Source organism: Planococcus ruber, from assembly GCF_022819085.1.
GTDB lineage: Bacteria > Bacillota > Bacilli > Bacillales_A > Planococcaceae > Planococcus > Planococcus ruber.
Genome location: NZ_JALHAG010000001.1, coordinates 1 through 57,671, shown reverse-complemented (window position 1 = coordinate 57,671; position 57,671 = coordinate 1). Strand labels below are relative to the sequence as shown.

Below are 57,671 nucleotides of genomic sequence, written 5' to 3'. Positions count from 1 at the left end.
ATAACAAAGGCGGACGGGTCAATAATTTTCACCAAGTTCTTCAACCGCGTAAATTCCGTCTGATGAACGACAACCATAATCATTGGCTTTTCAGCTTCGGTATAGCCGCCTGTAGCCGATAGCTTCGTAACGCCCCGGTCGATTTCTTCATAAATTGCATCGCGGATTTCCGCCTGCTTGTTCGTAATGATGTAAACCAATTTCGATCGGCCAAATCCGACTTGGACCAAATCGATCGTTTTGGTCGTTACGTACAATCCGATCAAGGCGTACAACCCTTTTTCGATATCGAACACTAAAGCAGCTGCTAAAACAATCATTCCATCGATTAACGCTACGCTTGTCCCGAGCGTCAGCCCCGTATATTTGGTGATGATTTGTGCAGCCAGATCCGTCCCTCCTGTAGACGCTTGTCCGCGAAAGACGATTCCGAGCCCAAGCCCTACCATAATTCCGCCGAACAAAGAACCGAGCAAGGGATTCATCGTCCAAGGTTCCCACGATTCTGTCATAAACACGACAAAAGGAAGAAATACCGTTCCCACTGCTGTTTTGATTCCGAAGTTCTTGCCGAGCAGTATGACACCTGCGATAAAGAGCGGAATATTAAAAGCCCATTGCACAAAGGCGGGCTTCCAATCAAAGACACCTTTTAAAATGGTACTGATTCCACTGACACCGCCCGAAGCCACTTCATTCGGCAGCAAAAATACATTAAATGAAATCGCTACGATTGCCGAGCCCAAAATGACACTGGCGTATTCTAAAATTACACTAAGAACCGGATGCGGCTCTTTTCTTATTCGCTGATTTTTTTTCCCCATTCAACTTTCCTCATTCCTGCCTAATCTTGAGTTCAACCCTGTCAGAGTATATCAAAGCTCCAGCTACTTGTGAACTTCATCAAGATAAAGAGAAAGGCCTCGACAGCGCTAAGCGTTATCGAGGCCTTATTATAATAGGAGGATACTTTCTTAAATTAACCGAATCTGCTCGGTCTCGGGATTATTATTTGTCGCGGCTAACCGGCCACCTCCGCTTTTCTTACTGCATCTTCGAACGCAGCAACGAGTTGATGAAGCCGTCGATATCTCCATCCATCACAGCTTGCAGATTCCCGGTTTCGTAATTTGTGCGGTGGTCTTTTACCATCGAATACGGGTGGAACACGTAAGAGCGAATTTGGCTGCCCCAGCCGATTTCTTTTTGTTCTCCACGAATTTCAAGAAGCTCGGCTTCCTGTTCTTGGATTTTCAATGCATAGAGTTTAGCTTTCAGCATCTGCATCGCTTTTTCGCGGTTTTTGATCTGAGAGCGTTCTTGTTGGCAAGTCACTACTGCCCCTGTCGGCAAGTGAGTGATTCGAACGGCAGAATCGGTCGTGTTGATGTGCTGTCCGCCGGCGCCGCTCGCCCGGTACGTATCAATTTTCAAATCTTCCGTCCGGATATCGATTTCGATTTCCCCGGTGAATTCCGGCATGACTTCACACGATACAAATGAAGTATGGCGGCGGCCAGAAGAATCGAATGGAGAAATGCGGACTAAGCGGTGAACGCCTTTTTCCGCTTTCAAGTAGCCGTATGCATTGTGCCCTTTAATGCCCAATGTGACAGATTTTACGCCAGCTTCATCTCCCGCCAAGTAATCAAGCGTTTCAACTTTAAACCCGCGTTTTTCCGCCCAGCGCGTATACATGCGCAGAAGCATCGAACACCAATCCTGCGACTCCGTGCCGCCTGCACCTGGATGCAATTCTAAAATAGCATTATTTTTATCATAGGGTTCACTTAACAGCATCGTTAATTCGTAGTCCCCTAGTTCTTTTTTAAAGGTTTGCATTTCTTCACTGATTTCTTCGTGCAGTTCTTCGTCGTTTTCTTCACGAAGCAATTCCAGCGTCATTTCTAAATTTTCCTGGGTTTCCGTAAAACGATGATACGTATTCACAATATCTTTCAATCCGTTCAATTCCGAAATGACCGTTTGTGCCGACTCTTGATCGTTCCAAAAGTTCGGATCCAGCATCATTTCATCCAATTCCTGGATTCTGGCTTCTTTGTTTTCTAAGTCAAAGAGACCCCCTAAAGTCCGCCAGTTTGCTGGCTGATTTATCAAGTTCGTTTCGGATGTCTGCTAATTCCATCATTATGTGTTCCTCCTCAAAATAACACCGAAGAGCAGATGCTCTTCGGTCCTGTGGCTTGCTTTTATTTATTTCATTTTAACGGCTTTTTTGAATCAGAGGCCGCTTTTAAACTGTTGCCCCATGGCAGTTTTTAAACTTTTTGCCGCTGCCGCATGGGCATGGTTCGTTGCGTCCGACAGCCATATCGTTGCGTACCGGAGCTTTTTTCTTTTTCGGTGCCGGCCCATCTTCTTTCGGATTGACTGCTTGCCCTTTTGCCACTTCTTCACGTTCAAGATTATTGCGGATTTCCGCTTTCATGGCATATTTTGCAACGTCTTCCTCAATGGATAAGACCATTTCCTCGAACATCGCGAATCCTTCGTTTTGGTATTCACGAAGCGGATCGTTTTGGCCATAAGCACGCAAGTGAATACCTTGGCGCAATTGGTCCATTGCATCGATATGGTCGATCCATTTTGTATCGATTGAACGAAGCAAAACAACTTTCTCAAATTCGCGCATGCGTTCAGAAGTCATTTCTTCTTCTTTTTCATCATAGCGTTTCATAACTTCCGCTTTGATGAAATCAATCAATTGTTCTTGGGTCTTTCCTTTTAAATCTTCAACTGTAATTGTGTTTTCAGGCAATAAGTTTGCTGAAGCCACATCTACAAGCGATTTGTAATTCCAATTTTCCGGGTTCTCTTCCGAAGTATGTGCATGGACCATACGTTCAATGGAACCATCAATCATCCGTTCAACGAGTGCACGCATGTTCTCGGTTTCAAGAACTTCCATCCGTTCTTTGTAAATAATCTCACGCTGCTGGCGCAAAACATCGTCATATTGAAGCAAACGTTTACGGGCATCAAAGTTATTTCCTTCAACCCGTTTTTGCGCAGACTCAACCGAACGGTTGACCATTTTAGACTGCAGCGGCTGGGAATCATCCATCCCTAGTTTGCCCATCATATTGCGCATGGCATCCGATCCGAAGCGGCGCATCAAATCATCTTCCAAAGAAAGATAAAATTGCGTTACACCCGGGTCGCCTTGGCGTCCAGAACGGCCTCGGAGCTGATTGTCGATACGGCGGGACTCATGCCGTTCCGTACCCAGAACCGCTAAACCGCCTGCCTCGGTCACGCCTTCGCCAAGTTTAATATCGGTTCCGCGTCCAGCCATGTTTGTTGCAATTGTTACTGCGCCTCTCTGGCCGGCATTCAAAATGATTTCCGCCTCATGCGCATGGTTTTTCGCATTCAGTACGGAATGCTTGATGCCTTTTTTCGTCAAGTAATCAGAAATGATTTCCGACGTTTCAATTGCAACCGTACCGACTAGTACCGGCTGGCCATTTTTATGGCGCTCCGCAATATCATCAGCAACAGCTTTATATTTTCCAGCAATGGTCGCGTAGATCAAATCGACTCTGTCATCACGAATGATCGGTTTATTTGTCGGAATGGCAATAACGTTCATATTGTAAATATTGCGGAATTCCTCTTCTTCCGTTTTCGCTGTACCGGTCATGCCGGAAAGTTTATCGTACATACGGAAAAAGTTCTGGAATGTAATAGTCGCCATCGTCATGGATTCGTTTTGGACTTCCAAACCTTCTTTGGCTTCAATTGCCTGGTGCAATCCATCTGAATAGCGGCGCCCTTTCATCAAACGGCCCGTAAACTGATCGACAATCACGACTTCCCCGTCTTGAACCACATAATCAACGTCTTTATGCATGGTCACTTGCGCTTTTAACGATTGGTTGATTGCGTGGTTTAAACGGACATGGCGAATATCGAATAAGTTATCGATATTAAATGCTTTTTCCACTTTTTCAATGCCGTCTTCTGTCAACACAACGCCTTTTGTCGTTTCATCATACGTATAATCGGTATCTTTCACCAAAATCCGGGAGAAAGCATTCGCTTGCATATACAATTGCGCTGCTTTCGCCGCCTGTCCTGAAATGATAAGCGGCGTACGCGCTTCATCGATCAAAACGGAGTCAACTTCATCAATTACTGCAAAATTCAATGGACGCTGAACCATGTCTTCTTTGTAGAGCACCATATTATCCCGAAGATAATCAAAACCAAGTTCGTTATTGGTGCTATATGTGATATCTGCTTGATACGCTTGGCGTTTTTCATCTTTCGTCAAGCTGTTCAAGTTCAATCCGACCGTTAGCCCAAGCCACTCGAATAACTGGCCCATTTCACCGGCATCCCGGCTCGCCAAATATTCGTTGACAGTTACGACATGAACCCCTTTTTTCGAAATGGCATTTAAGTAGACGGCCATGGTTGAAGTCAATGTTTTACCTTCACCGGTTTTCATCTCGGAAATATTGCCTTCGTGAAGTGCAGCTGCACCCATGATCTGAACACGGAATGGGTACATGCCCAAAACGCGCTTAGAAGCTTCACGAATCGTCGCAAAGGCTTCAGGCAATAGATCGTCCAATGACTCACCCTTAGCAGAACGTTCAATAAATAGTTCGGTTTTCGCTTTTAAGGCATCATCCGATAAAGCTGCATATTCTGAAGCTAGCGCTTCGACCTGATCGGCTGTTTTTTCTAATCTTTTCAAGTCCCGTTTGTTCGGGTCAAATACTTTGTTTAATACTCCAAGCATCTATAACCGCTCCCTGCGTAGTGTCCGGCTAAAACAAGTCCAGCCGGATCGCTTTTGCTTTAATATTCTTATTCATTTTGAATTAGTCCTTAATGACTAAAATATTCAAAATCTCTTAGTCCTTGGCAAAAATTCTCACTACTTATTTTAACACTGCAGACAACCGCGTGCAAACTTCCTGTATGCCACTTAAAATTGCTATAAAGAGCAAAAAAATAGTTTCTTTCCCTATAAAAAGAAAAAAACCTCTCACAAGGAGAGGCTTTTTGACTATTATTAAGAGCTGGTTTCAATCAAACCGTAGGTGCCGTCTTTACGTTTGTAGACGATATTGGTTTCATTCGACTCAGCATCAGTGAAGACGAAGAAATTATGCCCAAGCATATTCATCTGCAATACGGCTTCCTCTTCATCCATCGGTTTTAGTTCAAATTGTTTTGTACGGACGATTGTCAAATCTTCATCGTCTTCATCTGTATAGGAATTTTCCGCATCATTTGAAGTTTGAGTCACTTGTTCAGCTGAAGCAAACGCAATGCCCATTCCTTCGCGATCGCGGAATTTACGGTTGATTTTTGTTTTGTATTTTCGAATTTGGCGCTCAAGCTTGCCAATGATTAAATCTACTGCTGCATATAGTTCATCGTGCCGTTCTTCTGCACGCAATACGAGATTTTTCATAGGGATTGTAATTTCCACTTTGGTTTGGCTGTGATTAAGCGCTTTTAAGTTAACCATCGCAGTTGCGTTTGTACCTTCCGGAAAGTATCTTTCAATCTTATCCACTTTCTTTTCGATGTACTCGCGAACTGCCGGAGTTACTTCGACATTGTCGGCCTTGATATTGTATTGAAGCATATGAACTCCTCCTTCTTTTGTGCTTACCTTTACATTTCTATATATCCCCTGAAGTTTCCTGCTTAAAACTAAAAAGTTTTAAGGAAGTTAAATTCAGGTAAAGTAAATCACAAGGAGATGAAAGCCATGTTTACAAATAAAACAGTAGTGGTGACCGGTGCTTCCCAGGGCATCGGCCGAAGCATTGCAGAACATTTTTTAACGAAAGAAGCAAAAGTCGTCGGACTCGACATCCAAGGGAGTGATTTGCCTGGAATGGATTTCCGCAAATGCGATGTCGGGAACTTCAATGAAGTCATCAAGGTATTCTCAGAAATCCATAAAGACTACGGAGCCATTCATATTCTGATTAATAACGCAGGGGTTTCAAAGTTCACTTCCATCTGGGAGATTGAAGAACAGGACTGGGATGAGCTTCTCAATACAAATTTAAAAAGCGTATTCATATGCAGCCGTGAAGCTGCACGCTATATGACGGAAGATATCCGTTCAATCGTCAATATGGCTTCGACACGGGCATTTATGTCAGAACCGAATACAGAGCTTTACTCCGCTTCAAAGGGCGGGATTTTTGCGTTGACCCATTCGCTGGCAGCTACTTTAAGCGAAAAGGGAATTCGGGTAAATTCGATTGCCCCTGGATGGATCCACACCGGAGAAGAAGCACTCCGGAAAGTCGACCATGAGCAGCATTGGAGCGGGCGCGTCGGCAAACCCGATGATATTGCCCGCGCCTGCCTTTTCTTGTCCAATCCTGAAAACTCTTTCATCACCGGAGAATGCCTCACTATCGATGGCGGCATGACCAGAAAAATGATTTATGAACATTAAAAGAAAACTGCCGGGCGTTTGTTAAACGTCCGGCAGTTTTTATTCCAATTCCAGATATGCTTTTAACTCATTGTTGATCAGCATTTCTTTGCCTGGATCTTTATGGAACTCCATCCCATACATCCACCCTTCGGTCGTGCTTTCTTTCCATAAAAGGATGCCTTTTAAATAGAGCTTTTCATGGTTTAAAGTGAACTCGACATCGATTTCTTCTTTTATTTTTTCCAATTCCTTCTCCAAAAAGAATTTTCCGCCTCGCGGAGAGACATCAAGCAAAAGTCCATAATGCAAAGAAGTTCCACTCGGTTCATTCGAACGGATGAGTAATTCTTGCGGATGGCCAAACGCATACCGATAATGTTCCTGCCTGTTATAAAACATTTGCACCCCTCCAAAATGTTTTTGAATCCCTTTCAACCGCGAATCAAGCAAAACAATTCGATTTCCTCCGCCCCTGCCGCTTTCAGAACTTTTGCTGCATGGCGCATCGTCGTGCCTGTCGTATAGAGATCGTCGACCAATATAACTTTTTTCGGAACCGCTTCTCCATTCCACTGGAATAATGGAGTGGAAGCCATTCTTTCGGTTTTTGTTTTTTTGCCTTGGACATCTTCGTTCTTTGTCAATAAATGTTTGTACGGGAGCCTTGCTGACTCCAGCATCGCATCAACTTGGGCAAAGGTCCGCTCTTTCAACTTTTTCGGATTCATGGGGATCGGGACAATCACAGCTTCCACTTTTGCTAATGCGTGCTGCACTTCTTTTGCAAAAACTTCGGAAAGAATTACATCCTGCAGAAATTTATATTGGTGAAAATAAGTCTGCATCGCAGCATTGTATCGATACAAGCATTGTCCTTTCGTGATCAATCCGGCATATTCCGTCTGCTCCCAATAAAGGCAGTCTCGACAAACCCCATCTTCAAGCGCACCACAATATAAGCAAGCGTTTCCCGTGATGCTTTCAAATTCCGCTTTGCATTTCGTACAAACTGCTTCGTTCAAGTCATTCATAAATAAACTTCTCCATGATGCCTGCATGGGCAGCTTCCTGCTGCAAAGGAGGCAATTCATGAAATGGTCTTTCTATTATAAGCGATTATTGTCTTTTTGGCTCTATCCATTTCTCTCGTTATGCCATTATGGAAAAAAACAATATCCCCGGTTGGAAAGTCCGCTGCCCTGCCCGTCCTGCCGGAAATTTGGATTAAAGCTGCTGCATCGAAAATTTCTTCTTCTGCTCCAATTACCGCCACTTGAACCTTCGGTATCGTAATCCCCCGCTCCAGGATCGTAGAAGTCAGCAGCCCCGGAATTTTTCCTTGCCGCAATGCCATGACTTTCTCTTTTCTGTTTGGATCTTTGGAATGCACTGCTTCAATACCAACGTCCAATTCTTTAAATAAAGGGATGTTTTGGTCAATCAAATCAATCGTTGGGAAAAATAAAAGAAACGGTTCTTGCCGGGAAATCCTCAAACGAACCCAGGTTTCCAACTTTTTCGGGATGGTCTTCTTTTTTAATTGCTTGTTATAATTCCAAAGCGAATCGAAGCGCGGCACCGGCAAAGGCTGTCCATGATACCGCCTAAAAATTTCTGAACGGCCTGGCGTTTCTTTTAATAGCCGGGCAGATGGGGTCGCTGAAACGTAGACAACCGGCGCTTCCGGTTTTTTCGCTTTCATCACTGCTCTTTTCAAAGCGGGATCCATCGAATAGGGAAAGGCGTCTGCTTCATCCACGACCATCAGATCAAAGGCATTTTGAAAACGGTAAAGCTGATGTGTAGTGGCGATGACGATTTCAGCAAATCCCGGTTCATCCCGCGAACCGCCGTAAAGTGTGTGGACAACAGCTTCAGGAAAGACTGCACGGATACGAGGAGAGAGTTCCAGGACAACATCTGTCCGCGGGGCCGCAATGCAAATCCGGTCACCTTTCTTTAGCGCTTCGTAAATAGGGGCAAATAGCACTTCTGTTTTTCCGGCTCCGCATACCGCATAAATAAGATGGGAGCGATTGTTTTGAATACTTTCAATTACTTGTTGGGAAGCTAGATTCTGAGAAGGGGTTAAACGGCCGCTCCATTGAAATGAGCGGGTTTTGAGGGGTCTAGGAGATGGGGCCGCCCAAGTGATCAGCTCCGTACAAGAACTGATGCGTCCCATTTTGAGGCAATGGCGGCAATATAAACAGTCGCCTTCGCATTTTTCGCAATAAAAAGAAATGAGGTGTGCCGACTTTTCTAAACATCTGCTGCATTCCTGTTTCTCGCTAATGCCTGGAATGCACGCGATGAGCCCTTGGGCAATGGCTTCATCAATTTCATTTTTAGGAAAAGGGGTGAATTCTTTCAACCAGATTCTCCCGGTCAAAAAATCTTCTATTTCTTTCATAAACGGCCTCCTTTTTTGAAAAATGGACCTTGGCCGGTTATTTTCTTACCCAGCCAAGCCCCATTGAGCCTTCTCCTAAATGTGTTCCAATCACAGGGCCGAAATAGGAAATGACAAATTCCACTTCCGGGTACTGCTCGTGCAATTCTTCATACCATGCCTGTGCATCATCCGGACGGTTTGCATGGATGATCGCTGCTTTAAGGGGAATTCCCGCTTGTACATCTTCTCCGAGCATTCCTTCGATTCGCTTCATCGCTTTTTTCCGAGTCCGGATTTTTTCAAACGGCACAATCAATTTGTCCTGAAAATGAAGCAATGGTTTAATTTGCAGAAGCCCGCCGACGATGGCTTGAGCATTGGAAAGCCTTCCGCCTCTCCGCAAATGATTGAGGTCTTCCACCATAAAATAAGCGCGCATCGTTTTTTTCATTTCGTTAAGCGCTTGGATGATGGTGGCAGCATCCGCTCCTGCTCGGGACAATTCAGCCGCTTTCAACGCATAAAAGCCTTGCATGGCACAAGAAATTTCTGTATCAAAAGCAAAAACTTCCACATCTTTGACCAGTTCATTGGCTTGCTGCGCTCCTTGGAAGGTTCCGCTGATGCCACTCGACAAATGAATTGAAACGATTTCATCATACTCTTTTGCAAGCTCTTGATATTTGGTGACAAATTCACCGATCGGCGGCTGTGATGTTTTAGGTAATTCCTGTTCCGCTTTTTTATAAAAATCATCCACGTGCAATTCTTCCTCTTCAGCGAACGACTCATTTCCAAACGTCACTTGAAGCGGAACCATATGGATATTTTCAGCTCTGCGTATTTCTTCAGGTATGTACGCGGTACTATCTGTTACTATCGCTGTTCTCATTTTAATCAGCCTCCATTGCCAGTTTACCAAATAACGCATTAAAAATAACCCTTAAGTTCAACTAATTCTTTTTATGGTAAGCGAAAGAAGTTTTGAGCTTCTATATCCTGCCCCAGAGATGAAAATCGGAGCCGAAAAATAAAAACTTCCCGGAACTTCCGGGAAGTTTTTATTGGTTTCCGATAAAATGCAGGCTTGTGACTTTCCAAGCGCCGTCTTCATTTTTAAAAACAACCACTTGCCGTCCTGACTGCTTGGCCGTTTTATCCGAATTCGGCTCTGCCATCGACACATCGATTTGAGCATAAACTTCCGCCCGGCTCTCTTCATATTCCACAATGGTTTCATTGCTTGGTGTATAGGTTGTATCAAAATCTGCAAAAGCTTCAGTCAACGCAGCGCGGTCGTCTTCCCGGTCAAAGCCATCCGGCTCCTCTGCGATCACTTCCATATACCGATCGACATCTTCTGCATTAAAAGCATCGATATATTCTTGATAGGCAGCCAGAATCTTTTCCGCTTCAGCTTCTGGGACTTCGGCAGCTTCCGCTTCACCTTTATCGTTCAACGTAAAACCGACTTCGTCTTTCACTTCACCTTCTACATCTTCGACACCATGGTCCACAGCACTATTTTTATTCGTTCCATTTCCATCATCTGCTGTATTGCTGTTTACTGAAGGCTCTTCAGAATCAGAACAAGCAGCAAGCAATAATGCCACACTTGCGGCCAAAATCATCTTTTTCATCATACATTCCTCCTGCGCTTCATTTTGCCATACGCACGAAAAGAATACAATGAAGAAACTGTGTCGAATGAGAAAAGCGGAGGCGGCCGTTCAGCCTTGAAAGGCATAAGACAAACCGGCGAAGCGGCGTTCTTTGCCGCACAGCCGGGATGGCTTATGATCCCGAGGGGCTGGCCGCTGGAGTCTGGACAATGAAAAGCGGAGCCGCCTCGGTAGCCGCGACAAGCGCTGGAAGTCTTATCGAAAATGGCGGTCTTTGGTGCACCCCGTCCCTTCACATAAGAAAACCCCTGCATCAAGGATGCAGGGGTTCGCTTAATTAGTTAGCGTACTTCAACCCAGCCATTTTTAATGGCTGTAACAACAGCTTGAGTACGGTCATTTACTTGCATTTTTTGAAGGATGCTGGAAACGTGGTTTTTTACCGTTTTTTCAGAAATGAAGAGCGTTTCGCCGATTACACGGTTGCTTTGCCCGTCCGTCAATAATTGAAGAACTTCACTTTCACGCTTCGTCAATAAATGATATGGACGGCGAATTTCGGTTTGGTGGAAAGAACCTTTGTTTTCACGTTCGCTCAAGCGACGGAATTCCATCACCAAATTGCGCGTTACTTTCGGGTGAAGATAAGATCCTCCTTTTGCCACAACTTTAATGGCCTGGATAATCGCCTCTGCATCCATTTCCTTCAGCATATAGCCAAGAGCGCCTGTCTTTAATGCATGCGTTACATAAGATTCATCATCGTGAATTGACAGCATAATGACTTTTGCATCAGGGAAATTCTCAATCAACTCGCCTGTTGCCTCTACCCCATTTTTTTGCGGCATATTAATGTCCATTAATACCACATCGGGTTTGTATTCTTCGTATAATTTGACGACTTCCGTCCCATCTCCGCCTTCTGCTACAACTTCAAACGAATCTTCAAAATCAAGAATCCGCTTTACGCCTTCACGGAAGAGTTGGTGATCGTCGATAATAATAATTTTTGTCATTATGTTGTCCTCCTCGAATACCGTATCTTAACTGTCTAGAGTTAATGGAATAATAAACATCAGTACTGTGCCATTTCCTAGTGAAGAATTGATGATAAAATCTCCATTTATCAATTCAATCCGTTCTTTCATGCCCATCAAGCCAAAAGATTGGCTTTTCACGATGCTTTTATCGAATCCTGAACCGTTATCTTTCACGATAATGGTCACCTGTTTTTCCAGCCATTCAACATTCACATCAATTTCAGAAGCTTTCCCATGCCGAACTGCATTGGTAATGGCTTCTTGAACCAATCGGAAAATAGCCGTTTCGTAATTGCTGGGAAGCCGCACTTCCTTTCCTGTTGATTGGAAATTCATACGTGTTCCTTTGTTATACTCTTCTGTCGTATCAATATACTTTTTTAATGTAGGAACTAATCCCAAATCATCTAAAGCCATCGGACGCAGATCATAAATGATCCGTCTTACTTCAGTCAAGGCATCCCTTACCATCTCTTTTAAGGAAGTGATTTCTTTGAATGCCAATTCAGGACCTTTTTCACGAAACGTCCTGTCAATCAAGTCTGAACGCAAAAGCACATTCGCCATCATCTGAGCCGGACCATCGTGGATTTCGCGTGACAAGCGCTTCCGCTCTTCTTCTTGCGCTTCGATGATCCGAAGGCTATAATCTTGCTTTAGCTTCACATTGTCCTCTGCTTCATCAACTTTTTCAAGATCTGAAGTCAGGTAATTCATTGTAACGTTCAAACGGTTGACCAGATATTCCGCACGTTCAATTGTCTGAAGCAATGATTGGAGGCGCCGCTGCAAGCTGTCGCGTTTTTGGCGATATTGTTTTTCTTCAGAACGATTGATTGACAACTTGACCTGTAATTCATTAGCCTGTTCATAAGCTTGCCTGACTTGGCTCTCAGTAAATGAATTAAAGAATTGAGAAACTTCGGCAAGCCTCCTGCGTGCAGCACGGGTCTTTTCTTCCAGAAGGTCTCCCGTTTTTATCACACGTGCAATATTTGTTCGCACTTCTTGAAGTTCGTTTTTCATATCTTCATAACTTTGGCGACTTTGTTCACTTATGACGAAAATATCCTGCTTGGAACGTTCCATTTTGTCCATTACTTCGTCAAAAATGGAGTCTAATGCTTTCACGTCGAATTTTTTAGCCATTATAAAACCGCCTTAGCTATACTAAACTATACATAGAAGAAAAATCCTTGCACCTTTATGCCTGCCACAGCTGTAATAAGTATATCACTTTATAAGCAAGGCCATGTTAAAAACACATTACAAATTATCTGATTACATTTTACACCAGGAGGCTCTAAAATGCGAGAAAATTACAAAACCATCGGCAATGGAAAAGAATCGGAAATTACAATACAAAAGTCCCGTTTTATTGCGCACGCAAAAAGAGCAGAAACAGAAAAAGAAGCATTGGAATTCATCGATTCCATCAAGGCGCAGCATAAAAGCGCCAATCATAATTGTTCAGCATACATGATTGGCGAACATGATTCAATCCAGAAGGCGAATGACGACGGAGAACCGAGCGGAACGGCGGGAGTTCCGATGCTGGAAGTTTTAAAGAAGCAAGGTTTAAAAGATACGGTCGTTGTCGTTACCCGTTATTTCGGCGGCATTAAACTTGGCGGAGGCGGATTGATCCGCGCTTATGGAAAAGCGACCACAGAAGCGATTGCCGCAGCCGGCGTAGTGGAACGGCGGCTCCACTGCCTGATGAACGTTCAAGTCGACTATACTTGGCTCGGAAAAATAGAAAATGAAATTCGTCAATCCGACTTCCCTTTAAAGGAAATTCTCTACACGGAAGGCGTTGAATTATTGATTTATGTACCTGTTGAACAAGAACAGCAATTTAGCGATTGGATCAACGAAATGACGAACGGACAGGCAAAGATCGTGTGCCAGGAAAAAGAATTTCTTGAATTCAAAATATCCTGATCTTTTTTCGTTTACGTATCTTTCAACTCGCTGTATAATAGGTTGAATCAGAGTATGCATGCAACTTAGACTATTGTCATGCGTCTACTATCATAGTAAGATTGGATCGACCCGAATTGAATACTCGGTTAGCCCATTCCTAATTTAGAGGAGTTATAACCATGAACCGTAAAAGTTATCGCAAGTCGAAATCGAGCAAAAAACGGACAGCGATTAAAATAATCGTAACATTGGCCTTATCTTTGCTCATATGTGGATCCGCATTCGGCATTTACCTCGTCAAGAAAGCGGAAAATGCAGCAGATCGCGCTTTTGAAACCGCTGGAGACCGTGAAATGTCAGATTTAAGGGAAGAACAAGTCGAACCGCTGCATGATAATATATCGATTCTCTTTATCGGTGTAGATGACAGTGAAGCGCGGGATCAAGATGATCACAACATCCGCTCAGACGCCTTAGTTCTTGCCACTTTAAACAACGAAGACAAATCAATCAAGCTTGTCAGTATTCCTCGAGATACTTACACTTATATCCCAGACGCTGGATACAAAGACAAAATCACCCATGCATACGCACTTGAAGGGCCTAGTTCCACGATTGAAAGTGTAGAAGAATTGCTGGAAGTGCCAGTCGATTACTATGTGCGCATGGATTTCCAAGCGTTTATCGAAGTTGTTGATTCCTTAGGCGGAATCGAAGCAGAAGTACCATACGATTTAGAAGAAAAAGATGAGAATGATATACACGGCGCGATTGTCCTAAAAGAAGGTTTACAAGAATTGAACGGAAGCGAAGCTCTTGCCCTTGCAAGAACCCGCCATTACGACAATGACATTGAGCGCGGCAAACGCCAGCAAATGTTGATTGAAAGCATTATGGATAAAGCTTTATCCGCAACTTCCATTACTAAATACGGATCTGTTATTGATGCAATCGGAGATAATATGCGCACCAACTTAACTTTCAGAGATATGCAGTCGTTTTTCGAATATGCGAAAAATGGCAAACCTGATATCGATACGCTTTCATTAAAAGGGTATGACGATATGTCAACAGGCATCTATTATTGGCAGTTGGATGAAGAATCCCTTCTCGAAGTCCAAGATATTCTTCAAAGCCATTTAGGGCTAAAACCTGATACATCTAGTTTGTCCGACAACAGCGACACGAATTTAGCTGAACGCACAAACGTAGAAGAAGATTATTAACCGCAGCCAAAGCTGCGGTTTTTCTTTTGAAACAAACAAAAAAGACGCGATAGCAACTCTGCTATCGCGCCTTTCCTATTTACTTTCCGATAAATTTCACTAGATTGATCAGTGGGCGATAATTCTTTCCTGCCAACCCCACTACTTCGACAAACAATTCAATCGCAATCAACATGACACTGAGCAGCAGGATGCCTCCCCATAAGGTAGCTTGGGAGAACAATAATGCAGCCAAACCGAATAATGCGGCAATGCCGTAGATGATCAATACCGTTTGGCGATGCGAGAATCCGATATTCAACAAGCAGTGATGCAAATGCGATTTATCCGCTGCTGAAATGGATTGCTTCTCACGCACACGCCGCACGATGGCAAAGAACGTGTCTGAGATTGGTACGCCAAGCATGATGATTGGAATAATCAAAGCGACGACTGTTACGTTTTTGAAGCCCATCAATGCGAGAACCGAAATCATAAACCCAAGGAATAAAGCTCCGGTGTCCCCCATGAAGATTTTCGCGGGATGGAAATTATAGAAAAGGAAACCGATTGAACTGGCAGCTAAAATCGCAGCCAACGACATAACAAATGGGTCACCCATGATGAAGGCCATAATAGCCAGTGTAATTAACGCAATTGTTGAAACTCCTGCCGCTAATCCATCAAGCCCGTCAATCAAGTTGATCGCATTTGTTATACCCACGATCCAAAGAATCGTCAGCGGAATACTGAAGTAACCAAAATCCAACTCTCCGCCGAATGGCAAGTTGATGAATGAGATTTCAAGTCCCCCGCCTACTACAACGATGGCAGCTGCAGCCAATTGTCCCAAAAGCTTCGCTTTTGCAGTGATTTCAAACATATCATCCAATACACCGGTAACTGTAATTATCACGGCGCCGATTAAGATGGCGGTTGAAATCGGGATAAAAGATGCATCCACTGCATTCGAAACTGTTTCTTCCGGACGCAAAATGAAATAGCCGATAACAAATGAGCCGAATATTGCTAATCCGCCTAAACGCGGCATAATTCTCGCATGAACTTTTCTATAGTTAGGCCGATCGACTGCTCCTACGCGAAAGGCAATTCGCTTTACAATGGGAGTAAGTACGATTGAAGCGATAAATGCCAAAACCAAAGTAAGGTATAGCATGTCTTTCCTCCTTAAAACTTCTAATTCAACATATAAATCCAATTTCATTATAGCATGTCTCTACAGGAAATAAAGTATTTATGTGTGCATTATTGCTCTTCAGTCTATGAGACGCCCGCAAATACAAAAGGTTTCCTTTTTGTTAAGTGGAGTTTGTTGGTAAAGTTTGATAAAATAATCAAGTAGCAATGGATGTACATAAAGGAGACTATTATGCATGGCAACGTTATTCAAGCGTTCTAATAAACCGAATTTAAGACAACTTAAAAAATACAAAAAAATTGTTGAAGAAATCAATCGCTTGGAAGAAAACTATCAATCCATGAGCGATGAAGAATTGAAAAACATGACTGTTTCTTTCCGCGAACAATTAGCCGATGGAAAGAAAATCGAAAAGATTATTCCGGATGCATTTGCTGTAGTCCGTGAAGCATCGAAGCGTGTGTTGAACATGCGCCATTTTGATGTGCAATTGCTCGGCGGCCTCGTGCTGGCTGAAGGAAACATCGCGGAGATGCCGACTGGCGAAGGGAAAACGCTTGTCGCTTCCCTCCCTTCCTATACACGGGCGCTTGAAGGAAAAGGCGTCCATGTCATCACTGTCAATGATTATTTGGCGCAGCGGGACTTTGACCAAATCGGACAGATCCACCGTTTTCTCGGATTGACTGTTGGCTTGAATCTGCCGTTAATGGATACTGACGAAAAGCAAACTGCCTATAAAGCCGACATCACTTATGGAGTTGGAACAGAATTCGGATTTGATTATTTGCGGGATAATATGGCGGGCACGAATGAAGATAAAGTTCAGCGCCCCTACCATTACGCGATCATTGATGAAGTCGACAGCGTCTTGATCGATGAGGCAAAAACGCCTTTGATCGTTGCTGGAAAAGCAAAAGCGAGCGCAGAACTCCATCAAATAAGCGCACTCTTAGCTGCCCGCTTTAAAGAAGGCGTCGATTATGATTTTGATGCTGAAACAAAAGCGACTTCCCTCACAGACAAAGGCATTGAAAAGGTGGAAAAAGCTTTTGGTGTCGATAATCTGTACGAATTGGAGCACCAAACCCTCTACCATTACGTAATCATGGCCGTCCGCGCGCACGTGATGTTCCAGCGCGATGTCGATTATATTGTCAAAGACAACAAAATCATGCTCGTTGATATGTTCACCGGACGTACGATGGAAGGCCGTACTTTGTCAGATGGCCTCCATCAAGCGATCGAAGCAAAGGAAAAAGTGGAAATCACGGATGAAAACAAAGCACAAGCGCAAATCACCATCCAGAACTATTTCCGTATGTACCCGATTCTATCCGGTATGACGGGAACCGCGAAAACGCAGGAAAAAGAATTCATGGAAGTTTACGGCATGGAAGTGATCCAGGTTCCGACGAACAATCCGCGGGCACGTGTGGATATGCCGGACCGGGTTTTCGAAACAGCTGATCAAAAATACAAAGAAGTTGCTCGCCAAGTAAGCGAACGCCATAAAACAGGCCAGCCGGTCCTAGTCGGAACCACCTCCATTTTGCAATCTGAAATGGTCGCTGATTACCTCGCAGCGGAAAATCTGGAATTCCAATTGCTAAACGCTAAAAGCGTCGAGCAGGAAGTCCATCTGATTTCCCAAGCAGGGCAATTGAACCATATTACGGTTGCTACGAACATGGCCGGACGCGGAACGGACATTGTGCTTGGCGAAGGCGTAGCCTCCATTGGCGGTTTGCATGTCATCGGCACAGAAAAACACGAAAGCCGCCGTATCGACAACCAATTGCGCGGACGCTCTGGCCGCCAAGGAGATCCGGGATCAACTGAATTTATTATTTCCCTGGAAGACGATATGTTTAAACGTTTCGCAAAAGAAGAAACCGAAAAATTCATGAAGAAAATGACCACCGACAAAAACGGGGAAATTACGAACAAAGACGTCCACGAATTGACAGACCGGACACAGCGCATCGTAGAAGGCTCCCACTTCTCTATGCGGGAATACAATTTAAAGCTGGATGATGTCATCAACGAACAGCGGAAAATTGTCTACGGTCTACGCAATCGGGTCTTGAACGGCAATGAAAACACGCACCTCTTAAAAGATATAGTGGCTGATGCTGCCGACTTCATCATTTCGGAATCGCTGCCGGAAGACGAGGATTATACAGCTGCCCATCTGCGGGATTTGGAACATTCGCTGCAGCAATTGCTCGGGCCGGAAGTGGCACTTTCAGTTAAATTGGATAAACGCAAAAAAGTGGATGCTGCCGTAAAACCGGTTCTGGATTCCGTCAATGAATTGATCGAAGCCTATGCAGACAACGAACGCGTCATGGCCACGATCCCATTTGTGATGAAATCGTATATCGACCAAATGTGGGTTAAGCATTTAGAGAGCATGTCCCATTTAAAAGAAGGAATTGGCTTGCGCTCTTACCAACAAGAAGATCCGATGCGGATTTACCAGCGTGAAGGATTGGAACTTTTTGCAGGCAATTTCCAAAATCTCCGTTATTCAATCGCATCCGAATTACTGGGCTTTTTGCACATGCTTGAGAACGAAGAGAAGGAGGCAATCGAATGAGTATTTTTTCATTCTTCAATAAGACAACAAAAACCGGACGTGATGCCATCATCTCTTCTACCGAAGTCGTAGAAGGCACGGCTTCTCAGACAGATACTGAAGGCGATATTCATACATCGCTTTCCATTTCTCCTGACTGGAAGATCAGCAAAGAACAGGAATATGTATTAAAATTCTTGTCGAATGATTTGCAGCCGCTGAAGAAAGACCAACTGTCGCTGTCCGGCATCGATATTGAAATGGACAAAAGAACGGGAAACTGGAATGTTCAAGCATTCCTCCGTTCTTCTTTAGACCGCCCGATGACTTTAGGAAAAGCTGAACTTCTTCTACTAGATGGAGACAGCCAAGTACTTGCAGCACAAGAATTCGATTTATCAACGCTCGGGGCCATTCCGGCATTATCAAATCGGCCGTGGGTATTCCAATTCGAAAAAGCGAACATCAAAGCTCTCGAAGTGCCGGCAGAAAACTGGACGTTAGCCTTTAATGTCCAATCTTTAGTCCCCCACTCACTGGACCTTGATCCAGCTTGGGAAGAAGCACTCCCGGAAGAACAAAAAAAAGCACTTAGCGCGATTGTGAAAGAATTGCCCGCTTTAAATCCAAGAGAAGTCAATATCACTGGATTCCAGTCAAAATTGACCCCTGAAGGGAATTTAGCCGCTTCAGTCTTTATTCGGAATGGGCATACCCAGCATATCCAATTAGAGAAATTGCCGCTTGAAGTGCTCGATGCAACCGGGCAGCAAATCGTATCCGGATCGTTCGAGCTTGATAAACTTGAAGTTAAAGCCAATACGTCTAAACCATGGACGTTCATTTTCCCGAAAGAAATGCTTCAAATCCAAGAGCCCGATTTGTCCCGATGGACTGCACGGGTTCCAAAATAACACCTAACAAAAAAGCTCAGCGCTATGCTGAGCTTTTTCTTATTGGATTTTAAATTCAGTAAGATGGTCTTTCACCATTTTGATGTTTGACGAGTTTGGTACAAAATGCGTGACAATCAATTGGTAATTTTGTCCGCTCTTATAGCCGCCAGCAGGCGCTTCCACAATTAATTGGTTTGGCGCAGCACCTTTTTTAACTGTCACTGCCTGGCGTACCCCGTATTGATCTTCCACATACACATACTTCCCGTGAATAAATTCCGGATTCATAGGCTGCGAAAAAGTCACCGTGAATTTTTTATCCGCTTTTTCAATGCGTACAGATGGATTTGGGACAAAGCTTTGTTGAACCGTCTTGTCGGCCGTATAAAGGGCTTGGAGGCCGTCGATCCATACAGAACCTTTCGTCTTCTTCGTCGATTTCGTTTCCGCCACGTAGATTCTGTTTAAACTGAGAGGAGCTGCGGCAGTAGCCGGGATATTCGCTTCAACGTATTTCCATCCAACCCAATCCAGTTTATCTTCCGCCGTAAAATCAATGACCACTTCTTTGCCGTTGGCATCGGTCAAAGAACCGCGGAGCCAATGGTTCATCCCGTCTCCATATACCCATGCACCGATTCGCTTCGGCTGATTCGGTATTTGGTAAGGGCTGTTCCACTTCAAGTAAGCTGCTGAAACGCCGTCTTTATAGGAAGTGAAATCATAGTCTAATTTAACCGAACCGCTTCCCTGCTTTGGTGCAATTGATTTCTCCAAAGAAATTGCTGCTGTAGCACGGACCGCTTCGGCAGATAAACCGCTTGTTGAGTCCAATGCACTTAATGCCACCGGTTTATCAGATACTTTAGGGCTTACTGTGACCGGAATCGTGATGGATGCATTTTCATATTTAGCAGAAACAGTTCCGCTGCCTTCTTTAACTGCGATGAACTGGTTGTTTTCAATTTTTCCAATGCCTCCAGAAACTGAAATCAACTTCAATTTTGCCTGGTCAATCGGCAAAGTATTGTAATATTGGTCCAGCACTTTATCCACTTTGAATCCAAGCGCCGAATCTACCGGAATGCTTCCAGCTTGTTTCGGTGAAGCGGTCACGTAAGTGCCAACGCCATATGGAGCAGTGCTGACTGCCTCTAAAATGGCAGAAACTTTTCGTTCATAGCCCGTAGACGGCCGGTTCACTAAGGTCGGCAAACTATCGCCGTACTTCCGGGCAGCCATGGTAGTAGAGCCGCCGCCGTCCAGGTTGATCGCATTGTATGCGCCGATCGATTTCAAATAACTTGCGAATTCAGTCAAAGTCATTCCTGAACTGCCAGTGATACCACTATCCACTGTTACAAAATAAGCATTTGAACCGTCGGCATTCGTCGCTACAGCTGTTCGGGCTGTTCGTTGCGCAACCCGGGGACTGTTCAAATCAATGGACAGATCCACTGCACCATTTTGGACAAGCAGCGGGCCGGTCGCCAGCATGAATTTCGATCCTTTCCATTGCTTTTCAACATCCACCGTCAATCCGACAGCATCGCCGATTTTCAAGTCACGGATCTTATCGACTTCTTCTTTGTCAACAGCTGAAATAACATAGCCATTCTTCGGAATCGTCGCACTTGTATATTGTCCATAAGGGCGGATTGCCGTTACTTTTCCGGGAACCGTTTCCCCGAATTCATTGCCCGTATTAACTGAAGAAGAAGTGGAAACCACCACTTCAAGGCCGGTACTATTAGTCCGTGTGTTTTCATACGGCCAGCTTGAAGTATAGAGGATGCTTTCCCCGCGTTCTCTTTCCCTGTTTAAGGAAGTTAGCTCTGAAGATTTTCCGTTATGCGTAATTGTATAAGAAAGATTATACTTTCCGACTTTCGCTTTGTTATCGGCCGTAACGCCAAAAGCGGCTGGGGTATGCATAAAGTCATTATAGTTTGTTGAAACAGCCCCCAAATTAACGATGTTATTGCCTTCTGCCAATAAGTAAGTAGGCAGCCCCGATTCGAAAGTGAAAAGCGAAGCGTTAATTGCGCCAATTACGTGATTTTGTTCTTTCGTATGTAAGCGGCTCAGGCTCGTAGTCGTCGATAAGGCCGTGAACGGATTCGATATCCCCATGCTGATAGTCGTATAAGGAGCATTCATATTAATCGTCATTCGGTTAATGCGTTGGGCTTTTCCCGATACGCTTTTGCTTTCATTTACATAATTCACGCCGGGCGACAGCATATCTGCACTTGCCGGTTTTACTTGCATTGACAATAGTAATCCCGCGGCCAAAGACACAGTCAGTAACTTTTTAAATTTCATCCAATAACTCCTTAAACTATATTTTTAAGCACCATTTAAATTTCCACAAAAAAAAGGAATCCACAAATAACATTGTGGATTCCTTTTCTCGCTTCAACCAAGCCATTGCACTTTTATAGTAAAAACAGGTTAATTACAATTTCTATTTTACCATACCTATCCTTAATCACAACCATTAAAAGTGCAAATTTCAGAAAAATATCAATCCACTGATATTACTTCCGGCGGGGTCATATCTTTCGAAAGATTGTCTCCCTTGAAGATGAAGATGGCGAATTCTCCACGTGTTATATTATCGTTTGTTCCAAACTTTGTCGGGCCTTTTCCGTTCGTTATTTTCGCTTCCACAAGAGCCGCAACCGCACTTATATAACGCGGATTGACATCAGTGAAGGGAATCGAATCCGAGCTGGCAGATAATTGATAAGCGGAAGACAAGACAATTGCCATTTCCCCGCGCGTCATATTTTGGTAGCTGCCAAACGAAGTTGCAGTTTTTCCATTGATGACGCCTGCTTGATATAACGCGTTGACGGCCCAAGCCCGGTTATCTGGCACATCGGTAAAGCCGGTAGACGGAACAGCTGAAGATTCTTTAAACCCGAGAACTTTTGCAATCATAACGGCTGCGTCCAAACGAGTGATTTGGTTGTCCGTGCCGTATTGAGTCGCACTAATTCCTTTCGTATAGCCTTGATCCACCATATGGCCAACCGCTTCTTTATAGCGATCGTTTACATCCGTAAAGCTTCCAGCTGCTTTTGTGTTAAAAATCGGTAAAGAAATAACCAATGCCAAACCAACCACTAGAGACAAAATAAAAGATAATTTTTTCAAAGAAACATTCCTTTCAATTTCCTGACCCCAATATACTATATGTAAATATTTGTTACAAGGTTCTTTTGATGTATTCTTCTTAGAATATTCCCTATTAAATACAGTTATGTAAAATGTGAAAAATCGTTTTAAATGTGCGTATGGATAAAGTAATTCAAAATAACCTGTTTTAAAGGGTTTTATAAAAAGTGAAAAGGAGAAAATAAATAGTTCCATAAGAAATATGGCACCCCTTATTTAATAAGTATTAATAGTTAATATAGCCCTCTGCCTCATTAAATCTCTTTCATTTTAAATAATATATGATATAATATTCTTATAAATCAAAAATAATTCACTATAGGAGTGAAGCCTAAACAATGGATAGCAATATCGATTTTTATGCAAGCTTACGTGACTGGTCGCCTTGGGATGAAGCAGATGTTCTAAAAATGGAATATGAAAATCGTGCCCAACTAGCCAAATCGATTTCTTGTGTAGGATTGCTTGTTGACTTATCCCTCGATCAACATGCTGAAGTGCGAAAAGCGGTTGCAGAAAACCCGGTCACTCCACTCTCCACATTAAAGCGCTTGGCAGAACAAGATTTGTGCATCAGTGTTCAGCAAACCGCCAAAAATACCTTACATGCTTTATCAAAAACATAAGAACGCAAAGCCATTTCAATGTAATTTGAAATGGCTTTTATTTTGCCCCACTCGAAGTTCCTCCAAGCAATTGTTTTTATCTATCTATTTAATCTAGATTAAGTTTTCAAAACTTATTGAATTCAGCTATAATAGATTTCTATGCAAACAGATAACTTAAGGAGTTTATTATGCAAAAGAAAACGCTTACGTTGAAAGAGTCCATCACAGTCGGCCTTATGCTCTTCGCACTTTTTTTAGGAGCCGGCAATATTATTTTTCCGCCTTATCTAGGACAGTTAGCAGGAGAAAATATCGGCATTGCGATTTTCGGCTTCCTGCTAACCGGAGTCGGGCTGCCTCTACTGGGTATATTAGCAATTGCGAAGGCCGGCGGTGACTTGCAAACGATTGCTGGCCGAGTGCATCCATATTTCGGTTTGATCTTCACCTTTATCGTTTACCTGGCCATCGGGCCTTTCTTCGGAATTCCCCGGACGGCTACCGTCTCTTTTGAGATCGGGGTATTCCCCTTTCTGCCAGAAAGTATGGAGAAATCCTTTTGGCCCTTATTAATATTCAGTGTTGTCTTTTTTACCATCACTGTGCTATTCGCCTTAAATCCAACGAAGCTCGTCGACCGGATTGGCAAGATATTGACGCCCATTTTAATCCTGATCATCGGATCACTTGCTGTGAAAAGCCTCATCACTCCTCTTGGACAAATTGGTGAAGCGGTGGGCAGCTATCAGACGGAAGCATTTTTTGAAAGCTTCCTCCAAGGATATTTAACCATGGATGCGATTGCTGCTCTCGTTTTTGGCATCGTCATAATCCAGTCCGTTCAGGCAAAAGGCGTAACAGATAAGAAAAGCATTTTAAAAACTACAGTATTTGCCGGGATTATTGCCGCTTCGGGGCTGGCGGCAGTCTACCTTTCTTTAAGCTATATCGGGGTGACCAGTGTAGAAGCCGTTGGATTCCACGATAACGGCGGCACCATCATCGCTTTGGCTTCCAGAGTCCTCTACGGAGAATTTGGCGGGATGATTGTGGCGGCAGCTATTTTCTTTGCCTGCTTGACTACTTCCATCGGTTTAGTCTCAGCTACGGCCCAATTTTTAAATAAAATCTTCCCGAAATTTTCGTACGTCACTTATGTATTCCTATTCGCAGGGTTCAGCACAATTATTGCTAATATCGGCTTAACCCAGTTGATTTCTGTGTCATTGCCAGTCCTCTTGATGATTTACCCGGTCGCTATTGTATTGGTACTGCTATCGTTCATTGACCGCAGTTTTGGCCAGCAGCCGTTTGTCTACGCAATGGCGCTCAGCGTGACCGGAATCATTAGTATTTTGGATGGTTTAAAAGCGGCGGGCATTCGCTTTGCCTTCATCGACGAAAAATTAGGCTTTCTTCCATTCTACGAACAAGGCATCGGATGGGCATCCCCTGCTGCGATTGCGGCAATTCTCGGAATTCTAATTTATCAGTTCAAATCAAAAAAGCAGCCTCATTGATTTAAATGAGGCTGCTTTCTTTTAAAATAGTCTGGGTGTTGGAGGAGTTCCCGTCTTTTTCTCCACGTCTTCATGGAGCTTACGGCCATCTCTTGGATTCTGTTCATGTTCGTAGTCGTCGCGTCGAGGCGTATCATTTAAAAGATGCTCTTCCTCCGAATCCCGGCCAAATGGTGCCGGCCCTAAATTTGGATCAACTCCAGGAGACTGCTCGTCTTCTCTGCGATTCACGCCGTCCTTCTGATCCAAAAGGCCGCTTCCTTCGCCTGAAGCAATTCCAGGTTCGTGTTCCATCAATTTCTCTTTCGGTTTGCTTTCATCAGCTGTTTCAGATCCGGTCGTAGGATGGATGTTTTCGCCTTTGACACGCGAATCTTTCGCTTCATCCTGATATCCCGGAACACCGTATTGTTCTTCACGCGAAACTTCAGAAGTGTAGATTTCGTCTTTTCCATGATTTTCTTTTTCATTAAAAGCCATTGTATTTCGATCTCCCTTCGCTAGCGATTTATCCATGTATAGCAAAATCGCTCCGTTTTCCAAATCTTCTGCATAGCGGTCAACTTGCCGCTCTTCCAGCTCCATTTTTTTCAGCTGTTCTCTGACTGCATCTTTTCCAGTAAACATCGTTTTAAATGTATTCCCCAATGTACCTGTTTCATGTACATCAATACGGCTGGTGTCTTCTGCATTTAAAACTGCTCCATCATCAACCAGCACGTGAAAATCTTCCTCACGATAGCCTTGGGATTTCAGTTCCTCTATTTTGCTGCGCATTTCTTCCTGGCTGTAAAGCACAATAAATTCGCGATTTGTAGGTTCCATTTATTTCAGCCTCCTGTTTATCGTCTTACTGTTTTGTGTACCCGGTAAAAAGGCTTGCTGAAACATTCAGGAACTCCAGGAATCTTATTTGTATTTTTTGTCACTGGATGAATGTTTTTCAGCAGTCGACATAGATCCGCGCTCTTTTTCAATTTCCGGCTTTTGTTGGGTACTGAAAGACACATGGTGCGGATCTTTCATTAGCGTCGGATCTTGCTGGAATGTTTCTCCCCGTGCAAACCGGTCTTCTTGCTCATCGAAATTATTATCCACCGAATTCACAAATTCATTTTGTGAAGGTTCCACAGGATTTCCCTCCCGGTCTTTAAAAGCGCTTTCGCCTACAACATCTTCAATGCCTTTTCGTTCATCTGCATAGATTAAAATTCCGCCTTTCGCGAGATCCTCTGTATAGCGTTCGGTTTCCTCCTTAGAAAGGTCTAAAGATTTAATCGTACCAAGCACGCTGCCTTCACCTGTTATGAAACCTTTGAATTTATCTTTAAAAGAACCCGCTTTTTGTACATCCAGATCGGTTCCGCCTTCAAGGCCGTCCAGGCGATCTGAATCCTTTGCAAGAATGTGGAGATCCTTTTCTTCATATCCATCTTTCTTGAGTTCTTCAAGTTTGTGGAGCAAATCATTTTCAGAATAAACAACCGCTAATACTCTTTTATCTGTAGCCATCCTCAAAACCTCCATCCATGTATTTGTTATTGCTTTCCCCTTCCCATCCACACCTTAAACAAGACGGTATATTTTACGGGTATTTCTTCTCTATAAACGATGAGAAAATTTTTTATTTTAATTTATGTAATGCGAAATTAATCATTTTAATATTTATTTAATATGTTATTATAAAAGCCGAGAAAAAGATTTTTGATATATTAACCATTTCATCCAATTACTAATTTTCTACCTAGGTCATTCTTCCTTTATATTTAATTTACAAAAAATAGGTATTAAAAAGGCAGTATATTTTGAAAATTGATGATATCATGGATTTAGGATATTGCATTTTCGTATAATATAAGTTGTGGAGGCGGAAACTATAGTACTTAACAATCTTTCTATGCACTACTTCCCGGAACCGACGTCAAAGCTGGAAAGAAACTCTCCTACATGGATGCTTGAAGTTCTGCCCATTCAAACGGAAAGGAGAGAATCAATGGACACTGGACTGCGCCTGAAATATCATCGATTAAAGAAGAAAATCAGCTTAGAGGAAGTTGCTTCCGGTATCCTCTCTCCCAGGGAATTGAAAAAGATCGAATCCGGTTTAAAAGAACCTTCTTTGGCTGACTTAGAAGCATTATGCAAAAAACTCGAAATTCCACTGGCTCCTAAAGACAATCCAGTCGGAAAAGTTTTGGTTAAAAATTTTAAATCTTCATTAGTCCACCCTCAGAATAAAGGGAAGATCATGGAGCAATACTCCGACATTAAAGATCACCCACTGCTGCATGTGAATGAAGATATTGAATTAGAATATAGCATCCAACAAATTCGGTATTTTATCGTTATAGGGGATTTAGATACCGCAGAATTGAAGTTAAAAGAGATGGAACGTTTCAAAGAATTCATGAATCAAGAGCAATTTTATCTTTTCCATAAATATAACGGAAACTACCATTATATTTTAAACGACCATGAAACAGCTTTGAAAACTTACCTGATGGCTGAAAAAATTGCACCTTCTACTACTTCTCCTTCTGAGCTAGGAGATCTATACTATTCTATTGGGATTTCTTCTTCTCAATGTTGGGAAACTGAATTAGCTTTTAAATACACAGATTTAGCTTTAAAAATATATCAGCAAGAATTTGTTCCAAAGCGTATTGTAGAGTGCCATTTAAATATAGCGATGACCCAACAGCGCATAGGTAATTTCAAGATAGCTACTGAACATTTTAAAAACGCATTAACAATTGGTAGAAAGCTTGAAATTGATATTTTGAGATTCACTACAGAATTTAATGTAGGCTATTCGAACTTTCTATTTCAAAATTTCGAAGCTAGTATTCATCATGTAACTGCTGCATTGGAATTTGTTCCCGCCGAATATACTGCAGATATATTATTGAGTTATTGTTTAATAATAAAGTGTAATATAGAGTTAGAAAATATTGAAGAAGCTCTTAAATGGCAAATGAAGGGCGAGGAAATAGTAGTTGAAAAGCACCTTAATTTAAATTTGCCGACTAATCATGCTTTTAAAGAGGCTATAATGGAATTCTTCTGTTTGTCCCATTATTTAAATGGCGAATATGATCAATTCGAATCCTTAGTTGTAAATACTTTTTTGCCAAGTTTAAGTGTAAATGATAATTTTTATGAAATTGGTTATTATTATGGATTATTGGGTAATCTATACTATAATCAAGAAAGGTACAAAGACTCGTCTTTTGCCTTTAATAATTCACGTTTGGCTTATAAGAATCTTATTACCATTAAATAGGAGTGAATTCAATGAGGAAATTGTCTAAACTAGTCTTGGCTTCAACACTAATTCTCACAAGTCTTTCTGCTACTGCCTTCGTCAATCCAAGCGAAAATAACGTCACTATGCAACACCGTGTTCCGGAGCCTTGGTCTATTCGCAAAGATGTAGCTATGCAACACCGTGTTCCTGAACCTTGGTCTATTCGTAAAGATGTAGCTATGCAGCATCGTGTCCCTGAACCCTGGTCTATTCGTAAAGATGTAGCTATGCAGCATCGCGTTCCTGAACCTTGGTCTGTAAAAGATAAATTCCAAGCATAATCTCTCATAAATCATAAAAAGCAGCTGCCTTCAAAATGAGGCAGCTGCTTTTTGCTTGTTTTTATTTTTCGTATCCGGGCTTGCCAAGAAGCTGGAACATGTTTTGTTTGTACTGCTCTACTCCCGGCTGATCGAATGGATTCACGCCCGAAAGGTAAGCGCTCATGGCGCAAGCTTTCATGAAAAAGTACAGCAAGTATCCTGTATGATAGGCATCCAGTTTCGGAATCTCCAATTGCAGAATCGGCACTCCTCCGTCATGATGGGCCATTGCGGTAGCATTCAGGGCTTGCTGATTCACTTCATGCAAGGTCTTATCCACCAGATAGTTCAAGCCATCCCCATCCTCTTCATCAAAAGGAATTTGGCTTTGCTGCTGGTCTTCCGTAAAGCTGACCATCGTTTCAAATAACATGCGCCGGCCGTTTTGCAAGTATTGGCCAAGCGAATGCAGATCGGTCGAATAAATGACGGATGCCGGGAAAATCCCTTTTCCTTGCTTGCCTTCACTTTCGCCAAACAATTGCTTCCACCATTCGTTCATGCCAGCCATCGCCGGTTCAAAACTTGCCATGACTTCCGTCGAATAGCCGCGCGCATTTAACACTTGGCGGTAAGCTGCATAAGCGTAAGCTGCATTCTCCTCTAAATTTGTAGAAATCAAGTCCGCCTCTGCTTGTTTTGCTCCGCTTAGCAACTGGCGGATATCAACGCCTGCCGCCGCCAAAGGCAGCAATCCTACCGGAGTCAATACCGAATAGCGTCCGCCAATGTCACCTGGAATGACAAAAGAAACATATCCTGCTTCATCCGCCGTTTTCCGGAGCGCTCCAGCTGATTCATCCGTTGTTACGATAATTCGGCTAGCAGCTTCCTGTTCACCGTATGCTTCGTACATCCATGCTTTCAGTTTCCGGAAAGCGATGGCTGGTTCTGTTGTTGTACCTGACTTCGAAATTACGTTAACCGCCACTTTTTTGCCTTCAATATAAGCAAGCAATTCTTCCAAGTATCTGCCGCTTATGTGCTGGCCTGCATACACCACTTCAAGTCCTGTGCGGCCGAAAGCCGGACTCAACAAGTCCTGCACTGCTTTGGCCCCCAAATACGAGCCGCCAATTCCGATGACAATCAGGACATCGACATCCTTGCTCAATTTTAAAGCCGTTTCTTCAATGCGGGAAACTTCTGCATCATCCATCGTAGAGGGCCAGTTCAGCCATCCAAGGTAATCAGCACCTGCTCCCGTTCCTTCATGGATTTTTTTGTGGGCGCTTTCAACGAAATCTTGTAAAGCCGTCAGTTCATCTTTTTCTACAAACGATTGAATGTATTTGTCATTTAAAGATATAGTTCCTATGGAAACCACCGCCTTTTTTTAATGTATTTATTTTACCATGATTCCTTAAAGATCAGGGAGAATATGTCGAAAGTCGCATATTATTTACAGCAAATAAAAACCGATGCCCATAATTAAATAAGCAGCCAGCAAGGTCAAGCCTTCGAACCAATTGGATTCTCCATCATTCGTTGCGTTAATCGTAAGAAATACCGCTGTGATCATTGCGACGAGTTCAGGAATCGTGAATACCAGCGGCATCTGGACAGGCATGAACAAAGAAAGCAACACGAGCACCGGCGCTACGAACATGGCTACCTGCAAAGTCGAGCCGATGGCAATTTCAACTGCCACATCCATTTTATTTTTCATTGCCATCATAAGTGCTGAGGCATGTTCTGCTGCATTGCCGACAATGGCAACCACAATTACACCGATAAATAGTTCAGACCATCCGAATTGTTCGCCGACTTCTTCAAACGTATGGACGAGGTTTTCTGAAATAAAAGCGACCACTAACGTGGCAGCAAATAAAATAATAATAGCTTTTGGTTTCGTCCATTCGGGTTCTTCACGCACTTCTTCCACATCGGCGTCCGAATGTGTATATACGCCTCTATGGGTAACCAATTTGAAAATTAATCCTGCTAAATACAATAGAATCATAATAATCGAAATGCCGGCGCTTAATTGAATGGTTTCACGATCTGTCATGGTCATCGAAAAAATTTCAGGTATGACAAACGCGACGACAACCGCAAATATCAACAATCCCGAATTATGCGAAGCGTCATGGACGCTGAATTTCTGTCTCTTGAATTTAATGCCTCCCAAGAAGAAAGACAGCCCTCCCACAAGTAGAAGGTTCCCAAGAACAGATCCCGTCAAAGAGGCTAGAACGACGCCAACCAATCCCGCCTGCAGCGCAAAAACGGAAATGATCAGTTCTACCGCATTGCCGAATGTAGCATTTAACAAACCGCCGATACGCGGCCCGCTGACGATCGCTAAACTTTCAGTCGCACGCCCCATAAAGCTGGATAAAGCAATAATGCTGAGGGAACAGAGGACAAACATCACGATACTCGGCCATTCCAGAAACGAACCAATGATGGCTAAAGGCACGGTGATGATTACCAATATGCTAAAAATCCGATTCATTCTTCTCACCTCCTATATTCGTTTTTCCATACCCGATGCCCGTACGTTCGACACTTATTAAGACCAAAAGAAACTAAGAAAAGGCATGCGCCCCGGTATCGACTGGACGCATGCCTTTTCACTTTAACTGTTCGATTCTATTTCTGGTTTTGCATTTTATCTTTTCTGCATTCTTTTACGAAACGTTCAAAGATTTTTTTAGAAGCTTCATCGCCCTGCAGCGCAAATTCTTCGGGATGCCACTGGATGCCCATCACAAACTGGTGATTTTCGCTTTCCAGCGCTTCCACTAATCCATCGGCTGCGCGCCCTGCAACTTTCAGCTTGTCCGAAACATCTTTGATCCCTTGGTGATGGAACGAGTTCACGTTAAACGTTTTTTCTTCCATGATTTTAATCAATCGGCTATCGTCCTCAAGCGTCACGGAGTGGGTACGGTGTGTCCGCATAGCCATTTGCTTGTGCTGGTACAAGGTTCCTTCATATTGTGCTTCCAGATCCTGATAGATGGTTCCGCCTAGTGAAACATTCAGCATTTGCATGCCTCGGCACATACCAATAAAAGGTTTATCCAATTCAAGGAAATTCAAGATCAACTCTTTTTCGTATTGGTCGCTTCCTGGATAAACGGCTCCTAAGCGAATATGCGGTTCTTCTCCATAAAGCGTCGGATTAATATCCCCGCCCCCCGTCACAATCAATCCATCCAATCGTTCACAAAGCAACGGAATATCTTCTTCGTCCACAATCGGAACGATTAAAGGCAAGCCGCCTGCTTGCAGGATTGCCTGTCCGTAAACCGGATCCAATGTATACATTTGGTCTTTTTCTACACGTGCTGTAATCCCAATAACTGGTTTATGCTCATTTTTCATTCGTAAAATCCTTTCTTGTAAAAAGCCACTGTACTATTTGTACCCCTTCTCAAAAAAAATAAAACTCACATATGCCATTGGCTTAGAGAGAAGTTCAAAATCATTTCAACGGATCGTAGCGATATCTCTTCAAATCAACAATCCCATTCTGCGCCACTTCGACGCCTTCTTCTTGAAGGAGCTGAAGCTGGGCAAAACGGGATTCTTCGTCCTGTAGCACTATTTTGCCTTGGGCATTGATGACCCGGTGCCAAGGCAATCCGTGTTTCCTGCTCATGCTGTGGAGGAGCCGCGCAACTTGCCGTGCGCCTCTCGGGCTTCCGGCACAGGCTGCGATTTGTCCATAGGTCATCACTTTCCCTTTTGGAATCTGAGCAATCAATTCGATGACTTTTACTGTAAACGCCTGCATCTGGTTCAATCCTGTCTCGTTAGTTTTACTTTTCGGCAACTGCCTTTTCCTTTACTTCCCTGAGCAGCTCTCCGCTGCGATAACGTTCAACGACGCCATAGCTGAATTCATACAAAGGCAAATTGGCTGTCTCTGCTGCCAATCCTTCCGTTTTGTAATGGAGGAACTTATAATAGCCGATCATTCTTTCGATCAGTTCTTCCAGCCCTTTGATGGATTCTTCTTTTTCGTATTGAAGCGGCTTTGAAAAATCCACAGCCTCTGCATCAACTGCATATAGCTCTTGCAGCCCTTCCAGACTATCAATCGTTTGATCAAAAAGCACCTGTCTCGGCTCCATCCGATAGTAGCGCTGCCAATAGGAAAAAACTTCCTTGGCAATCCCGAGTTTTTTAGCGCCTTCGGATGCAGTGAGCCCTTCTTCTACACATAATTCATGCATCACTTTTCTCAAAGACTTTTTATATTCCCGTTCAACTAATCCTTTATATTGCAAGTATCTCATAAATAGCCCTCCCCCGTAATAGATAGACGTTCGAATATCCGGCATTCTTTTTCTTATAAATTGCGATAGCGTTTTATCACATCGGATTCTTCTTCAGAGATCAATTGTGTATAAACCGAACGATTGTGCACTTTCTTGCAAATATAAAACATGGAAGCTGGCATATTGCTTATTTCTTCTTTTATGCTGGCCCTTTCTTCTTGGTCTTCGGAATAATCACCGCCAAGATGAAAGAATTGATAATAATTGTCCCTTCCCCATTCCGCTATTTTCATTAGAAGCATTTTCGTCGCATCCAAGGATTCAGGCTCCTTCAGTTTCCCTTCAAGATGATGATAAATGGTGTCGCCCAAAGTCATCACATAGGAAGCAGAAATCAATTTATTCTCGTGATAAGCACCAAACAAATGCAGGTTCGGACCTAAGGAACTAATGAGTGCTTCAAAATAATCATTGGTAAAAAAATAATAGCTGTCCGCATCTTCTTTTCTCCTGACACCTGAATAATAGAGCACCAGAAACTCAAACATATGCCGGACTGTTCCCAACTTTTTTATGACAAAGCCGTTCTCCCATTGCTCGGTTGACTGAACGGAGGAAGTTTTTGAACCGGGATCGATCTGAAGAGTAAAGGTCTCATAAATAGGCAGCAAGTTTAAATGTTCCTTAAACAGTTCGGCATTCCCTTTTAGCGGATGGAAACGGATATATTCGGCAATGATATTTTCTTGCCGGCAATATTCTGAGAAGACAGCAAGAAAGTTTTGGATCAATAACGGGATATTCTTGACCGCTCTAACTAAAGGACCGCCATAGCCAAAAGGCGTAGTAATGTCAAAATAAGCTGAAGATTGTCCTTCAATCGCCCTCTTGATGAAAGGATAGGCGATTTCCCCTTCTTCATCGATATAGTAAAACATCAGCGCTTCTCCCGGATCCAGTTTCATGGCGCTTAAAAAATATTGGCTTGTGTAATAGATATCGGATGCCTGAAAAAGATGCAGTATCTTTTCCCAGCGCATATGGTCATGTATGGATACAACCTCAAACATTCTCCTCACCCCTGTTTTCAACTAAAAAATTCGTCTTTTTCTTCCGTTCACGTTTATCTCTATGCGGAGCGCTTCTCTTCAGCCTTCTATCCAATCAATCCAACCTAAGTTCCACCAGAAAAATGATAAAAGAGAGGTGAGGGCAGAATCCAATCTTTCCTTGAACTTTTGATACAATAGCTTAACTTGTACCGCTAAAGTTTGGAAATTCGCTCAGTCGGCTGCTCTTTTGGAGCAGAGGATTGGAACAGGGGAGTAGTCTCGAATCACTAATAATTGTTTATTTCTAAAAATTCAGATAATTATAGTTCATTTATATCATAAAATATTAGTTCTATCCACACTTTTTCAAAAAAAAATGAAATTTTCTTTCTATCCCTTGAGCATTTAGACTTTGAAAACAACTTAATAAACAGTTAAAGGGCTTTAAATAGTCTCAATGAACTATTCATCATATATTTTCAGGCTGGAGGCATTCAAAGCATTTTTAACAAAATAAACTCCCTCTTCTTTTTCGAAGAGGGAGTTTATTTTAATCTTTCCATAGCCCGATGATGCCATTCCGGCGATAAATGATTTGTTTGTTTTCCAAAGTTTTTAAAACTCGGGTTAATGTTTGGTGCGGTGTATTCATCTCAGTCGTGATCTCTTTGATGGTCTTAAATAATACTCCTTCATTTGTAGCGTTTTTGATAAAATACTTCATAAACTTTTCGCCTGTATCAGCTATCCGTTCAGACTCGTTTGTGAAACAATCTCTCGATCTCTTTAAGATCTTATGCTCCGTAAAAGCACGAGAATCAGACACTTGGTTAAATGCAGATACCATCTTATCGCCTCCCAGAAGTTTACTATTATTATTGTTCTTTTACATATATACCCTGTTTCCCATCAAATAGACATCAAAGTTTAAATTTTTGTATTATTTAAAATAAAAATCCCGCTTTTCATTGAAAGCGGGATTTGAACAAGTTAATTTCAATTAGAATTTGTAATGGTTTCACCCATCTTTTTTTCAATAAAGTTTTTTAACACATGAATCCCGTAAATACAGTCATTCAAGGATGACCATTCTTTCGGATTGTGGCTGATCCCGTCTTTGCTTCTGACAAATAGCATGGCGACCGGAATGTGGCGGCCTAATATCATGGTATCATGTCCCGCCCCACTTGGGATATAGGCGGGTTCAATGCTGAACTCCTTCAGAGAATCTGCGAGTTGCGCTTGCAATTCTTGTTCAATCGGCACCGGTTTTATCTTCGTGTTCTGTTTAATCGCGAGCTGGATATCCCGATTCTTCGCAATGTCCTCTGCTTCCTCGATAATGCGGTTAAGCAGAGCATCCCGTGTTTCTTCATAAATGTCCCGGATATCCACATGCAGCACCACTTTTTCTGGAATCACATTGATGCCGTTTGGAAGAACTTCCATTTTGCCGACTGTTGCCACAGCGGTTTCACTGATTTTTCCCGGAAATTCAGGAATCCGTTGAATAAAGTCAGCAGCCGCAACCAGCGGATCTCTTCGCCCGATCATCGGGGTATTGCCGGCATGGCCTGCTTCGCCTATAAACTCGACTTCCAGCCAAGCTGGCCCTGCAATTCCGCTTACGATGCCTACTGGCTGATCCGCTTTTTCCAATTTCTTGCCTTGCTCAATATGCACTTCTACAAACAATTCCAATTCCTCAATATCTCGTTTCGCTTCTTTGAATTGTTGGAGGCTGCTGCCATAATGCGTCAATACTTGTTCCAGGCTCTCTCCATTATAATCACGCAGCCCTTCTATTTCTTTATCGTCGATCGCACCGATCATCGCTCGGCTTCCACTCAAGCCGCTGTTGAAGCGGGAACCTTCTTCATCTGAAAAAACGATGACTTCGTAAGGCTTTTCTGGAACGTAATTTGTTGCTTTCCATGCTTCAGCTATTTCCAAAGCGGATAAAACGCCAAGAGGTCCATCGAAGTTCCCTCCATTCGGCACACTGTCTACATGAGAACCGGAGGCAATCGCTTTCGCTTCTAAGTTTTTCCCAGCAAGACGGCCTCTAATGTTGCCCGCTCCGTCTTCTGTGACATCCAGACCCGCTTCAACCATCCATTTTTTCACCAACGACTTAGCCTTTTTCTCTTCGTCTGAAAATCCCGGCCGCTTTACGCCGCCAATTTGGGTATAGCCGATATGCGACAGCTCGTATAATCTGCTTGCCACTCTTTCTCCGTCTATCCCTGAATGCGTCAACCGGCTATCAAAGTCTTTCATTAATTCTTCGAATAGCGGATTTTCCAAAGCCATAAATTTGTGCCTCCTATTCTACTATTTAGTCAAGTATGCCCACGCATATTGGGCATATAATTCAGCTCCAGTCGCCATAGCCTCTTCGTCGATATTGAACTTGCCGTGGTGATGTGCCCACTCTGTATCTTTTTCTGCATTTCCGCTTCCCACTAAAGCAAAGCTCCCTGGCACTTCGTCGAGATAAAAAGAAAAATCTTCCCCGCCCATCGTTGGCTTTTCCTTATATAGAGAAGCTTCACCAAAGGCTTCAGAGGCTACTTGCTGAACAAATAGGGCACTTTCTTCTCCATTAATGACCGCTTGAGTTCCTCGAATATATTCAACGGTTGCAGTTCCGCCGTAGATCGCCGCTGTATTGGCTGCATATACTTCCAGCTGTTTTTCGATGTGGTCCCGAGTTGCAGCATCAAAGCAGCGGACTGTTCCTTCAATCTCAGCGTTTTCCGCAATGATATTGAAGCGGGTGCCCACAATCATTTTCCCGATCGTTACAACTGCCGGCTGCTGCGGATCAATGGTGCGTGACACAACGGACTGGACGTTCATCACAAATGATGAAGCAATGACTGCTGCATCGATGCAATCTTCTGGAATTGCCCCGTGTCCGCCTTGCCCTTTAAAGTGGACTTTGAAGATATCCGCAGAAGCAAAAGACGGTCCCGGGTTGCAGGCAACTGCCCCGGTTGGAATCTGTGACCAAATATGAATGCCAAAAACCTCATCTACCGCTTCCACCGCGCCTTGTTCAACCATTGCTTTAGCGCCGGTCGCTACTTCTTCTGCAGGCTGAAAAATAAAGCGGACAGTTCCTGGGATTTCGTCTTTAACCGCCGCTAAAGCTTTGGCAGCTGCCAATAGCATTGCCGTATGGGAATCGTGGCCGCAAGCATGCATTTTTCCAGGCTCTTTTGATTTATATGGAAGATCGGTATTCAACTCTTCTACGGATAAAGCGTCCATATCAGCTCGAAGCGCTACGGTCTTTCCGTCTTTTCCGCCTTTTAAGTTCCCGATCACGCCTGTCGGTTCCGTTTTTCTGCATTCGATGCCGAGCGCAGTCAAATAATCGTAGACGAATTGAGACGTCTTTACTTCTTCCCACGAAAGTTCCGGTTCGCTATGCAGTTTTCTTCTAATCTCGATCATTTCTTCATTGTTTTCTTGGATGGCGTTCTTGATGATTTCATTTAGCATAAAAACTCTCCTCCACTGATTGATAAAGTTTTTCTTCTATTTAAATACAGGTTATAGGAAACCGACAAATATTCCCGCTAATATGACGGATACGATGGTTACGGTGATAAATCCAGCGACAAGCATTGGCGGCAGCATATGGCTAGTCAATACTTCGCGCTCTTTCTCATCCTTCGTTAAAGAATTGATGACTTCGTTAGTAATAATGTAGTCAGCCGGGAAACCGTAAAGGGCGGTCAATGAAACAGCAAATGCCATTTCTTTGCTCACTTTCAGCACTTTTCCCATAAAGAATGAGAAGACATACATGCCGGCCACGCCGATGACAATACAGCTGACCAACGGATACAAAATTTCAAGCATCATGCTTGGCGTCGCTGTTTTCAATCCATCAAAGATGTATAGCAATAGGGCCATGATAGCAAAACCAAAGCCGTTTGCTTTCATCAATGGATGTTTTTCCAAGAATCCGGCCGAACGGGCTATGACCCCGAAAAGAAGGCAAAGGACGAATGGGCTGATTTCCACTACGGGTGCAGCTACAGTAGACACCAAATACGCCAAGTACGCTACAAGCGATAATCTAAAGAATTTGAAGAAATCGGTATTGTATTTTTCAGGCATTCTTGCGAACATTCTCGGTTCTTTAACAGGCTTTACAGGTTCAGTCGTTTTCTTAGATGCCACTAAATTCTGCTCAGGCAATTCATTATTGCGGTATTTCTTTAACAGCATTTTCCCTTCACGCTTCAGCATGATGGATGTTAAAGGATATCCAGCGAAACCTTGGACAACATAGATGACGATTGCGAAAACAGCCAATGTCGGCAAACCTGCAGCTGTTGCCCCTTCAGACATGATCAATGCAGATACCAATCCGCCCACCAATGGCGGAATCGCTACAACGACCGTTTGAAAATCGAAAAGGAACGTGCCAATCGCAAATAAGAACGCTACAATTCCAAGTATTCCAGAAAGTGCAATTAAAATGGTGCGCCATTGATTTTTCAATTCTTCAAGAGACAGTAGCGTCCCCATATTCGTAATCAGCAAGTAGATAAGCATGGTCGCCACAACCGGCGGCACGCCCGCTAACGAAACAATGTCTTCCGGAAAGAATGTCCAGTAGCCAATGAGGAAAAGCACACCGCTGACAAAGATAGACGGAATCCATGCTTTTGTCCGTATTGAAATCATTTCACCGATAAAAAGTATAAAAATCATTATTGCCAAAGCCATCATTTGCGCCATTGTGCTTCCTCCTCTTTCTCATAACCAAATAATTTTCTCTCGCTTTATCAGGGAAGTACGCGCTGGCCAGTACGACGTCCTTTACCCCGTTAAAGTAATGTTGCAATATTAGCATAGTTTTTAAATTAGATAAATAGAATAAAATGACTATTATGAAATTACGCACAAATCGAGAGGCTTCTTTGGATAAATGAAACCGATTCCAACAGCTATATATTGCATATTGTAGACACCTACAAAAAATTAAAAAAATTTTTTTAACTTTTTTCTTTTTTTCAGCATTTTTCGTTTTTATTCCAAGAAAACGATTTTGTTTAAAGCAATCCCGTAAGAGGTAAAAGATATAATTAGAGTTCATAAGAATAAGAGGAGGAATGGAACGATGGAAGGCAAACATTATATCAACGGCGAATGGACTATATACGGCGATGAAGTCATCCAGGTCATGAATCCAGCTACCGGCGAACAAGTGGGCACGGTGCCAAATGGCGGAGAAGCGGAAGCCACTGCGGCTATTGAAGCTGCAGCTGCTGCATTTCCCAGCTGGTCGAAGACAACCGTTTATGAACGCGCAGACCTTTTAATGAAATGGCATGACCTGCTCCTTGAACATAAAGAAGAAGTCGGAGAAATCTTGACGAAGGAAATGGGAAAACCGTTGGCTGAAGCAATCGGTGAAATCGAGTATTCCGCTTCTTTCATTTCCTGGTTTGCAGAGGAAGGCAAACGTTTATATGGCCGGACGATTCCAGCCAGCAAAGAAGGAAAGCGAATTCAAATCAATAAACAGCCGGTCGGCGTTGTGGTTTCCATCACGCCGTGGAACTTCCCGGCTGCCATGATGGCCCGCAAAATGGCCCCGGCTCTCGCAGCCGGCTGCACCTTTGTTGCAAAACCGGCTAAACTTACGCCGCTTACTGCTGTCCGGATCTATGAACTGGCGGAAGAAGCAGGATTTCCAAAAGGCGTCATCAATTTGGTCACAGGAAGTGCGAGCAAAATCGGCAAAGTCTTCACGAGCCATCCCGATGTCCGGAAGCTGACTTTTACCGGATCCACTGAAATCGGCAAAGAACTGATGAAGCAAAGTTCAGAAACAATGATCAATTTGTCTCTGGAACTTGGAGGGCATGCGCCGATCATCGTGCTGGATGATGCCGACCTGGAACTTGCTGTCGAAGGCGTGATGGCTTCGAAATTCCGCAATGCCGGGCAAACTTGTGTATGCGGGAACCGGATTTATGTGCAATCAAACATTGTCGACAAGTTTTCAAAAATGCTTCAAGAAGCGACTGCTAAACTAAAAGTCGGCAATGGACTGGAAGAAGGCGTAACAATTGGTCCGCTCGTTGATAAAGACGGCTATGAAAAAGTGGAAAAACATGTACAAGATGCCGTTTCGAAAGGTGCCAAAGTGTTGATTGGCGGCGATGGCAAAACGGAAAATGAAGCCTACTTCTACAATCCGACCGTTTTGGTGAATGCCAATTCCGATATGCTCGTGATGAACGAGGAAACATTCGGGCCAGTGGCTCCCATCATGTCATTCGAGAAAGATGAAGAAGCGGTCAAACTGGCGAATGACACGCGTTTTGGCTTAGCTGCCTATTTCTTCACCGACAGCATGTCGCGCGGAACTTACCTTGCTGAAAACCTGGATTATGGAATTGTCGGCTGGAACGATGGCTCTCCTTCAACGGCTCAAGCGCCATTTGGCGGCATGAAAGAAAGCGGAATCGGCCGCGAAGGCGGCCAAGAAGGACTCGAAGCCTTCGTGGAAACCAAATACATTTCCATCAAATTATAAAAAAAGAAGGTCCAGGGAAAATTCCCCTGGACCTTCTTTTTGTTATAGGACGGTCTGAACGGACTTGATCCCCGATTCAGAAGGTTTAGTTAAGAGGCATTCATAATGCGTGAATTGCTTATTTAAAATCTGGCTCAACCTGTGCTCTTTTCCCTTTTCCGTCACGACGAAAAGAGACGGGCCGGCCCCACTGATCGCCACGCCATAAGCACCGGCTTTTCTGCATACGGACCGAATTTCATCGAATCCAGGAAATTTTGCTTTTCGATATGGTTCGTGGAATTCGTCTTTCTCCATCATGCGCCCTGCTGTCTGCCAATCTCCCCCCGCAATCGCGGCAGAAACGACATTGGCAGCCGCACTGCTGCTGACCGCTTCCTTATAGTCCAATTTTTCCGGAAGCAAGCCCCTGGACTCACTTGTCAAAAAAACTTCCTGCGGCACTAAAATGATGATTCCAATATCCACTTTGGGTACGTGTACGACAGCGAGTTCTTCCCCATTTGCGTACGATATCGTTGCGCCGCCCAGCAAAGAGGCAGAAATATTATCGGGGTGCCCCTCCATTTCGGTGCCGATCCTCACTTTTTCCTGCATCGGAATCTTTAGTCCGAGCAGGCAATCGGCCAGCTCGATTCCACCCGCAATTGCTGATGCGCTGCTGCCAAGCCCCCGGCCTAACGGAATATCAGTCTCAATCAGCAATTTTGCTGAAGGCAATTGCTCCCCATATTTTTGCGCCACTTTTTTAGCTGTCTGCACAATCAGGTTGTCTGACGAGCTTGGAAGATGGCGATATTCTTCATCCGCATATTCGACTATCCAAACCGGATTTTCTGAAACGTGAATGGTCATATGAAGGTCAAGAGCCAGGCCAATCGAATCAAAGCCCGGACCAAGATTTGCGGTTGAAGCTGGAACGGTTACAGTGAAATCATTCCATTTCATAATTTCACTCCTTTTTTCAAATCCTCCCAAAAACGTTCCATATCTTCAGGGACCAGCTGCGCTTTATGTTCGTTTACGGAAATAGCCGTTTCCGGATCTTTCAATCCATTTCCAGTCAGTACAGCTGCAACCGTCGATCCTTTTTCAATCATGCCGCTTTCGACTTGTTTCTTTATGCCGGCAATCGATGCACAAGAAGCAGGTTCTGCAAAAACGCCTTCTGTAGAGGCAAGGAGTTGATAGGCCTCTAGGATTTCTTCGTCTGTGGCAGCGAGTATCGTCCCATTCGATTCATCCAGTGCATTTAAAGCGAGTTGCCAGCTGGCCGGATTGCCGATGCGGATAGCAGTTGCTACTGTTTCCGGGTTTTCCACGACGTGATTATTGACGATCGGCGCGGCGCCTGCTGCTTGAACACCTAGTAATACCGGGCGTTTTGCTCCTTTTTTCTCGGAGTATTCACTAAAGCCTTTCCAGGCGGCAGAGATATTCCCTGCATTTCCAACCGGAAGTGCGAAAATATCCGGCACTTGCCCTAATTGATCGATGACTTCAAAAGCGATCGTCTTTTGCCCTTCCAAGCGATACGGATTGACTGAATTGACAAGTGCAATCCCTGCTTCCTGTCCGACTTCACGAACCATTTTCAGCGCTTCATCAAAATTGCCTTTGATTTCAAGAATTTCCGCTCCGTACATTTTGGCTTGAGCCAGTTTGCCGAGTGCAATGCGCCCTTCCGGAATAACGACGATGGTGCGCATGCCGGCTCTTGCACCGTATGCCGCTGCAGAAGCGGAAGTGTTGCCGGTAGAAGCACAGACAAGAACTGTTTTTCCTTCTTCTTTTGCTTTTGCCACAGCCATCACCATGCCGCGGTCTTTAAACGAGCCCGTCGGATTGGCTCCTTCCAATTTCACGTATAAGTTGATGCCCCATTCTTCGGATAATTTCTCCAAATGCACCAAAGGTGTATTTCCTTCTTGCAATGTCAGTGCCGGCGTCGCTTCGCTTACCGGCAGCCACTCTTTGTATTGTTCAATCAATCCTGGCCATCTCATGCTGTTTCCTCCCCTTCAATGCGGTAATGGCTGATGACGCTTGCCGTTCCTTCTAAATCTTTGAGTACATCCAAATGCTGCTGCCGTGAAATCTGATGCGTCAATAAAATCAGTTCCGCCTGGCCTTCCTGCCCTGCCGGATTTTGGATCACGGATTGCAGGCTTGCACTGTTTTTGCTGTAAATCGAAGTTAGCTTTGAAAGAACTCCTACTTCGTCATTTACAAGCAGCCGGTGGAAGTATTTTGAGTACCGGCTGTTTTCCGGTTTAATGACTCGTTCATGCTGTGCGGAATGCATGCGTTTGCCGTTGACTTCCATTAGAAGATTGCGGCAAGCAGCAATAATATCCGAAACAACCGAAGTCGCAGTCGGCAGCGAACCTGCCCCCGGGCCATACAGCATGGTTTCACCGACTGCATCGCCATATATGTATACCGCATTGAATTCATTATTGACTGAAGCTAATGGATGTGAATTGGCAAGGAAAATCGGTTCTACAGAAACTTCGATGCCTTCTTCGTCTTTTTTCGAAGATCCGACCATTTTCATGGTGTAGCCGAATTTTTCAGCCATTTCAAGATCCCCATCCTGGATTTCCTTCATGCCTCTTACCAAAACATCGTCCAAGTGGACTTCCGTCGAATAAGCTAATGAAGAAAGAATGACCATTTTCCTTGCTGCATCCACTCCGTCTACATCAGAAGAAGGATCCGCTTCTGCATAACCGAGCTTCGTCGCTTCTGCGAGTGCATCTTCGTAGCTCATCTTCTCTTTTTTCATTTTCGTTAAGATGAAATTCGTTGTTCCGTTCACAATCCCCATTAAACTTGAAATTCGGTCAGAAGCCAATCCATCCTCAAGCGTCCGGATGATCGGAATGCCGCCTGCGACACTTGCTTCGTAAAATAAATCACATTTCTCTGCATCGGCAAGCTTTAACAGTTCATGTCCGTATTCTGCCATGACGTCTTTATTGGCTGTCACGACTTGCTTGCCTGACTTCAGCGCTTCTTCGATCGCTTTCTTTGCGCCGTCAATGCCTCCCATGACTTCGACAATGATATCAAGGGAAGAATCATTCAAGATTTCCTGAATATCGGTTGTGAACACGTTCGGATCCAAACTCGATAATCTTTCCTTATTATGGTTTCGGACCAGCACCTTTTTAATGGTGACAGGTACGCCTAGTTTATGGTGGAGATCCTGCTGATGCTGCTGCAGAATTTTAGCTACACCGGTCCCTACCGTTCCCAGTCCCAGCAAGCCGATTGAAATTTCATTTTTCATTGACGATTCCTCCCAAGGTGTGTACACTGTGAAAATACAGTTGTTTTCTACATAGAGACATTATAGTATTATATAAAATTTAACACAACCCTAAATTCACTATTAACAGATAGGACTTGATAAGATGAAGGTATGTAAATTCGGTGGAACATCCGTAGCAGACGCTCAGCAACTAAAAAAAGTGGCCTCAATCATCCGTGAAGATCCGTCCCGAAAAGTGATTGTGGTATCGGCTCCCGGGAAACGTTTCGATGGCGATACAAAAGTAACCGATCTGCTCATCGATTTAGCCGAGGCGGCATTAGCAGGACAGGATACGGCCCCTGCACTCCAAAAAGTAGTAGACCGTTATGCACAAATCGCAGCGGACTTAGGCTTGGATAGCGAAATTATGGCGATTATAGCTGCTGACCTTGCCGGCCGTTTATCATTCAGCAAAGAAAACCCTTCCTTGTTTTTTGACCAATTGAAAGCAAGCGGCGAAGACAATTCCGCAAAACTGGTCGCAGCTTATTTGACAGCTATCGGCCTGAAAGCCGAATACATCAACCCCAAAAATGCAGGGCTAGTGGTAACCGAAGCACCTGCGCGGGTTCAAGCGCTGCCAGTTTCAAATGACAATTTGTCGGCTTTGCGCTACAAAAACTCCATATCAGTCTTCCCCGGATTTTTCGGCTTCACAAAAGATGGAGAACTGCGGACATTCGACCGCGGCGGATCTGACATCACCGGCTCTATTTTATCGGCAGCCATTGGAGCGGATCTCTACGAAAACTTCACAGATGTGGATTGTGTCTTTGCAGCAAATCCGCGAATCGTTGAAAACCCTGCGGAAATTGAGCTGATGACTTACCGCGAAATGCGCGAATTGTCTTACGCAGGATTTGCTGTCCTCCATGATGAAGCATTAATGCCGGCCTTTAAAGCTTCTGTGCCCGTCTGCATCAAAAACACAAATAATCCTGGAGCCCAAGGAACGATGATTGTAGCCGAGAGGGATTATTCCAAACGCCCGGTCACTGGCATCTCAGCCGACAGCGGCTTTTCCACTTTATACGTCAGCAAATATTTGATGAACCGGGAAGTCGGCTTCGGCCGGAAGCTGCTGCAGATTCTCGAAGATGAAAACGTTTCTTATGAGCATATTCCGTCCGGTATCGACAACTTATCCGTCATCATTCGGAGCCATCAATTGACGCCCGAAAAAGAATTCCGCATTGTCAGCCGTGTGAAAACTGAATTGAATGCAGATGATGTCCACTTAAACAGCAACTTTTCGATGGTGGTTTTAGTAGGTGAAGGCATGAAGTATACAACGGGGCTCGCTGCCCGTGCAACAGAAGCCATCTCACGGACGGGCGCTAATATCGAAATGATCAACCAAGGCTCTTCCGAAGTCAGCCTGGTGTTCGGCGTCCTTCAAAAAGACGAACAGAAAATCTTGAAAGAATTATATAATGAGTTTTTTGCCCCTTCCTATGCGCTATAATACATGAAAACGCCTCTGACATTTCCTGTGTCAGAGGCGTTTTTTTCTGGTCCGGTTAGGCTAAACGGCCGTTTCCGCTTTTCTTATTGTCCAGACTCCGGCAGCTAGCCGCTCGAGGTCGCTTCAGCCTTGTCTGTAATGGCAAAGGGACGCCACTACCGCCAAGCCTTCCAGCGCTTGTCGCGGCTGGCGAGCTGCCTCCGCTTTTCTTATTGTCCAGCTGCAACGGCCAGCCTCTCGAGGTCTTAAGCCGTCTCGCCTGTGCGGCAAAAAGCGCCGCTTCGGCAATCCGTCTTAAGCTTGTCGAGGCTAAACGGCCGTTTCCGCTTTTCTTATGACCAAGTTGACAGCAGCGGGCCGTCTTCTCCGTGCACTGGGTCAAGCTGCGGCAATGGGGCGTTTAAAATTTCTTCGAGTACATCGGGGCGTTCCTCCTGCTCACCCAATTTTTTATTGGGCTCGAGACCGCCAGGATAAGCTCCGACTACTTGAAAATCTTCCGTGCTCTCCAGCAATTTATGACCGGTTCCGGCAGGCAAAACTACAACATCCCCCACTCTGACATCGAACGGCTTCCCTTGTTCTCCGCCAAGCTGGATTGTAGCGGAACCTGATCGTACACCCAGCACTTCGTGCGTGTTGCTATGGTAATGATGATAATTGAAAACGCCGTCTGTCCAGCTATTGGTCCATTCATTACGGTTAAAGGCCGCCTCGATTTCTTCTGGGTTCGTTTGGAATGCACCTGGATAAATAACCACCGGCAGCCTTGGGTTATTCGGGATCGATCCATCATCTTCGAAATGTACAAACTGTTCTTCTGGCATCTGTTTCACTCCTTTTCTTTCTTATCTCCCTTCTTCCCTTGAACCCTTCGATTAAAACGGTAAAAATCTAAAATCCTAAACGTTCCCTCACTGAACTTGTGTAGTTTTGGCTGACCGGCAGAACCGAGCCATCTTTCATGGTCAATAAATAATTGGAAGAAAAATCGCGGGAAATTTCCATGATGTAGGAAATATTGACAATGTAAGAGCGATGAATAGGCAAAAACCAATCAGGAAGCCGATCTTTCAAATACTTCAAAGTATGGATTGAACAATAAGCTTCTTCGTCTGCATAAAACCACGTCTTCTTTTGGCTGCTTTCGATATGTGAAATTTGTTCGACCGGTATCGGTTTCCATGCCTCATCCACTTTCCCAGTTAGAAAACGTACCGGCTGCTTTTGCCGGATCATGTAGTCCGGCGGGAGGATAATGACAAGCACCCCCGATTTTCCTGCTGCTTGAACCGGGTAGCCAATCCCAAAATAAGCAGCGCCAAGCACAGATTCTTCGACCAGCATTTCTATGCGTTTTCTTTCTGTATATGTACGGTCAGCTACACTTCCCGGCAACACTTCGTCGCCAATGCAGATTTTGAGTTCCCGCTTTCCGGACTTGTAGTAAACGTAACGCCCATCTACTGCAACTGCGATTGAAGCTTCTTCCGGAATCCAATCTCCTATGATAAATCCCATTTGTTCCAATGCCAGCTTTTCCATACACCGATTCCCCTTTCAAATGTCTTTGTCGTGAAATCTTTTCTTTTATCCGCAAATAACGTGTTTTATCCAATATTCAGGACAGTCAAACTATTCTGTTATATATTAATATACATCAAAACAAACTGTATTAATACAGTTGCTATAAAATTTTTTATTCGAAAGGGATGGATGAAATGGCCAACAAACAATACCAAATTGAAGAATTGAAAAAGAGCTGGGAACAGGACAGCAGATGGAATGGAATTGAGCGTCCCTACTCCGCAGAAGATGTTGTGAAACTTCGCGGATCCATTCAAATCGAATATACATTAGCCAAAAAAGGAGCCGAGCGGTTGTTCCGCTCCATTCACGAAAAAGATTTCGTCAACGCTTTAGGCGCATTAACCGGAAATCAAGCTGTCCAGCAGGTTAAAGCCGGATTGGAAGCGATCTATTTGAGCGGCTGGCAAGTTGCTGCGGATGCCAATTCAGCGGGACAAATGTATCCGGATCAAAGTTTATATCCCGTCGACTCGGTTCCGACCGTCGTCAAAAAAATCAACCAGGCACTCATGCGCGCCGACCAGATTGATAACGTCGAAGGCAATGAAGGATTTGATTGGTTCGCACCGATCGTGGCAGATGCAGAAGCGGGCTTTGGCGGCCCGTTAAATGTCTTTGAATTGATGAAAGCGATGATCGAAGCGGGTGCAGCAGGCGTCCACTTTGAAGATCAGTTAGCATCGGAAAAGAAATGCGGCCACTTGGGCGGGAAAGTTTTGCAGCCGACGCAGAATGCCGTCCGCAATTTGGTTTCTGCCCGATTAGCATCTGATGTGCTCGGCGTACCGACGGTCTTAATTGCCCGCACCGATGCAGATGCAGCGGACCTGATCACAAGCGACATCGATCCAGCTGACCATCCATTCATCACGGGCGAACGGACGCCGGAAGGATTCTACCGGACAAAAGCTGGTATTGAACAAGCGATTGCGCGCGGCCTCGCTTATGCCCCTTACGCGGATTTAGTGTGGTGCGAAACTTCGCATCCCAATTTGGAAGAGGCAAAACAATTCGCCGATGCGATCCATGCGAAATTCCCTGGCAAGCTGCTTGCCTACAACTGCTCGCCCTCCTTCAATTGGAAAGCGAAGCTCGATGAAGAAACCATTGCAAAATACCAGGTGGAGCTTGGCAAGATGGGCTATAAATTCCAATTCGTTACACTGGCTGGCTTCCATGCATTGAACCACAGCATGTTCGAGCTTGCGCATGATTATAAAGACAACGGCATGGCCGCCTACTCGAAACTGCAGCAAGCTGAATTTGCAAGCGAAGCAAAAGGCTATACGGCTACTCGCCACCAGCGTGAAGTCGGAACCGGCTACTTCGATGAAGTATCCCAAATCATTTCCGGCGGCACGAGTTCGACAACAGCGATGAAAGGCTCGACTGAAACAGCCCAATTCCAATCGGTGAAATGAAAGGATGAGTTGATTGATCACGAAACCGAATGTCTCCATTAAAAATACCGTAACGCCTGAAATGGAAACGATCCTCACTCCAGAAGCGCTGGCGTTTATTGAAAAGCTGCATGTGAACTTTGATGAAAGGCGCCGCAGCTTGCTTGAACGGCGGCAATTTCGCCAGCAGGAGATCGATGCCGGAAAGCCGCTCGATTTCTTGCCGGAAACGAAACACATCCGCGAAAGCGAGTGGACCATCGCGCCGCTGCCAGACGATATGAAAGACCGGCGTGTGGAAATCACCGGGCCCACTAACCGGAAAATGCTGATCAATGCGTTGAATTCCGGCGCGAAGATGTTCATGGCCGATTTGGAAGATGCGACCGCACCGAATTGGTTCAATGTGATCGACGGGCAGATCAATTTGCGGGATGCGGTCAGGCGGACGATTTCTTTTGAAGCGCCTGGCACCGGAAGAAAATATTCCTTGAATGAAGAAACGGCTGTTTTGATGGTCCGTCCCCGCGGCTGGCACTTATCCGAGAAGAACATTGAGATTGATGGACGCGCTGTTTCGGGAAGTTTGGTCGATTTCGGCCTTTACTTTTTCCATAACGCGAAAGAGCTGATGGCGCGCGGCACTGGCCCTTACTTCTACCTGCCGAAGATGGAAAGCCATTTGGAAGCGAGGCTTTGGAACGATGTTTTCGTTTTTGCCCAAGACGAGCTCGGCATTCCACAAGGAACCATTCGGGCGACAGTGCTAATTGAGACCATCCTCGCAGCTTTTGAAATGGATGAGATTTTATATGAACTGCGCGGCCATTCAGCCGGCCTGAATTGCGGCCGCTGGGATTATATTTTCAGTGTCATTAAGCGCATGCGGAACCGGCCGGAGTATTTATTCCCTGACCGGTCGCAAGTGACGATGACTGTTCCCTTTATGCGAGCTTATACGCAATTATGCATCCAGACTTGCCATAAGCGGAACGCTCCGGCACTTGGCGGAATGGCCGCGCAAATTCCAATCAAAGGAAATCCGGAAGCGAATGAAGCAGCCTTCCAAAAAGTGGCTGAAGACAAACGGCGGGAAGCGAAGGATGGCCACGATGGCACTTGGGTCGCCCATCCGGGAATGGTTAAAATAGCAATGGAGCAATTCGATGAACTGATGCCGGCGCCAAACCAGATCCACCGAAAACGGGAAGATGTACAAGTGAGCGCTGAAGCTCTGGTGGAAGTGCCGACCGGCAGCATCACTGAAGAAGGCTTGCGGTCCAACATTTCCGTCGGCATCCAGTATATCGCTTCCTGGCTGTCGGGAAATGGCGCTGCCCCAATCAATCATTTGATGGAAGATGCGGCCACGGCTGAAATCTCCCGGTCCCAAGTGTGGCAGTGGATCCGGCATCCGGGGGGCGTGTTAGAAGATGGCCGTGACATTACGCTTGAGTTGTTCCATGAAATCATCGAAGAAGAAGCGAATAGGATCAAAGAAACTGCCGGAGATGCCCTTTACCTTTCAGGACATTTTAAAGAAGCCCGTGAATTGTTTACAGAGCTGACGTTGCAAAATGATTTTGCCGAATTTTTGACATTGCCAGGTTATGAAAAACTAAACTAATTACTGGAGGAGATTTCAATGAAAACGACAAAAACTTATGAAACACGCTCTAAGAAAGAATGCCGGGAATGCGGATGCGAAATCAAAGAACAGCGCGAATCCATCATCTACGAATGCGAGCGCTGCATCGCAAGCAAAGATGAATGATTGGTTAGGGACCCCCCTCTAATAGGGGACCTTCTTTTCAGGCTGTACACCACGTTTTTTATTGAATGATTGATCATAAAACGGCAGAAACCGCTCATACACGAAAAAAGCCGCCAATTCGGCGGCTTTTTCGTTTAATCCTGGTTTGATGATTGAATGCGGTAACGCGAATCTTCTTCAAGTTTATTGAAAATCTCAATAAAACGGATGCCTTTTGTTTTTTCTTCAGTCGGCGCTTCTTCAGCATCCAACACATCCGCAAGTGGTTTTGCTTCCGGTTCAATGATGCGCGAATCGAAGTCTTCCATGAGGCTTTGCAGACCATCATAGCCATCCAATTCTTTGTCTTTGCTTACTTGTTCATACAGCTCTTGTGATTCTTCTTCCGTCAATTCGATATAGCCAACCATAATCCTTCTTGCAGCCATCCGATAACCTCCTGTCAAACTCGTTACGTTTCCTTTCTATACCCTTCACTGGAAACGGGATAAACCTCCGGCCCCTTTTCATCCGGCTTTTGCACTTGCCAGAACAAAGGTGCATTTTTCGGCAGCTTGCCATAGACGAAGCTCGCAAAAGGAATAAAGCGATGGAACCACCAGATCACGAAATAACAGATGACGGCGACCAGAAGATACTGGAAGAATATCATGAAATGCCAAGAATACCAGCCATCCCTGATAGGGAAATAGATATTCACTTGCGTGATGACATACGGATGCATTAAATAGAACCCGAATGAGTAATAAGCGATATTTTTAATTTTTAGCGTCGTTGTTTCTGCAAACGCAGTTACAAATCGTTCACAGAGATTAAAGAAGAACCATCCTCCGACAACGAGGAAACCGATGCCGATCAGCTTGTATAATTCTTCCGGAATCGGCACACGTGTATTAAAGGCGTTCTGATAACGGATCAACACGTACGGAATCGCCATGGAAAGGAAGGCAAAGAACAGCCAAACCGTTTTGGTCCGCGTGACTTTCGCCGCCAACTCTTCGTAATGCAGACCGATCCAGGCCCCCAGCAAAAAGGCCGCCATAGTGGACATGAAAAACGGTCCTGTGACGAGTTGATATTTCAGGTTGGCGAAATAATAAACAAATTCTAAGACAATGCCGACGAGCCACAAATACTTTCGCAGGAAAGCGGACTTCTGGACAATGAACATCAGAACTGGAAAGATCAAATAGAACTGAACGACCAGCGAGATAAAATGGAGTTGGTATTTGCTGCCCCCATCGATAATATTGTCGATGATGCCAGCCAGATCAAAAACTTTATGGTTGTAGTGGATGGCATCCGCTTCATAGATGATGCACCAGACAACGTATGGAATCAATATGTATATGACTCGTTTGCGGAAATAATCAAAAAGGACTTTCGGTGTCCATTCGCGGTTCCGGTAATTATAGAAAAAAACGATGCCCACAAGCATGATGAACAAACCAGCTTCCACCCGCACAATATTATTCAGAAAATGGTAGGACATATGTTGAATCGTATTTGGTGAGAACAAATGGCTGTACGGTGCCGTCACATGGACCAGAACAACCATCATCATTGCAAACACCCGTATGTAATAAATCGATTTAATTTCTTTTTTCAAATTCCATTACCTCCGGAAGAAATTGCAAAGTGAAGGTGCCACTTTTGCCTCTCCCCATCTTATCATAAAATTAGCATGTTTATCTTCCTTTAATCAAATGGAGAAACGAGTAGAATACGCCCCTTATTTCCGTTATGATGTTCTTACAAGAAATCAATAAGGACCGGAGTGATTCCTATGCGTGTAGCCATATTTGACTTTGACGGAACCCTGTATTCGAAAGAAACTTTTCAATTGATGATGGACCATTTAAAAACCCACCCGATCCACAGCAGCCGATATCGCCAGTTTTATCGGGCAATCATGCCGCCCTATATCGGTTCGAAATTAAAATTAGTCTCTGTCCAGAAAATGCGCGAGCGCTCTGTTCAAGCGTATTTATCCGCCTTGAAAAGTTTTACGAAACAAGAAATGGAATCTTATTTCAAAGAGATGGCTGACAAAATGCATGCTGATTTTAATCCGAAAGTTGTGGAGCGCCTTAAGAACCACGTAGACAAAGGCGATTATGTGATGCTCGTTTCAGGCGCTTTTACCCCTTTGCTTCATTCGGTGACGGCTGAACTGCCGATCGAAACCATTATCGGCACGGAAATTCCGTATGCCGACAGCATTTTGGACCATCAAGCCAAGATCAATCATATTCAAGGGCCGATGAAAACCCAAAAAATCCATGAAACATTGGCTGGAAAAGAAATCGACTGGGCAAATAGCTTTGCCTATGGCGACAGCCATTCGGATCTCCCTGTACTGGAACTCGTCGGACATCCCGTAGCTGTACAGCCCGAATCACGCCTCCGGACAGTCGCCGAACAGCGCAAATGGGAAATCATTTAAAAAAGCGATCTGCCAACCATGCGGCAGATCGCTTTTTCTATTCTGCTGCCATTGTTTCAATGCAAAGGCGAATGCCCTTTGCTAAATCGCTGTGCGGCCAGCTTGGAATGCTGCCGTGCTGAATCCCTAATTCATGCGAGGCCGGTATATGAATAAACCCTGTCGGCATATTCAATTGCTTCACAGAAGCCAGATGGAGACCTTCGTACATAATGTTATTGCATAGATATGCACCGGCTGTATTCGAAATCTCTGCAGGCAAGCCATTTTGAATCAAGCGTTCAACCATTTTTCGGATAGGCAAAGTCGATAAGTAGGCAGGCTCCCCTGCTTTTTCAACCGGTTCATCTACTGGCTTATGGCCTTTATTGTCCGGCGCACCGTCTTTGAAATTGATCGCAATGCGCTCCGGAGTAATCTTATAGCGGCCTGCCGCTAATCCAAGCGATACCGCTGCGTCCGGTTTAACTTCCTCTACGTACGACAGGAACAGTTTGCCGGATTGGTTAAAATCCACCGGCAGCACTTTTCCGACGATTTGATAGCCTGCAATATTTTCCCCATCCAGCTCTTCCACTATTTTCATCGTTGGATTGACCGTATAGTCCAAAAATGGTTCAAAGCCGGTCAACAATAGTTTTTTCATCCTTCTCACACCTCTCCCATCCATTATAGCTGAAAATACAGAAAAGTTAAAATACATTTTTATTCAATAAATCGAATAAAAAACCCTTTATTATTTTGAAGTAGTTTGTTAAAATTCATTTAGTTGAATAAATATTCGAAAACTTGGAGGAATTACATATGAAAAAGAAAAACGTTTTATTGGCTATTGCTGCTTCCGCTGCTTTAATGCTTGGAGCATGTGGAAATGATGACTCTGCGTCAGGCAGTTCGGATGCTTCTGACGATGCAAAAGTATTGAAAATGGGCACTTCGGCTGAATTTCCGCCTTTTGAATCCCGCAACGTAGAGGGAGAAATTGTTGGATTTGATATCGATTTGGCTAACCACATTGCTGATGAACTGGGCTATAAACTCGAAATCAATGATATGAAATTTGACGGCTTGATCGGTGCTCTTCAAAACGACCGGGTGGATATGGTTATTGCCGGCATGTCCGCGACTGAACAGCGCAAAGAGAACGTCGACTTTTCGACAGAATACAATCATTCCGGCGAAATGTTCTTGACGCCTAAAGGATCGGACGTAAAAACGCTTGAAGATCTGGAAGGAAAAGTTGTAGGCGTTCAGCTTGGAACGATTCAGGAAGAAGGGGCAAACAGCATCATCAAAGATGAAGGAATCAATTTCGAACTGAAATCCCTTGATGATTCCGGCGCATTGATCCAGGAAATCTTATCTGGCCGCATCGATGCCGCTTACATGGATAAAGCTGTTGCAAAAGGCTATATCGATGCTCAAGATCTTGATGCCTTTGATGATCCGACAACCGCTTCGCCTGGAATGGCCGTCGCTTTCCCGAAAGGCGGCGATCTTGTAGAAGATGTGAATAAAGTTCTCGCTGAAATGGAAGAAAGCGGAAAAATGGATGAACTAAAAGAGAAATGGGAGATTCTAGAATAATCTTTCTTATAGAAAAGAGTTGGATATTATGAACTTGGATTTTTCACAAATCGTCCCGTACATCCCTTTCATGCTGGAAGGGATTTGGGTGACATTAAAATTTGTCTTCTTTGCGATTATATTAGGAGCCATCCTCGGAACGATTTTAGCTTTGTTCAAAATCGGCAGCATCAAACCGCTGCGCTGGTTCGCTGATGCCTATACGTCAATCTTCCGCGGAACGCCGTTGATTTTGCAATTGATGATCATTTACTATTCCATCCCGCAATTAACGGGCTATGACATCTCGCCTTTCCTTTCTGCTATCCTGGCATTCGGATTAAATTCTTCCGCCTATATCTCAGAAATCATCCGGGCCGGCATACAGGCTGTGGATAAAGGGCAGATGGAAGCAGCACAGGCGCTTGGCATCCCTTATCGCGCGATGATGAAAGACATCATTTTGCCGCAGGCATTGAAGAACATCCTCCCTGCTTTGATGAATGAATTTATCACCTTGACGAAAGAATCTGCCATCGTCTCGACCATCGGCTACCTCGATTTGATGCGCCGTGCACAAGTCGTCGGCTCCGACCTTTTCCGCAACTTCGAACCCTTGTTGTTTGTCGGCTTGATTTACTGGTGCCTGGTCATGGGCTTGACGGTGCTTGGCAGATTGTTCGAACGGAGGTTGAAACTAAGTGATTAAAGTAGAAAAGCTGTATAAAAAGTTTGGAAGTAATGAAGTTTTGAAGGATATTTCCACAGAAATCAAAAAAGGCGAAGTGGTCTCAATCATCGGCCCTTCCGGCTCAGGAAAATCAACTTTCCTGAGATGCTTGAATTTGTTGGAGACCCCCACTTCCGGTTCAGTTATTGTAAATGGACAGGACTTGTCCGGTCCCAAAAAAGACATCCAGAAAATACGCCAGCAGATCGGCATGGTGTTCCAGCATTTCCACCTCTTCCCTCATCTGACGGTTTTAGAAAATTTGACGTATGCACCGATGAAAGTCAAAGGCGAGAAAAAAGCGTTGGCCGAAGAAAAGGCGCGGACATTGCTAAAACGCGTCGGATTGTCGGATAAGGAAAAAGCCTATCCAAGCAGCTTGTCTGGCGGACAAAAACAGCGTGTTGCCATTGCACGGGCTTTAGCAATGGAACCGGAACTCATGCTTTTCGACGAACCGACTTCCGCTCTCGATCCGGAAATGGTGAAAGAAGTGCTCGAAGTCATGAAGGACTTGGCAAAATCCGGCATGACAATGGCCGTTGTCACACACGAAATGGGCTTTGCCCGCGAAGTAGCAGACCGTGTCATCTTCCTCGACCACGGGGTATTGGTCGAAGACGGTCAGCCGATTGAATTTTTCAACAGCCCGAAAACAGAACGTGCTAGAGACTTTTTGGAGAAAGTGTTATAGAAAAGCGCCCGAAGCGGCGCTTTTTTCTATTCACGTGCAACTTCTTTTCTGATCAGCACTTGTTCATCCGATGCTCATATCTCCTCCGTTTATTTTCCTGCCCTCATGATATAATCAAAGCAGTTTGAAATAATAGAGGTGGAAATGTTGATTCGAAAGATTGTACTCTCAATAGCTGTTTTCTTTTTCATGGCGCTGATCTTATTTACCGGCATGATGTTCCTGAAAAACGAAACAGAAGTTTATTCGTTAGGAGAAATGAAATTAATGGTGGAAAAGCCGACGTTTTTCACCCTGTCAGAGGCTGAGCCAACAGAAGATGGCGAAGACCTGGTTTATGAACACGCAATTACCTTTTTCGGGATTCCGCTTGGAACTTACACTCTTGTTGAACGAACGCTTGAAAACGGCGTAGCGATCGTCTTCGAAGAAATCAACAACACGAGCTGGATGCCTTATGCGTTGTCATTGAACACAAACGGTTTGAAAGAGGCCAAAGTAAAATCATGGAATGAAGAACCGATTTCTCGCGAAGAAGATCCCGTATACGGCATTGACCCTACCCGCAACCCTTTTGGCACAATCAGCTCTTCCGAGAATGAAATATTGCAAGGGAATTTATACATATCCAGGCAAATCCCTCTTGGCAACGGCAATAAAGTCCAGGAACTGCGCCATGAAATCCCGGATTTGACTTTAGAAGAAGGCAGCTTGCTAAAAAGCTTCTGGCTCCCCCCAAAACATCAAGCGCAAACGTGGTTCATGTTAGGGCAAACACCTTTTTTTGAATCCGAAGAGAAGGAAGACGAATGGATTCAATTTGCCGCTGAAAATCGCCGGCAGCAGCTAAACTGGCTGACTCCAGCCGGTCCTTTGGTTAAAGTTGAACAAACAGACGACCTTCGCACCGAGCTCGCCTATGATTTAAACGAAGATCGGACAGCAGATATGGTTTCAGCAGAATGGAATGAAAAATCTCCTTCCCTCTTTTTTGAATCGATGGAACTGAATGCTGAAATTAATTTAAGTAAATGATTAAAATCCGCAAAAGCGAAGCTGCTTTTGCGGATTTTTTGTATGAAACATTTCCATCAACCCGCCATTTGAAAACAACAGAAAAGCCAAGCCCATTCACTTCCAATAAAGCAGAATAGTCAGTATAATTAATTGAGAGAGAATAATTCATCCATCATCCTTTTAGCGAAGTAGATAATTCACGAGGAGGTTATTTCATCATGGAACGCGCGCGAGTGGACCAAAAAGAAATTTCCCGTCTCTTGGAAGAAGATTACTATGCTGTATTGAATATGATTGGCGAAGGTGGACCGGATTATGCGGCTATTGAGGATGATGCGCCTGAAGAAGTGAAGCGCGACGCTAAAAAAGCAGAAGAGCTTCAATAAACTTCAGATTTGCAAGTACGATAAGACCCCGGGAAAGCAATGCTTTCCCGGGGTCATTTTTCTGTTATTCCATTAACTCGGCAACAATTTCATAAGAACGGAGCCGGTCTTTTTGGTGGAAAATCTGCGAATTGATGATCACTTCGTTCGCCCGTGTTTTATTGATGAAACTGCGCAGTTTTTCGCGCACCACATCCGGTGTCCCGACAATCATCGATTCCGAATCCAATTTCTCGCGGAAAATCGCAATTTCGCGGTCTGTCCACTCCTCTTCCAAATTGTCGATTGGCGGCATAAACGTCGTCGGCATCCCGCGCATCAGCGCAAACATCTGCTGCTGGCTGGAAGTTGCTAGCCACTCGGCCCGTTCTTGGGTATCTGCCGCAATCACATTAACCCCCACCATTGCGTAAGGCTCTTGTAAGTCTTTCGATGGTTTGAAATTCTGATGGTACAATTGCATCGCCTGCATTGTATAGTCCGGTGCAAAATGGCTGGCAAATGAGAAAGGCAAGCCTTTCACTGCTGCAAGCTGTGCGCTATAGCCGCTTGAGCCTAATAGCCATAAAGGAATATTCAACCCGATTCCTGGGTAAGCTTTGACGCGGCCAACCGGGTTATCGGAAAAATAATTCTGCAGTTCAGCGAGAGATTGCGGGAATTCATCCACATTGCTTTGCAAATTTCTGCGGAGCGCATAAGCCGTTGCTTGGTCGCTGCCTGGTGCCCGGCCAAGTCCAAGGTCGATGCGCCCAGGATAAATCGTCTCGAGCGTTCCAAATTGTTCAGCGATGACAAGCGGAGAATGATTGGGCAGCATTACGCCGCCTGATCCCACTCGGATCGTATTTGTATGGCCAGCAATATGGCCAATTAATAAAGACGTAGCCGAACTGCCGATGCCCGGCATATTGTGATGCTCAGCAAGCCAGTAGCGGTTAAAGCCCCATTTCTCTACATGCTGGGCAAGTTCCACGCTATTCGCAAAAGATTCAGCCGTCTCGCTGCCTTCATTGATCGGCGCTAAATCCAAAACGGATAAGGGAACATTTTCAAATTTCTTTTGATTCATCTGATTTTCACTCCTTGTCCCTCATATTGTAGCGACTTTACCAGATAAAGGCATGCAATCAGCTCATACACGAAAAGCGGAAAGAGCCGGTTAGCTTCGGCAGCTAAGAGATGGTCTAAACGAAGTGCAGTCCATCTCTTTGCGACGAAGCAC

At 44.3% G+C, this 57,671-nt stretch carries 55 protein-coding genes (1 of these 55 running past the window's edge); 20 read left to right on the top strand and 35 right to left on the bottom strand.

All coding sequences use genetic code 11. The features are described 5' to 3' along the window. The 4 genes from MTR82_RS00275 to hpf form a co-directional block, all read right to left on the bottom strand. Positions 1-824, bottom strand: partial view of a YitT family protein gene (locus MTR82_RS00275; protein ID WP_246807335.1) — the 5' portion only. It extends 49 nt beyond the left edge of the window; only the first 824 of its 873 coding nucleotides appear in the window; its start codon is at positions 822-824; its stop codon lies beyond the left edge, outside the window. Between the two features lie 220 nt (positions 825-1,044). Further along, positions 1,045-2,146 (bottom strand): peptide chain release factor 2 gene (gene prfB, locus MTR82_RS00270; protein WP_246808535.1). Its coding sequence is split into 2 segments (ribosomal slippage): positions 1,045-2,073 and positions 2,075-2,146, totalling 1,101 coding nucleotides; the frame shifts between segments, so codons are not numbered across the junction. 108 nt (positions 2,147-2,254) lie between these two features. Next, on the bottom strand, positions 2,255-4,771 hold the full coding sequence (gene secA, locus MTR82_RS00265; protein ID WP_246807334.1) for a preprotein translocase subunit SecA: 2,517 nt from the start codon (positions 4,769-4,771) through the stop codon (positions 2,255-2,257). A gap of 276 nt (positions 4,772-5,047) precedes the next feature. Further along, complete coding sequence (hpf, locus tag MTR82_RS00260; protein ID WP_052650938.1) at positions 5,048-5,629, bottom strand: ribosome hibernation-promoting factor, HPF/YfiA family; 582 nt, start codon at positions 5,627-5,629, stop codon at positions 5,048-5,050. A 126-nt stretch (positions 5,630-5,755) separates the two neighbouring features. Between hpf and MTR82_RS00255 the strand changes: the two genes are divergently transcribed. Further along, entirely contained in the window at positions 5,756-6,460 is a 705-nt protein-coding gene (locus MTR82_RS00255) for an SDR family NAD(P)-dependent oxidoreductase (RefSeq protein ID WP_246807333.1), read from the top strand. A gap of 39 nt (positions 6,461-6,499) precedes the next feature. Here MTR82_RS00255 and MTR82_RS00250 read toward each other — a convergent pair whose 3' ends face one another. From MTR82_RS00250 to MTR82_RS00220, 7 genes are all read right to left on the bottom strand, one after another. Beyond that, complete coding sequence (locus MTR82_RS00250; protein ID WP_246807332.1) at positions 6,500-6,841, bottom strand: PilZ domain-containing protein; 342 nt, start codon at positions 6,839-6,841, stop codon at positions 6,500-6,502. A gap of 32 nt (positions 6,842-6,873) precedes the next feature. Further along, positions 6,874-7,473 carry a ComF family protein gene (locus MTR82_RS00245; protein WP_246807331.1) on the bottom strand — a complete coding sequence of 200 codons (600 nt, stop codon included), beginning with the start codon at positions 7,471-7,473 and terminating at the stop codon, positions 6,874-6,876. Positions 7,474-7,529: 56 nt separating this feature from the next. After that, on the bottom strand, positions 7,530-8,855 hold the full coding sequence (locus MTR82_RS00240) for an ATP-dependent helicase ComFA (RefSeq protein ID WP_246807330.1): 1,326 nt from the start codon (positions 8,853-8,855) through the stop codon (positions 7,530-7,532). A 37-nt stretch (positions 8,856-8,892) separates the two neighbouring features. After that, on the bottom strand, positions 8,893-9,729 hold the full coding sequence (locus MTR82_RS00235; protein ID WP_052650934.1) for a DegV family protein: 837 nt from the start codon (positions 9,727-9,729) through the stop codon (positions 8,893-8,895). A 169-nt stretch (positions 9,730-9,898) separates the two neighbouring features. Continuing rightward, positions 9,899-10,477 (bottom strand): nuclear transport factor 2 family protein, encoded by a 579-nt coding sequence (locus tag MTR82_RS00230; RefSeq protein WP_246807329.1) that lies wholly within the window; start codon positions 10,475-10,477, stop codon positions 9,899-9,901. A 323-nt stretch (positions 10,478-10,800) separates the two neighbouring features. Further along, on the bottom strand, positions 10,801-11,475 hold the full coding sequence (locus tag MTR82_RS00225) for a response regulator (protein ID WP_052650931.1): 675 nt from the start codon (positions 11,473-11,475) through the stop codon (positions 10,801-10,803). Between the two features lie 27 nt (positions 11,476-11,502). Next, positions 11,503-12,648, bottom strand: a complete 1,146-nt coding sequence (locus tag MTR82_RS00220) for a sensor histidine kinase (protein ID WP_052650930.1) — start codon at positions 12,646-12,648, stop codon at positions 11,503-11,505. A gap of 159 nt (positions 12,649-12,807) precedes the next feature. On the opposite strand from MTR82_RS00220, the gene MTR82_RS00215 reads away from it, so the two are divergent. Next, a complete protein-coding gene (locus MTR82_RS00215) occupies positions 12,808-13,443 on the top strand; it encodes a YigZ family protein (RefSeq protein WP_246807328.1) in 636 nt (211 codons plus the stop codon). A gap of 161 nt (positions 13,444-13,604) precedes the next feature. Continuing rightward, on the top strand, positions 13,605-14,651 hold the full coding sequence (locus MTR82_RS00210) for an LCP family protein (RefSeq protein WP_052650928.1): 1,047 nt from the start codon (positions 13,605-13,607) through the stop codon (positions 14,649-14,651). Positions 14,652-14,730: 79 nt separating this feature from the next. Here MTR82_RS00210 and MTR82_RS00205 read toward each other — a convergent pair whose 3' ends face one another. Beyond that, positions 14,731-15,807 (bottom strand): glycosyltransferase family 4 protein, encoded by a 1,077-nt coding sequence (locus MTR82_RS00205; RefSeq protein ID WP_246807327.1) that lies wholly within the window; start codon positions 15,805-15,807, stop codon positions 14,731-14,733. Between the two features lie 217 nt (positions 15,808-16,024). Here MTR82_RS00205 and secA2 point away from each other — a divergent pair, with 217 nt between their 5' ends. Further along, complete coding sequence (gene secA2 / locus MTR82_RS00200) at positions 16,025-18,391, top strand: accessory Sec system translocase SecA2 (RefSeq protein ID WP_246807326.1); 2,367 nt, start codon at positions 16,025-16,027, stop codon at positions 18,389-18,391. Continuing rightward, entirely contained in the window at positions 18,388-19,284 is an 897-nt protein-coding gene (locus MTR82_RS00195; protein WP_246807325.1) for an accessory Sec system S-layer assembly protein, read from the top strand. Before secA2 ends, MTR82_RS00195 begins: the two co-directional genes overlap by 4 nt. Before the next feature lie 39 nt (positions 19,285-19,323). Here the strand turns inward: MTR82_RS00195 and MTR82_RS00190 are convergent, their stop codons facing one another. Then, positions 19,324-21,591 (bottom strand): phosphodiester glycosidase family protein, encoded by a 2,268-nt coding sequence (locus MTR82_RS00190; protein WP_246807324.1) that lies wholly within the window; start codon positions 21,589-21,591, stop codon positions 19,324-19,326. A gap of 201 nt (positions 21,592-21,792) precedes the next feature. After that, positions 21,793-22,428, bottom strand: coding sequence for an S-layer homology domain-containing protein (locus MTR82_RS00185; RefSeq protein WP_246807323.1), 636 nt, complete (start codon positions 22,426-22,428; stop codon positions 21,793-21,795). Positions 22,429-22,787: 359 nt separating this feature from the next. Here MTR82_RS00185 and MTR82_RS00180 point away from each other — a divergent pair, with 359 nt between their 5' ends. Next, complete coding sequence (locus tag MTR82_RS00180) at positions 22,788-23,075, top strand: hypothetical protein (RefSeq protein ID WP_246807322.1); 288 nt, start codon at positions 22,788-22,790, stop codon at positions 23,073-23,075. A 170-nt stretch (positions 23,076-23,245) separates the two neighbouring features. Then, positions 23,246-24,577, top strand: coding sequence for a branched-chain amino acid transport system II carrier protein (gene brnQ / locus MTR82_RS00175; RefSeq protein WP_246807321.1), 1,332 nt, complete (start codon positions 23,246-23,248; stop codon positions 24,575-24,577). 21 nt (positions 24,578-24,598) lie between these two features. Here the strand turns inward: brnQ and MTR82_RS00170 are convergent, their stop codons facing one another. Further along, a complete protein-coding gene (locus tag MTR82_RS00170) occupies positions 24,599-25,402 on the bottom strand; it encodes a YflT domain-containing protein (RefSeq protein WP_246807320.1) in 804 nt (267 codons plus the stop codon). 84 nt (positions 25,403-25,486) lie between these two features. After that, positions 25,487-26,089 (bottom strand): YflT domain-containing protein, encoded by a 603-nt coding sequence (locus MTR82_RS00165; RefSeq protein WP_246807319.1) that lies wholly within the window; start codon positions 26,087-26,089, stop codon positions 25,487-25,489. Between the two features lie 481 nt (positions 26,090-26,570). On the opposite strand from MTR82_RS00165, the gene MTR82_RS00160 reads away from it, so the two are divergent. Both MTR82_RS00160 and MTR82_RS00155 read left to right on the top strand, forming a co-directional pair. Next, entirely contained in the window at positions 26,571-27,860 is a 1,290-nt protein-coding gene (locus MTR82_RS00160; protein ID WP_052650918.1) for a helix-turn-helix domain-containing protein, read from the top strand. Between the two features lie 11 nt (positions 27,861-27,871). Beyond that, positions 27,872-28,165 carry a hypothetical protein gene (locus tag MTR82_RS00155; RefSeq protein ID WP_246807318.1) on the top strand — a complete coding sequence of 98 codons (294 nt, stop codon included), beginning with the start codon at positions 27,872-27,874 and terminating at the stop codon, positions 28,163-28,165. A 61-nt stretch (positions 28,166-28,226) separates the two neighbouring features. On the opposite strand, the gene MTR82_RS00150 is transcribed toward MTR82_RS00155, so the two are convergent. The 10 genes from MTR82_RS00150 to MTR82_RS00105 all read right to left on the bottom strand — a co-directional run bounded on the left by MTR82_RS00150 (position 28,227) and on the right by MTR82_RS00105 (position 38,252). Then, the gene (locus MTR82_RS00150; protein ID WP_246808534.1) at positions 28,227-29,525 is read right to left on the bottom strand and encodes a glucose-6-phosphate isomerase; all 1,299 of its coding nucleotides are present in this window, start codon (positions 29,523-29,525) and stop codon (positions 28,227-28,229) included. 84 nt (positions 29,526-29,609) lie between these two features. Further along, positions 29,610-30,665 (bottom strand): calcium/proton exchanger, encoded by a 1,056-nt coding sequence (gene cax, locus MTR82_RS00145; protein ID WP_052650916.1) that lies wholly within the window; start codon positions 30,663-30,665, stop codon positions 29,610-29,612. Positions 30,666-30,802: 137 nt separating this feature from the next. Next, entirely contained in the window at positions 30,803-31,540 is a 738-nt protein-coding gene (locus tag MTR82_RS00140) for a gamma-glutamyl-gamma-aminobutyrate hydrolase family protein (protein WP_246807317.1), read from the bottom strand. Positions 31,541-31,640: 100 nt separating this feature from the next. Then, positions 31,641-31,952, bottom strand: a complete 312-nt coding sequence (locus tag MTR82_RS00135) for an MGMT family protein (protein ID WP_246808533.1) — start codon at positions 31,950-31,952, stop codon at positions 31,641-31,643. A gap of 25 nt (positions 31,953-31,977) precedes the next feature. Then, the gene (locus tag MTR82_RS00130; RefSeq protein ID WP_246807316.1) at positions 31,978-32,457 is read right to left on the bottom strand and encodes a hypothetical protein; all 480 of its coding nucleotides are present in this window, start codon (positions 32,455-32,457) and stop codon (positions 31,978-31,980) included. 53 nt (positions 32,458-32,510) lie between these two features. Then, positions 32,511-33,509, bottom strand: a complete 999-nt coding sequence (locus MTR82_RS00125) for a GNAT family N-acetyltransferase (RefSeq protein ID WP_246807315.1) — start codon at positions 33,507-33,509, stop codon at positions 32,511-32,513. 532 nt (positions 33,510-34,041) lie between these two features. Further along, positions 34,042-34,338, bottom strand: coding sequence for a replication/maintenance protein RepL (locus tag MTR82_RS00120; protein WP_052650912.1), 297 nt, complete (start codon positions 34,336-34,338; stop codon positions 34,042-34,044). 149 nt (positions 34,339-34,487) lie between these two features. Then, complete coding sequence (locus tag MTR82_RS00115) at positions 34,488-35,804, bottom strand: M20 family metallo-hydrolase (protein WP_246807314.1); 1,317 nt, start codon at positions 35,802-35,804, stop codon at positions 34,488-34,490. A gap of 21 nt (positions 35,805-35,825) precedes the next feature. Next, positions 35,826-37,001, bottom strand: a complete 1,176-nt coding sequence (locus MTR82_RS00110) for an amidohydrolase (protein ID WP_052650910.1) — start codon at positions 36,999-37,001, stop codon at positions 35,826-35,828. Between the two features lie 51 nt (positions 37,002-37,052). Continuing rightward, positions 37,053-38,252, bottom strand: coding sequence for a hypothetical protein (locus tag MTR82_RS00105; protein WP_246807313.1), 1,200 nt, complete (start codon positions 38,250-38,252; stop codon positions 37,053-37,055). Between the two features lie 382 nt (positions 38,253-38,634). Here MTR82_RS00105 and MTR82_RS00100 point away from each other — a divergent pair, with 382 nt between their 5' ends. Beyond that, positions 38,635-40,059, top strand: coding sequence for an NAD-dependent succinate-semialdehyde dehydrogenase (locus MTR82_RS00100; RefSeq protein ID WP_052650908.1), 1,425 nt, complete (start codon positions 38,635-38,637; stop codon positions 40,057-40,059). Positions 40,060-40,101: 42 nt separating this feature from the next. On the opposite strand, the gene thrB is transcribed toward MTR82_RS00100, so the two are convergent. Genes thrB through MTR82_RS00085 form a run of 3 tightly spaced genes read right to left on the bottom strand, consistent with a single transcriptional unit; the run spans position 40,102 to position 43,354 of the window. Beyond that, positions 40,102-41,007: a homoserine kinase gene (thrB, locus tag MTR82_RS00095; protein WP_246807312.1), complete on the bottom strand. Its 906-nt coding sequence runs from the start codon at positions 41,005-41,007 to the stop codon at positions 40,102-40,104. After that, positions 41,004-42,065, bottom strand: a complete 1,062-nt coding sequence (thrC, locus tag MTR82_RS00090; protein WP_052650906.1) for a threonine synthase — start codon at positions 42,063-42,065, stop codon at positions 41,004-41,006. The genes thrB and thrC overlap by 4 nt, the downstream gene beginning before the upstream one ends. Then, a complete protein-coding gene (locus MTR82_RS00085; RefSeq protein ID WP_052650905.1) occupies positions 42,062-43,354 on the bottom strand; it encodes a homoserine dehydrogenase in 1,293 nt (430 codons plus the stop codon). Before MTR82_RS00085 ends, thrC begins: the two co-directional genes overlap by 4 nt. Before the next feature lie 124 nt (positions 43,355-43,478). Here MTR82_RS00085 and MTR82_RS00080 point away from each other — a divergent pair, with 124 nt between their 5' ends. Further along, positions 43,479-44,843 carry an aspartate kinase gene (locus MTR82_RS00080; protein WP_246807311.1) on the top strand — a complete coding sequence of 455 codons (1,365 nt, stop codon included), beginning with the start codon at positions 43,479-43,481 and terminating at the stop codon, positions 44,841-44,843. A gap of 332 nt (positions 44,844-45,175) precedes the next feature. Here MTR82_RS00080 and MTR82_RS00075 read toward each other — a convergent pair whose 3' ends face one another. Beyond that, entirely contained in the window at positions 45,176-45,670 is a 495-nt protein-coding gene (locus MTR82_RS00075; protein WP_246807310.1) for a cupin domain-containing protein, read from the bottom strand. Between the two features lie 67 nt (positions 45,671-45,737). Next, entirely contained in the window at positions 45,738-46,388 is a 651-nt protein-coding gene (locus MTR82_RS00070; protein WP_246807309.1) for a LytTR family DNA-binding domain-containing protein, read from the bottom strand. A 176-nt stretch (positions 46,389-46,564) separates the two neighbouring features. On the opposite strand from MTR82_RS00070, the gene aceA reads away from it, so the two are divergent. From aceA to MTR82_RS00055, 3 genes are all read left to right on the top strand, one after another. Next, on the top strand, positions 46,565-47,854 hold the full coding sequence (gene aceA, locus MTR82_RS00065) for an isocitrate lyase (protein ID WP_052650901.1): 1,290 nt from the start codon (positions 46,565-46,567) through the stop codon (positions 47,852-47,854). Between the two features lie 61 nt (positions 47,855-47,915). Next, positions 47,916-49,460, top strand: a complete 1,545-nt coding sequence (gene aceB, locus MTR82_RS00060; protein WP_246808532.1) for a malate synthase A — start codon at positions 47,916-47,918, stop codon at positions 49,458-49,460. Between the two features lie 18 nt (positions 49,461-49,478). Continuing rightward, positions 49,479-49,607: a YhfH family protein gene (locus MTR82_RS00055; protein WP_199876594.1), complete on the top strand. Its 129-nt coding sequence runs from the start codon at positions 49,479-49,481 to the stop codon at positions 49,605-49,607. A 134-nt stretch (positions 49,608-49,741) separates the two neighbouring features. Here the strand turns inward: MTR82_RS00055 and MTR82_RS00050 are convergent, their stop codons facing one another. Both MTR82_RS00050 and MTR82_RS00045 read right to left on the bottom strand, forming a co-directional pair. Continuing rightward, on the bottom strand, positions 49,742-50,035 hold the full coding sequence (locus MTR82_RS00050; protein WP_246807308.1) for a hypothetical protein: 294 nt from the start codon (positions 50,033-50,035) through the stop codon (positions 49,742-49,744). Between the two features lie 23 nt (positions 50,036-50,058). Further along, positions 50,059-51,216 carry an acyltransferase gene (locus MTR82_RS00045; RefSeq protein ID WP_246807307.1) on the bottom strand — a complete coding sequence of 386 codons (1,158 nt, stop codon included), beginning with the start codon at positions 51,214-51,216 and terminating at the stop codon, positions 50,059-50,061. Positions 51,217-51,393: 177 nt separating this feature from the next. On the opposite strand from MTR82_RS00045, the gene MTR82_RS00040 reads away from it, so the two are divergent. Beyond that, complete coding sequence (locus MTR82_RS00040) at positions 51,394-52,053, top strand: HAD family hydrolase (RefSeq protein WP_246807306.1); 660 nt, start codon at positions 51,394-51,396, stop codon at positions 52,051-52,053. A gap of 37 nt (positions 52,054-52,090) precedes the next feature. Here MTR82_RS00040 and MTR82_RS00035 read toward each other — a convergent pair whose 3' ends face one another. Next, entirely contained in the window at positions 52,091-52,699 is a 609-nt protein-coding gene (locus MTR82_RS00035; RefSeq protein ID WP_246807305.1) for a pyroglutamyl-peptidase I, read from the bottom strand. A gap of 158 nt (positions 52,700-52,857) precedes the next feature. On the opposite strand from MTR82_RS00035, the gene MTR82_RS00030 reads away from it, so the two are divergent. The 5 genes from MTR82_RS00030 (at position 52,858) to MTR82_RS00010 (ending at position 56,446) form a co-directional block, all read left to right on the top strand. Continuing rightward, a complete protein-coding gene (locus MTR82_RS00030; protein WP_052650896.1) occupies positions 52,858-53,640 on the top strand; it encodes an ABC transporter substrate-binding protein in 783 nt (260 codons plus the stop codon). A 28-nt stretch (positions 53,641-53,668) separates the two neighbouring features. Further along, positions 53,669-54,328, top strand: coding sequence for an amino acid ABC transporter permease (locus MTR82_RS00025; RefSeq protein WP_052650895.1), 660 nt, complete (start codon positions 53,669-53,671; stop codon positions 54,326-54,328). After that, positions 54,321-55,043: an amino acid ABC transporter ATP-binding protein gene (locus tag MTR82_RS00020; RefSeq protein WP_246807304.1), complete on the top strand. Its 723-nt coding sequence runs from the start codon at positions 54,321-54,323 to the stop codon at positions 55,041-55,043. The genes MTR82_RS00025 and MTR82_RS00020 overlap by 8 nt, the downstream gene beginning before the upstream one ends. A 147-nt stretch (positions 55,044-55,190) precedes the next feature. Next, complete coding sequence (locus tag MTR82_RS00015) at positions 55,191-56,078, top strand: hypothetical protein (RefSeq protein ID WP_246807303.1); 888 nt, start codon at positions 55,191-55,193, stop codon at positions 56,076-56,078. Positions 56,079-56,278: 200 nt separating this feature from the next. After that, positions 56,279-56,446, top strand: a complete 168-nt coding sequence (locus MTR82_RS00010; protein ID WP_199876593.1) for a hypothetical protein — start codon at positions 56,279-56,281, stop codon at positions 56,444-56,446. 64 nt (positions 56,447-56,510) lie between these two features. Here the strand turns inward: MTR82_RS00010 and MTR82_RS00005 are convergent, their stop codons facing one another. Next, positions 56,511-57,518 (bottom strand): LLM class flavin-dependent oxidoreductase, encoded by a 1,008-nt coding sequence (locus tag MTR82_RS00005; RefSeq protein WP_246807302.1) that lies wholly within the window; start codon positions 57,516-57,518, stop codon positions 56,511-56,513. Between the last annotated feature and the right edge of the window lie 153 nt (positions 57,519-57,671).

Excerpts from the sequence above, each read along its gene's own strand:
- secA (WP_246807334.1), bottom strand. The coding sequence starts at position 4,771 with ATGCTTGGAGTATTAAACAAAGTATTTGACCCGAACAAACGGGACTTG.
- hpf (WP_052650938.1), bottom strand. The coding sequence starts at position 5,629 with ATGCTTCAATACAATATCAAGGCCGACAATGTCGAAGTAACTCCGGCA.
- MTR82_RS00255 (WP_246807333.1), top strand. The coding sequence starts at position 5,756 with ATGTTTACAAATAAAACAGTAGTGGTGACCGGTGCTTCCCAGGGCATC.
- MTR82_RS00250 (WP_246807332.1), bottom strand. The coding sequence starts at position 6,841 with ATGTTTTATAACAGGCAGGAACATTATCGGTATGCGTTTGGCCATCCG.
- MTR82_RS00245 (WP_246807331.1), bottom strand. The coding sequence starts at position 7,473 with ATGAATGACTTGAACGAAGCAGTTTGTACGAAATGCAAAGCGGAATTT.
- MTR82_RS00240 (WP_246807330.1), bottom strand. The coding sequence starts at position 8,855 with ATGAAAGAAATAGAAGATTTTTTGACCGGGAGAATCTGGTTGAAAGAA.
- MTR82_RS00235 (WP_052650934.1), bottom strand. The coding sequence starts at position 9,729 with ATGAGAACAGCGATAGTAACAGATAGTACCGCGTACATACCTGAAGAA.
- MTR82_RS00230 (WP_246807329.1), bottom strand. The coding sequence starts at position 10,477 with ATGAAAAAGATGATTTTGGCCGCAAGTGTGGCATTATTGCTTGCTGCT.
- MTR82_RS00225 (WP_052650931.1), bottom strand. The coding sequence starts at position 11,475 with ATGACAAAAATTATTATTATCGACGATCACCAACTCTTCCGTGAAGGC.
- MTR82_RS00220 (WP_052650930.1), bottom strand. The coding sequence starts at position 12,648 with ATGGCTAAAAAATTCGACGTGAAAGCATTAGACTCCATTTTTGACGAA.
- MTR82_RS00215 (WP_246807328.1), top strand. The coding sequence starts at position 12,808 with ATGCGAGAAAATTACAAAACCATCGGCAATGGAAAAGAATCGGAAATT.
- MTR82_RS00210 (WP_052650928.1), top strand. The coding sequence starts at position 13,605 with ATGAACCGTAAAAGTTATCGCAAGTCGAAATCGAGCAAAAAACGGACA.
- MTR82_RS00205 (WP_246807327.1), bottom strand. The coding sequence starts at position 15,807 with ATGCTATACCTTACTTTGGTTTTGGCATTTATCGCTTCAATCGTACTT.
- secA2 (WP_246807326.1), top strand. The coding sequence starts at position 16,025 with ATGGCAACGTTATTCAAGCGTTCTAATAAACCGAATTTAAGACAACTT.
- MTR82_RS00195 (WP_246807325.1), top strand. The coding sequence starts at position 18,388 with ATGAGTATTTTTTCATTCTTCAATAAGACAACAAAAACCGGACGTGAT.
- MTR82_RS00190 (WP_246807324.1), bottom strand. The coding sequence starts at position 21,591 with ATGAAATTTAAAAAGTTACTGACTGTGTCTTTGGCCGCGGGATTACTA.
- MTR82_RS00180 (WP_246807322.1), top strand. The coding sequence starts at position 22,788 with ATGGATAGCAATATCGATTTTTATGCAAGCTTACGTGACTGGTCGCCT.
- brnQ (WP_246807321.1), top strand. The coding sequence starts at position 23,246 with ATGCAAAAGAAAACGCTTACGTTGAAAGAGTCCATCACAGTCGGCCTT.
- MTR82_RS00170 (WP_246807320.1), bottom strand. The coding sequence starts at position 25,402 with ATGGAACCTACAAATCGCGAATTTATTGTGCTTTACAGCCAGGAAGAA.
- MTR82_RS00165 (WP_246807319.1), bottom strand. The coding sequence starts at position 26,089 with ATGGCTACAGATAAAAGAGTATTAGCGGTTGTTTATTCTGAAAATGAT.
- MTR82_RS00160 (WP_052650918.1), top strand. The coding sequence starts at position 26,571 with ATGGACACTGGACTGCGCCTGAAATATCATCGATTAAAGAAGAAAATC.
- MTR82_RS00155 (WP_246807318.1), top strand. The coding sequence starts at position 27,872 with ATGAGGAAATTGTCTAAACTAGTCTTGGCTTCAACACTAATTCTCACA.
- cax (WP_052650916.1), bottom strand. The coding sequence starts at position 30,665 with ATGAATCGGATTTTTAGCATATTGGTAATCATCACCGTGCCTTTAGCC.
- MTR82_RS00140 (WP_246807317.1), bottom strand. The coding sequence starts at position 31,540 with ATGAAAAATGAGCATAAACCAGTTATTGGGATTACAGCACGTGTAGAA.
- MTR82_RS00135 (WP_246808533.1), bottom strand. The coding sequence starts at position 31,952 with ATGCAGGCGTTTACAGTAAAAGTCATCGAATTGATTGCTCAGATTCCA.
- MTR82_RS00130 (WP_246807316.1), bottom strand. The coding sequence starts at position 32,457 with ATGAGATACTTGCAATATAAAGGATTAGTTGAACGGGAATATAAAAAG.
- MTR82_RS00125 (WP_246807315.1), bottom strand. The coding sequence starts at position 33,509 with ATGTTTGAGGTTGTATCCATACATGACCATATGCGCTGGGAAAAGATA.
- MTR82_RS00120 (WP_052650912.1), bottom strand. The coding sequence starts at position 34,338 with ATGGTATCTGCATTTAACCAAGTGTCTGATTCTCGTGCTTTTACGGAG.
- MTR82_RS00115 (WP_246807314.1), bottom strand. The coding sequence starts at position 35,804 with ATGGCTTTGGAAAATCCGCTATTCGAAGAATTAATGAAAGACTTTGAT.
- MTR82_RS00110 (WP_052650910.1), bottom strand. The coding sequence starts at position 37,001 with ATGCTAAATGAAATCATCAAGAACGCCATCCAAGAAAACAATGAAGAA.
- MTR82_RS00105 (WP_246807313.1), bottom strand. The coding sequence starts at position 38,252 with ATGGCGCAAATGATGGCTTTGGCAATAATGATTTTTATACTTTTTATC.
- MTR82_RS00100 (WP_052650908.1), top strand. The coding sequence starts at position 38,635 with ATGGAAGGCAAACATTATATCAACGGCGAATGGACTATATACGGCGAT.
- thrB (WP_246807312.1), bottom strand. The coding sequence starts at position 41,007 with ATGAAATGGAATGATTTCACTGTAACCGTTCCAGCTTCAACCGCAAAT.
- thrC (WP_052650906.1), bottom strand. The coding sequence starts at position 42,065 with ATGAGATGGCCAGGATTGATTGAACAATACAAAGAGTGGCTGCCGGTA.
- MTR82_RS00085 (WP_052650905.1), bottom strand. The coding sequence starts at position 43,354 with ATGAAAAATGAAATTTCAATCGGCTTGCTGGGACTGGGAACGGTAGGG.
- MTR82_RS00080 (WP_246807311.1), top strand. The coding sequence starts at position 43,479 with ATGAAGGTATGTAAATTCGGTGGAACATCCGTAGCAGACGCTCAGCAA.
- MTR82_RS00075 (WP_246807310.1), bottom strand. The coding sequence starts at position 45,670 with ATGCCAGAAGAACAGTTTGTACATTTCGAAGATGATGGATCGATCCCG.
- MTR82_RS00070 (WP_246807309.1), bottom strand. The coding sequence starts at position 46,388 with ATGGAAAAGCTGGCATTGGAACAAATGGGATTTATCATAGGAGATTGG.
- aceA (WP_052650901.1), top strand. The coding sequence starts at position 46,565 with ATGGCCAACAAACAATACCAAATTGAAGAATTGAAAAAGAGCTGGGAA.
- aceB (WP_246808532.1), top strand. The coding sequence starts at position 47,916 with ATGGAAACGATCCTCACTCCAGAAGCGCTGGCGTTTATTGAAAAGCTG.
- MTR82_RS00055 (WP_199876594.1), top strand. The coding sequence starts at position 49,479 with ATGAAAACGACAAAAACTTATGAAACACGCTCTAAGAAAGAATGCCGG.
- MTR82_RS00050 (WP_246807308.1), bottom strand. The coding sequence starts at position 50,035 with ATGGCTGCAAGAAGGATTATGGTTGGCTATATCGAATTGACGGAAGAA.
- MTR82_RS00040 (WP_246807306.1), top strand. The coding sequence starts at position 51,394 with ATGCGTGTAGCCATATTTGACTTTGACGGAACCCTGTATTCGAAAGAA.
- MTR82_RS00035 (WP_246807305.1), bottom strand. The coding sequence starts at position 52,699 with ATGAAAAAACTATTGTTGACCGGCTTTGAACCATTTTTGGACTATACG.
- MTR82_RS00030 (WP_052650896.1), top strand. The coding sequence starts at position 52,858 with ATGAAAAAGAAAAACGTTTTATTGGCTATTGCTGCTTCCGCTGCTTTA.
- MTR82_RS00025 (WP_052650895.1), top strand. The coding sequence starts at position 53,669 with ATGAACTTGGATTTTTCACAAATCGTCCCGTACATCCCTTTCATGCTG.
- MTR82_RS00010 (WP_199876593.1), top strand. The coding sequence starts at position 56,279 with ATGGAACGCGCGCGAGTGGACCAAAAAGAAATTTCCCGTCTCTTGGAA.
- MTR82_RS00005 (WP_246807302.1), bottom strand. The coding sequence starts at position 57,518 with ATGAATCAAAAGAAATTTGAAAATGTTCCCTTATCCGTTTTGGATTTA.